Below are 57,671 nucleotides of genomic sequence, written 5' to 3'. Positions count from 1 at the left end.
GTGTACTCAGGAAAACTGAAGGCAGATTCCGTTTTATATAATGGAAATAAAGACGTTGAAGAAAAAATCTCCCACATTTACGTACTTAAAGGTAAAGAGCAAATTGAAGTATCAGAGCTTAATTCAGGAGACATAGGGGCAGTTGCAAAACTTCATGATACGATGACAGGAGATACTTTATCCGATCCTAGTAAACCGATCATTTATCCTCCAATAGAGTTTCCTGAATCCCTCATGCAGATGGCTGTATTTCCGAAAGGAAAAGGTGACGAAGAAAAAATGTCTTCAGGGCTTCAGAGACTTATGGAAGAAGATCCGACTTTCCACATCTTCTTAGATAAAGAAACCCATGAAGAAATCATCTATGGTATAGGCGAACAGCATCTGGATGTGATTATTAACAAACTTAAATCTAAATTTAAGATAGAAGTTGAATTACTACCTCCTACTATTCCTTACAGAGAAACTATTAAAGGTAAAGTTAAAGTTCAAGGAAAACATAAAAAGCAGTCCGGTGGGCATGGTCAATACGGAGATGTTTGGATGGAGTTTGAGCCTTCAGGTAATCTGGAAGTTCCGTATATTTTTGAAGAAAAGATTTTTGGTGGAGCTGTTCCAAAGCAATATTTCCCCGCAGTAGAAAAAGGTCTTCAGGAAAGTGTTAAACATGGAGTACTGGCAGGATATCCAGTGGTTGGGCTAAAGGCTACTTTGGTTGATGGTTCTTATCACCCTGTAGATTCTTCCGAAATGGCATTCAAGATTGCTACTTCCATTGCTTTTAAAGAAGGGCTTTTAAAAGCTAAACCTGTGATTTTAGAGCCCATTGTAAAAGTTACTGTAACTGTTCCGGATGAATATACAGGGGACATTATGGGAGATCTTAATAAACGAAGAGGAAGAATCTTAGGGATGGCGCCAAAAGGCAAATATCAACAGATTGATGCAGAAGTGCCTATGGCCGAAATGTTTAAATATGCAACGGACCTTCGTTCCATGACCCAGGCAAGAGGAAGCTTCACCATGAAGTTTGACAGATACGAAGAAGCACCTCACGATGTACAGCAAAAGGTGATCGAAGCAAGAAAGAAAGAAGCTTAATATACCTTGCATTTTTCAATTCAATATGATACAATTGCCTCAAAAAATATCAGTAAAGACAATGAAAAGGATTAGTAGGTATTTCAGAGATTTTAGAGAGCTGTTGGGTGGTGCAAAACAGTATCGAGAAATACTGAACTCCCCTTGGAGTCTCCCGCTGAAATTGGAGTAGGTGGCGACGGTATCCCCGTTAAAGGAAAGATATGTATGTCAAATACATATCATAAGTGTATTCTCGTATAGAGAATAAACTAGAGTGGTACCGCGGAGTAACCTTTCGTCTCTAACTAAGACGAAAGGTTTTTTTAATTATATGCGAAAGTTTCGCAAGTGAAACTCTTTTAATTACATGCGAGAGTTTCGCAAGCAAATTCTTTTATTATGATGTTACATAATTTGCATTATTAGGAGGAATGGATTTTGAGTAACATACGCTACGATCATAAAGCTATTGAAAAAAAATGGCGTGAAAGATGGGAAAAGAATCCCATTAATCAAGATGGACCTGATAAGAAGAAATATTATTGCTTAGACATGTTTCCTTATCCTTCAGGAAACGGACTTCATGTAGGACACTGGAGAGGCTATGTGCTTAGTGATGTATGGAGTCGCTATAAAGTATTGCAAAATTACTATGTGCTTCATCCTATGGGCTGGGATGCTTTTGGGTTACCGGCAGAAAATGATGCCATCAAAAAAGGTATCCATCCTAAAGTAGGAACTGCCAGAAACATAGCGAACTTCAAAAGACAACTCCATGAAATCAGTGCTATTTATGATTGGGACAGAGAAGTGAACACAACAGATCCAGATTACTATAAATGGACCCAATGGATTTTTGTAAAAATGTTTGAAAAAGGGCTGGCTTATGAAAAGGAAATGCCAATTAACTGGTGCCCCAGTTGTAAAACAGGTCTTGCCAACGAAGAAGTTGTAGGCGGCACCTGTGAACGTTGCGGTTCTTTAGTCACTAAGAAGAATCTGCGTCAATGGATGTTAAAGATTACGGCTTATGCAGAAAGACTGCTCAATGATTTGCAGGACTTGGACTGGCCTGAGAAAGTAAAGAAAATGCAGACTGACTGGATTGGAAAAAGTTATGGCGCAGAGATTGATTTCAAAGTAGATGGTTTAGACAAACAGATTAAAGTCTTTACCACAAGACCGGATACACTCTATGGAGCGACATTTATGGTTTTAGCGCCTGAACATGAAAGTGTACCTGAAATCACCACTGAAGAGCAAAAGCAAGCAGTGGAAGAATATGTGTTCCAGGCTTCAACCAAATCTTCCGTAGACCGTATGGCGGACAAAGAGAAAACAGGAGTATTTACCGGAAGATATGCAATTAATCCTCTTAACGGGGCTAAAATTCCAATTTGGATTTCTGATTATGTATTAGCAGATTATGGTACAGGCGCAATTATGTGTGTACCCGCCCATGACGAAAGAGACTTTGCTTTTGCTAAGAAATTCAACCTTCCTATTATTCAGGTCATTAAAAAGGAAGGAGGAGAAGCCGTAGAACTTATAGAACCCTATACAGAAGATGGAGTGATGATTAATTCCGGAATATTTGACGGTATTTCTTCCAAAGAAGCTAAGGAAGTTATAGCAAATTACCTTCAGGAACATGGCATAGGCAAGAAAACAGTAAATTATAAATTAAGAGACTGGGTATTTTCAAGACAAAGATATTGGGGAGAACCTATTCCTATCGTTCATTGTGAAAAATGTGGTGCAGTAGCAGTACCCGAAGATCAGCTTCCAGTTACCCTTCCGGAAGTAGAATCCTATGAACCTACAGGAACAGGAGAATCACCATTGGCAGCGATTGAAGAATGGGTGAACACCACTTGTCCAAAATGCGGTGGCCCTGCTAAGAGAGAAACCAATACAATGCCTCAGTGGGCAGGTTCTTCATGGTATTTCTTAAGATATGCCGATCCTCATAATGATAAAGAATTGGTAAGTAAAGAAATGATGCAAAAATGGCTGCCTGTAGATATTTATGTAGGTGGTATCGAGCATGCGGTACTTCATCTTCTCTATGCACGATTCTATACAAAATTCTTATACGATATCGGTGTAGTAGATTTTGAAGAACCCTTTAAACGCCTGTTTAACCAGGGAATGATTACGAAAAATGGGGCGAAAATGAGTAAATCCAAAGGAAATGTCGTATCCCCGGATGAATTGGTAGAAAGATACGGTGCCGATTCTCTTCGTATGTATGAATTATTCGTAGGGCCTCCTGAATTGGATTCCGAATGGGATGACAGAGGAATTGACGGAGTATATCGTTTTATTAACAAAGTTTGGAAGCTGATTACAGAAAACAAAGATGCTTATGTAGAACCTACCAGAGAAATGGAAAGAACAAGACATAAACTGGTTTATGAAATTACAACCAGAATGGAAGACTTCCATCTGAATACCGTAGTCAGCGGATTTATGGAATATACCAATAAATTGGCAAATATCGCCAAAGCATCTAATGGACTGGATCAAGAAACTATAGAAACCCTCATCGTTTTACTGGCTCCATTTATTCCTCATGTTGCAGAAGAATTATGGGAGATGACCGGTCATACAGAATCTGTGTTTAAAGAAACATGGCCAACCTATGACGAACAAAAGATGAAAGAAGACACTATTGAAATTGCTGTTCAGGTGAATGGCAAATTAAGAAGCACCATCGAAGTGGATCTTAACGAATCCAAAGAATCGGTACTAGAAAAAGCAAAAGCTTTGGTAGAAGGCAAACTGGACGGCAAAAACATCGTAAAAGAAATCTATGTGCCAGGAAAGATTGTAAACTTAGTTGTAAAATAAAAGGGCTTTTGCATCAGCAAATGAAATTTGCTGGTGCAAGGCTCTTTTTTTAATGAAAAAACATTAAATTTAGTCTATACATATTTTACAATGATATTGCCCAAAATAATAAAGAAATCATTATTATGGAGGGACAATGATGAAAGTTAGAGATATAATGACTCAGAATATACTTGCTGTAGACGAAGAAGAATCTGTTTTAAAAGCTTCTCAGATTATGAGGGATGCTAACGTAGGTGCTGTTCCTGTACGTAGTGGAGATGAAATCGTCGGTATTATTACAGACCGAGATATCGTCCTTCGCAATGTTGCAGAAGGCCAGGATGTAAATAATACATTATGTAAAGATGTGATGACTGATAATGTGGTGACCTGTACTCCGGATATGGATGTAGACGAGGTAGCCCGTTTAATGGCAGAAAATCAAATCAGAAGAATTCCAGTAGTAGAAGATGGCAAAATTGTTGGAATGGTTTCTTTAGGGGACTTGGCAACACAAAGGCAGCTCCAGGATGAAGCCGAAGATGCCTTAAAAAACATTTCAACACCCAGTATGCCTGATTTTCAATAAATAAAAGGTATGGTGAACGCCATACCTTTTGTTATAAAGGAGACTAGCTATGGATGTGCGAAAAATAAACTGGTTTCTAATCCTGTTTACCATTATTGGCATACCCTTTCTATATTATCTCAGTGAAAACAGCGGTCTTTTGCCTGGAATGCTTATGAACAGTACGGTAGGTGGTATATTCAATCCTCCTCAAAAGGTAGTATATGACCTAAATATTCGTCTGGAAAATCATCTGATTAGCCGTATGAAGACCTATGAAGTTCGGGGTATAGAAAAGACTTTAGAAGATGCGGAATTTTACAGAGAAAAATTAGATATAAAGAATCCTGTTAAAGAAAATCCAACAGAGTATATCATCGAAGATGCTGAAAAACGGCTTATCGTTTCCAAAAATGAAGGCGTCATAAAATATAATAGGTTGAGAAAAAACGAAAATGTGGATGCTAAAATTTCAAAAGAAAAAGCCATAGAAGGCGTAATGGAATTTATAGAATCCTTAAATCTGGCTTGCCATCATCAAAAAAGCATTATAGAAGATATACCGGATCAAAATATGTATCACCTACGGTTTGTGAATACTTTAGAAGGGATTTTAAATTATGGCTATTGTACACAGGCAAATATAAGCTATAGCGGAGAAATATTAGAACTTCAGTGTTACCAGCTCATTTATAAATCCAATGAAACTGTGTCTGTTAAATCCATAAAAGAAGCTTATAATGAATTAGAAAAGGTACCGATTGACGGAGAGAATCTCATAGTAGATATTCGCCAGGCAGAACTGGTCTATACAAAATCCAAAGATCAAAACTTTCTTGTAGAACCAGCTTATCGCTTTTTTGGTGAAATCAATCAGGGAGGGACTTTCGAATATTTTATTCCTGCAGCTTACAGATAATATTTTAAATGTAAAATAATAGAAAAAAATTGAGGATTTTTCTTTTGGATATTGACAGGACTCCTATTTATGAATAATAATATAATAGTATTGTTTTAATCATTAATAGGAGGAGAATAGTAGTGTCAAAGAAAGAAACAGAATTTGATCGCTATGAGAGAATGAAGAGACTTCAGAAGGAAGCAGAGGCGCAGAAGAGAAAAGAAATGGAACTGGAAGCTGGAAGGAATAAAAAGAAGGGAAGAGTGAAGTTATCGAATAGTACTGCTCGAAAGAAAGATTGGACCAGAGACTACGAATCAGGATTCGATGAAGATGAATTTTATGAAGTATATTAACCAATTCAATAATCTTATTGTGATATAAAAAGCTATAGGGACATTCCTATAGCTTTTACTACATATTCATCATTTGCATCATTTGAAGTAAGGCTTCGAATTTTTTTCTTTGATTTGGAGGAAGAGCTTCTTTCATTGCTTGAAGAATCGCTGTACTTTGCTCTTTTGTGAGCTTTTTATTGGATTTCCTTTTTTGTGCTGCCAGTTTAACAAGGCTTTCTAATATTTCCTGTTCTGATTTGCCTTTAAGGCTCTCCATCACTTCTTTTACTTCCTTGACCATATCAGGATCCAATTCATTTAAAATATCCTTTCCCATGATCAAACCTCCTTTAATTCAGATCATATTTACGCAGGTCCCATGAAAGTAGTCAGTAAATCCAGCATTTGCTTTTGCTTCTCGTTTAACATAGGAGACAGAGCTTGAATAAGTGCTTGCCTTTGATTGGATTGCTGAATATTTGCTTGAGGATTGTCTGCTTGAGTATACTTTAAGGAATGCATTTTTTTCATAAGTTCTTCTATATCGATGACCTTCATCACCATATCTACCATGCATTGCTTTTCTTCAGTACAGTGAGGACGGATGGAATTTAACATATCTATTTTCCAATTGGGATTTTCTTCGAGGCTTTTTATGGATAAAGGACTGTTATTATGTTTATATAGATCCACTGCTTTTTTAAATTCCAAGAATTTGACAAAAACCCCAAGAACCCTTTGATGATGGAGTTTCAGATAGGGAATAGCAGCCTTTATTACTTTCATTTGAGGGGTATGCAGGGTTTCATCAAACAAAATAGCAGAGGAAGGGTATACTATAGGAGCTGTACCAGGTATTTGAGACGGTGAATTTTGCACCGTGTTATTCCCCATTAGTTTTGAGAAGAGTTTTGCCATTTCCAATAGTTGAAAGATGTTGTTTGGCTCTGACTTTGCATTGGTTTCAGTATCTTGATTAACTTTAACTTCATCCTTGTTTTCATCTTTGCTATTAACTTCATCCTCCTCTTTATCATTAGCCATGAGCGCTGAAAAAAGTTTTGCCATCTCAAGGAGTTTAGAAACATCTAATTCATCATTACTTTGATCTTCAGAAACATCGGTAGGTTCTTGGTTCTCCTCTTTCATAGGGCTGCCTCCTCTGTTTAGTATATTAAAGTCCATTTGTTACTTTACAGTTATAATATGCTTATGTCCAAACCAGCAAAAACATGACAGTCTTTACGTATTTGATTTTACATTTCCTTTACGTAATTTAGCATTTGCTTGTTGGGACAGATCGATTACGAATAAGACGTAAAATACGATAAGAGCAAAGAAGAGCTTTTCATCAGCCAATGTTTTATCCTTATCAAATAAAAGCAGGAAAAAGAACAAAAAGATCATTTCGTTCAGAAGCAGCAATTTTTCTTTTTCATATTCTTTTTTCATATCAACACCTACCTCATAGAACTTCTAAAATTATTATATGATTAACGAAATGGAACGGTTCATATAATAATACAACAGACAATTAACAGATTTTTCCTTTTTGTCATACATTGGTATATGAAGAGTTTAATGAATGATCTAGGAGGGGGAAAATGTCAAATAACCAATTGCTTCAAAATCTTGGCGGAGTATTAGGTACAAACATAGACTTGCAGCAAGATCTCAACGAAATCAGAGAAATGATTCGAAATAAATTTAAAGAAAAATATATTAATAAAATTGAATCCCTTATTCAAGGGAACAGAATCCAGGCGCAGGAAAATCCTACAAAAGAAATTGCTCTGCTGCAAGCCATAAAACCTTTTATCAATCCCGATATACATGTGCAAATTGATAAGTGCATAGATGTTATGAATACCTATAGGACTTTTCAGAATATTAGCCAGCAGGTAAAAGCCGTGCAGTTTCAAAGCAATGAAAGCGGTGAAAACAATGGAAATAATGGAAACAAGAAAGATCGTCTTCTGATTCAGGATGATGGGGTTTACGAAATTGATGAACAGTGTTTGAACAGCAAATCTGCAGGAATAGGTTTAGGAAACGGAGAATTTCTCATTTTCATCCTTCTTCTTTTGTTTTTAAGCAACTCCAAATTTAATATTTAATATAAAAAAGCAGAGGATTTTTCCTCTGCTTTTTTAATAAGTAATAGCGGTGGTTATTCCTGTTCTTTTTAGCAAACGCCGCCGCCGAATCCGCCAAACAGAAGTAAGAAGATGATCAGGAAGAAGAATAAGGAATTGTCAAATCCGCCGAACCCCTGGTCTTTTGTTTCATAGCCGAAAATTCCGCCATTATTGAAAAGCAACAAGAAGAAGAACAAGAATAAGATACTAAAGTTTCCTCCATAGAAAGATTTAGATTCTGCCATAAAAAAGCCTCCCTTATTTTTTTTATTTATTTCTCACGTTTATATTCTATGCACTAGAAATATATAAATGACACAATAATGATAAAATTGATGAAACTTGGGACAAACTCATATATTACAATAGTTTTCTTTAATAAAATGAGAAAAATGTAAACTAAAGGCAAATGATTTAATACATTATTTATATAGCAATACATCGATTAAGGAATATCAAGAAAGGAGTAACGATATGGATCAATCTCTTTTACTGCTTTTATTAGGCATGATGAGTCAAAAAGGTAAAATGCATTCACACAATACTTCCGTTCATTCCGCTGATTCATCAAGGGAAACTGTTCAAGTAATTGTAGAATGCAGCATGAATGATGAAGAAGAATGTGAAATATGCAATCTGGGAAAGGTAAAGTACAGACTTCCTATGATTAATTCATACGTAGTAGAAATACCTAAGGAGAATCTTGGGAAATTGCAGCAATTAAAAGGAGTGAGAAAGGTACAGCAGGATTCCCATATAACAGCGCAGATGAATATTGCCCGGGAAGTAATTCATGCAGATTGGGCTCATCAAAGAGGGTACTCGGGCAGAGGAATAGGTGTTGCAGTCTTGGATTCAGGAATTTATCCCCATGAGGATTTTATGCATCCAAGAAACAGAATTATAGCTTTTAAAGACTTTGTAAACGGATATGAAAAACCTTATGATGATAATGGACATGGGACCCATGTGGCAGGAATTATTGGGGGAGACGGCACCAAATCCAATGGTCAGTATAAAGGTATTGCGCCGGCATGCAATTTAATAGGTATTAAAATATTGGATGAAAAAGGAAATGGAAGCACGTCCAACGTATTGGCGGGTATTCAATGGATGATTGACAATAAGGATCGGTACAATATAAGAGTAGCGAATTTATCTATAGGAAGTCCTGACAGAGAAGGAGAAAACGATCCCTTGGTAAAGGCTGTCAATGCAGCATGGGATGCAGGAATTGTTACGCTCGTTGCAGCAGGAAATGACGGACCCAGAAAGCAAAGCATTACCTCACCCGGAGTCAGCAGAAAAGTCATTACAGTCGGTGCATCAGATGACCAGAAAAGTGTGGATATTCATGGAGACATTATATCGGATTATTCTGGCAGAGGTCCTACAAAAGCTTGTATTAAAAAACCGGATGTGGTTGCACCGGGTTCCGATATTATGTCCTGTGCTTCTGACACAAAATATATTCCGGAGGATGGGCAGGACCCAGCGAATTCATTGACAACTTATTATGTAAAAAAAAGTGGAACCTCTATGGCAACCCCCATGGTGTCAGGAGCTCTGGCACTTTTTCTGGAAAGATATCCTTACGTAACTCCCAATGATCTCAAACTTCGTTTAAAAAGCTGTACGAATGATCTAAAATTTCCCCAGGAACAGCAGGGATGGGGGCTCATAGATATTCAAAAACTTTTTGGAGGAGAGATAGGTTACGGAATAAGGTATTAGAAGCCGAAAAACATCTAATGAAACACAAAAACCAGAGATTTTTCTCTGGTTTTTGCTTTTCATGTATTCTTAGTATCCAAATCCGTATCCACCAAATAAAATTAAGAATATTAACAAGAAGAAGAAAAGAGAATTGTCAAATTTAGAACCGTATCCTTCGTTGAATAATAATAAGAAGAAGAATAAAAAGATGATGTTGTAAGAACCAATGCTTTTAGCGTTTGACATTATTGCACCTCCTTTCGCAATAAATTTGGTATAAGCCAGAGGGATTATCTTTCGTATGTTATATAATATGACCTAGTAAAATTAAGTGTTACACAGCAAAAAAACCCTTGAGGGGCTTTTTTGAAAGAAATTATTTATAATCGGTTATGAGTAAAAACAGGAGTAAAATTAAGAGAAAATCTTCCAAAGCAAATCTGCCGGTGCCTTTTACAGCTGTTGTCTTAGGTTCAGATGGATTCATAGGAGTATTGCCAAAGCTATTATTTTGTCCTCTGAAAGGTTCAGGAATATCCTGAAGACCATAGGAATTCGGATTTAAATGATTCATAATGATCCTCCTTACAGTTTTAAATACCTTTTTCTATAAATTTATGAGAAACCATGGTGTTTTATAACAATGCAGAAGCAAAAATTATGTATACTAAGAAGACAATCTATCCACAATTGGATTATTATACACATAGACTCTGTGGACTATGTGGAAAAATGGTCCAAGTCCTGAAAATTAATGCTTGTAACTGTGCATAACTTTGTGGATAGTGTGGATAAAGCAAAAAATTATCCACAATTCGTAAAAAATTTATGTTAAACAGTGGCGTAAAATTTTAATAATTACATATTTTTGAATAGATTTCTTGAAAAAGATGTCTCTTGTTCATATGAGTTTTTATTTAGAAAAATGGATTTTTTGAAGGGATAATGTAAAATCTATAATATACAGGATCAAAAAAGGAGGGAGACTATGAAAGCAAAACGTCATATAAAAGAAAAGGGTCCCTTTGACATCATTGGAGATATTCATGGATGTTATGAGGAACTTATTCAACTTCTTACTCAATTAGGCTATCGTGAAGCTGGAAGCGTATACATTCATCCACAAGGCAGAAAAATTGTATCCATAGGGGATTTGAATGACAGAGGACCTTATAATCTAAAAACCATCTGTTTTATTATGAACATGGTAGAAAAAGGTCTGGGACTATATGTCTATGGAAATCACTGCAATAAATTCTACAGATTTCTGTTGGGCAGAAAGGTTCAAATATCTCATGGTCTTGAAAATACGGTGGAAGAGTATGAAAAATTTAAAAAAGAAGAACAGGAGGCTTTTAAGAAGAAATACATTAAGTTTTATGAACAACAGTCTTACTATTGGGTTTTAGATGAAGGGAAGCTGGTAGTAGCTCATGCAGGCATTAAGGAATCTCTCATCGGAAGGGAAGATGTGAGGGTAGAAAAGTTTTGCTTATATGGAGATATAACAGGAGAAAGAGATGAAGAAGGGCATCCTGTAAGAAAAGATTGGGCAAAGGAATACAGAGGAAGCGCTGTGGTTGTTTATGGCCATACTCCTGTAAGCGAACCAGTCTGGATCAATAACACCATAGATATTGATTTAGGCTGTGTATTCGGAGGAAAGTTAGCGGCGCTTCGTTATCCGGAGAAGGAGATTGTAGCTGTGGATTCAAAACAGCCTAAAGATGAAGCACGATTAAAAAGAATGGAAAGAAAATTTGAGGAATTATTAGAAATTAGCAGGATGACACAATAAAGAAAGGAGTATTTTGATGGATTTGGTTTGTCCCCTGTGTAATGGTTTTAAAAATATTGAAGTTTCATGTATGGTATGTGGAGAAAATATGAAGGATGGAGGCCTTGTATCGGATTATTATGATGATTACAGTCCATATCTCCCCATATCCATTACCAGCAGAACAGATGGATACCCTTCGGATCAATGTGTTCATTTATTTTACTGCCCTGAATGCGGTAAAGACAAACGTATTGCTATCCAAAAGGAAAGAGTGTGAAAACTGTTAAAAAGATACCTTAATTTGAAGGAAAGAGATTCGAGTCATTCATTTTTGAAAGGCGTTATATATACTTCGAATTTTAAATCAAAAGATGATATGTTTCATTAAATCCTGATAAGTTCTGCTTCTCAGCAAATAAAAGAGACAACTTGAATTATTTTATAATGGGTTTGTTTGAAGATAATGGGGGACAATGCAATAAAAATTTTTTTAAATACAATTTTAAGAATATTCTATTGACAAAGCCGGTATGATTGTATACAATCATACACAAGATTGATTTTAAGCTGAGAAGTATAGGAATCATTAAGGGGGAAAAATATGTTAGAGTTTAATGAAAAGACGAACTTACTGGAAAGAACTGAGCTTGTTTATCCGCTTCAAGATGTTTCTGAACCCAATCTATACAGAAATCTATTCAGTTATGAGGAAATCCCTAAGATTGCATTTAACCATCGACATGTGCCAATCAACATGCCAAAAGAAATCTGGATTACCGATACCACATTCCGCGACGGCCAACAGTCAAGACAGCCTTATACAACAGAGCAGATTGTTCATTTATTCGACTTACTCCACAAATTATCCGGACCCAAAGGCATTATAAGACAAAGTGAATTTTTCTTATACAGTAAAAAAGATCGTGATGCAGTATACAAATGTTTGGAAAGAGGATATGAATTTCCCGAAGTAACCAGCTGGATTCGTGCCTCCAAAAAAGATTTCGAAATGGTAAAAGAAATCGGCTTAAAAGAGACAGGAATTCTGGTTAGCTGTTCTGACTATCATATTTTTTACAAAATGCATATGACTAGAAAACAAGCCATTGATCATTATTTAGCCATTGTCAAAGAATGTATGGAAACTGGCGTAAGGCCAAGATGCCACCTGGAGGACATTACCAGAGCAGATTTTTATGGCTTTGTTGTTCCTTTCGTATATGAATTGATGAAACTCAGTGAAGAAACAGGTATTCCAGTTAAAATCCGTGCTTGTGATACCATGGGCTATGGTGTTACTTTCCCTGGAGCAACTCTTCCCAGAAGCGTTCCAGGTATTATCTACGGATTATTACACCATGCCCGAGTGCCCTCTGAATTGATTGAATGGCACGGACACAATGATTTTTATCGTGCAGTGAATAATGCTTCCACAGCTTGGCTTTATGGTGCTTCAGGAGTTAACTGTTCACTCCTTGGAATAGGTGAAAGAACAGGAAACTGCCCACTTGAAGCAATGGTGATTGAATATGCGCAGTTCAGAGGTACCACTGATGGTATGGACACAACAGTTATTACAGAGATTGCGGAATACTTTGAAAAAGAAATAGGCTATCATATACCGCCTATGACACCATTCGTTGGGAAAAATTTCAACGTTACCAGAGCAGGGATTCATGCAGACGGACTCTTGAAAAATGAAGAGATTTATAATATCTTTGATACTGAGAAGCTTTTAAACCGTCCTTGCCGGGTAGCAATATCCAATACCTCCGGTCTTGCCGGAGTAGCCCATTGGATCAATGCTTACTTTGGTTTAAGAGGAGATAAAGCATTAGATAAAAGAGATGAAATCGTAGTGAAAGTTAAAGAATGGGTAGATGCACAATATGATGACGGAAGAGTAACAGTAATTACGGATGAAGAATTAGAGGAAGTTACCTTAAAGGTAGCGAAAAATTTAAATAGAACATTAGAATAGAGGGGAAAAGGAAAATGGGATTAAATTTAACACAAAAAATTCTTAAAGCACACCTTGTTGAAGGCCAAATGATACCTGGCGAAGAAATCGGCATTCGCATTGACCAAACTCTCACACAAGATTCTACAGGAACCATGGCATACCTTCAATTCCAGGCTATGGGGATTGATCGGGTTAAAACCAAACGTTCCGTAGCTTATATTGATCACAACATGCTTCAGCAGGGATTTGAAAATGCTGACGACCACAAATACATCCAAACTGTAGCCCATAAACATGGTATTTATTTTTCAAGACCCGGTAATGGGATTTGTCATCAGGTACATTTAGAACGATTTGGTGTACCCGGAGAAACTCTTCTTGGTTCAGACAGTCATACCCCAACCGGTGGCGGAATTGGTATGATTGCCATAGGAGCTGGTGGCTTGGATGTTGCTGTTGCCATGGGCGGCGGAACCTATTATATTACGATGCCAAAAGTCGTTAACGTAAAGCTGACAGGTTCCCTTAAGCCTTTTGTAACTGCTAAGGACATTATTTTGGAAGTATTAAGAAGACTGACTGTAAAAGGCGGTGTAGGAAAAGTATTAGAATACACTGGAGATGGTATCAAAAATCTTTCAGTTCCTGAAAGAGCAACCATTACCAACATGGGAGCGGAGCTGGGAGCGACTACTTCCATATTCCCCAGTGATGAAGTCACAAGAGCTTTCTTGAAAGCACAAAAAAGAGAAGATGTATGGGTTGAATTAAAGCCGGATGAAGATGCAGAATACGATGAAGTGATTGAAATCAATCTGTCAGAGATCGAGCCTTTAACTGCTGCACCTCACAGCCCTGATAATGTTAAAGATGTTAAAGAACTTGAAGGTATTAAAGTAGATCAGGTAGCCATCGGAAGCTGTACCAACAGTTCTTATATGGATTTAATGAAGGTTGCTAAAATATTAAAAGGAAGAACTGTTCATCCAGATGTAAGCTTGGTGATCGCACCGGGTTCTAAGCAAGTATTAACCATGCTTGCTGCTAATGGGGCATTGGCAGATTTAATTGCTGCAGGGGCAAGAATATTAGAATCAGGCTGCGGTCCTTGTATCGGTATGGGGCAGGCGCCGGCAACTAATGCAGTATCTCTTCGTACCTTTAACAGAAACTTTAAGGGACGCTGTGGTACCGTATCTGCAGGCGTATATCTGGTAAGCCCTGAAACAGCGGCAGTCAGTGCAATTACAGGGAAACTTACAGATCCAAGAACTTTTGAAGGCAATATTGCTGTAGAAATGCCTGAAGAATTTATGATCGATGACAATATGATCATACCTCCGGCAGAAGATCCATCCACTGTAGAAGTGATTCAAGGACCAAATATTAAACCTTTCCCAATCAATACTGAACTTAAAGATGAAGTACCAGGAAAAGTATTGATAAAGGTTGAAGACAATATTACAACAGATCACATTATGCCTTCCAATGCGAAGCTTTTGCCATTCAGATCCAATATTCCTTATTTATCAGAATACTGTTTAACACCATGTAATCCAGACTTCCCCAAAAGGGCAAAAGAAAACAATGGCGGATTTATTGTAGGAGGAGAAAACTACGGTCAAGGATCTTCAAGAGAACATGCAGCTTTAGCACCATTATACCTGGGCGTTAAAGCGGTGCTTGTAAAGAGCTTTGCGCGTATTCATAAGGCAAACTTAATCAACTCAGGAATTTTAACTTTAACCTTTAAGAATCCTGAAGATTATGATAAAATACAAGAGTTTGACGAACTTGTTATAGAAAATGCGGTAGAACAAGTTAAAAGTGGCAATACGGTAGTCGTAAAGAATAAAACGCAAAACACCGAGTATGAAATGTCCTTGGATGTTTCAGACAGAGAAAGACAAATGCTTCTTTTAGGAGGAAAAATTAACCTTATTAAGCATCAAAATGCTGCAGAGGGTAAGTAAAAGGGGAGTGTCATGAATGAATAACATGATTCAAGAAGCGAAAGAGAAATTTGGAAAACTGGTAGAAGAACAACTTAAAAGAGTAGAAATGATGAAAAGCCAGGGAGACTTTATCAATTATAAAGAACTGGATCAAATTATTATCGGAATTGTTGGAGGAGATGGCATCGGACCTGCGATTACAGCACAGGCTCAGAGAATCCTGGAGTTTCTTTTAAAAGATGAAGTAGAAAAAGGAAAAGTTCGCTTTAAAGTAATAGACGGTTTGACCATTGAAAACAGAGCAAAAGTAAATAAAGCAATTCCTGATGATGTTTTAGAAGAACTTAAAGAATGTCATGTGATTTTAAAAGGACCTACGACTACTCCAAGAGCCGGAGACCCATGGCCAAATATTGAAAGTGCCAATGTGGCAATGCGAAAAGAATTAGACCTTTTTGCCAATGTGCGTCCCGTAAGAGTACCAGAACAGGGTATTGACTGGACTTTCTTCAGAGAAAATACAGAAGGGGCTTATGTTCTTGGCTCTAAAGGTTTCCACATTAATGAGGATATTGCCTTTGACTTTAAAGTAATGACAACCCAGGGAATTGAAAGAATTGCAAGAGCAGCTTTTGATTATGCAAGAGCCAATGGGAAGAAAAGAGTAACCATCGTAACAAAGGCTAACGTTGTAAAAACGACGGACGGTAAATTCCTTAATATCTGCAAAGAAGTGGCTAAAGATTATCCGGAAATAGAAGTGGATGACTGGTATATCGATATCATGACCGCTAAACTAGTGGATGAAAAGAGAAGAACCCAGTTCCAGGTTATTGTGCTTCCAAACCTTTACGGAGATATTTTGACCGATGAAGCTGCAGAGTTCCAGGGAGGAGTTGGAACAGCAGGAAGTGCCAATATTGGAAAGAGATATGCTATGTTTGAAGCAATCCATGGTTCAGCCCCCAGAATGGTGGAAGAAGGAAGAGCAAAGTATGCAGACCCAAGCAGCATTATCCGTGCAGCGTCCATGCTTCTTTCCCATATCGGATATGTGGAAGAATCTCAAAAATTAGACAAGGCAATGGATATTTGCACCCGTACTGAGAAAAAACTTGTGATTACAGGAAGAGATACGGGCGCTACCAACGAAGAGTTTGCAGATTATGTTATGGAAACCATTAAATCTTTATAATGCATTCCTCCTTTGAAAAAGTTATCCATTAAAAAGATATCGTAAATTTTAAAGTATGCAGTTGTAAACGGATAAAGGAGGATTACCGTGACTTTTGATCTTCAAAAAGAAGTGAGCGATCACTCACTGAGAGGTCGAGTCTTTCACAAAATAAGAGAAGACATATTAGAAGGCAAATATGCGGCAGGGGAACCATTAACAGAAGTGGCGATTTCACAAAATTTGGGTGTTAGTCGCACTCCTGTCAGGGAAGCTCTTAAGCAATTAGAGTTAGAGGGGCTTGTCACTTCTATTCCCAATAAAGGGACGGTGGTCTCGGGGATTAGTAAGCAGGATATTATAGACATCTATGAAATACGTTCCTTAATTGAAGGCTTGGCGGCCAGATGGGCGGCGACGAAAATAACAGATGAACAATTAAAGCAGTTGGAAGAAATTATAGAATTGACAGAATTTTATACAGAAAAAAACAATATGGAGCATTTGCATGAACTCGATACACAGTTCCATGAAGTCATTTATGAAGCTTCCAACAGCAAACCTTTAAAACATATATTATCTGATTTTCATCACTACGCACAAAGAGTAAGGATGCAGTCTATCGCAACCCCTGGCCGTGCAAAAAAGTCCACAGAGGAACATAAAGCCATTTTAGAAGCAATCAAAAACAGAAATCCCGAGGAAGCAGAAAGACTTACCAATCTTCATGTTAAAAATGTTAAAGAAAATATGATGAAGTATTTAAAAGGCTGACGATCGTCAGCCTATTTTTATTGTAATAGGAAATCCCTTTGAATTGCCTGTGTAATAAGAAGTCCTCCAGGCAGTAAATGCACTTGCAAATAAATCTTTTTTGCAGATTTATTTTGCAAGTGCATTTACTATGTAAAAATAAATTATGACGATAGACGTATGAAGCAAAATTTCCCAATGTAAATAATACAAGTAACGGGTTGTAATAAAACTTTAATTATTTTTGGACATACTATAACTGCAATACATTAAATGAAGAAAGGAGAGGATCCATTGAGCAAATTAATTACGCTGACGGTTACAGGAGGTTTACTTCTTTCTTCAGTTTTTAATGTATTTGCAGTTGAAACCAATAATATCAGTCCAGTTACTTTATCTGTAAAAACAGAAGCAGAATCTGTAAAGAAACCTCATAGGAAGTTTTACAGATGCGATGTAGAGCAGTGGGTAGAGCAGGGAATCATTACAAAAGAGCAAGCCGAGAAATGGAAAGAATTCAATAAGAAATATGAAGAGCAAAGGAAAAAAGAGTTGGAGAAAATCAGGAAGATGACCAAAGAAGAACGCAGAGTTTATTTTGAGAAAAAGAAACAACAGAAGAAGGATTATTTCGATGAGCTGGTAAAGGAAAAAATCATTACTCAGGAACAGGCCGACAAGATCAAAGAGCAGATTTTGCAAAATCATCAAAACAAAGAAAAAGAAAACAGATAATGTCTTATTTTTAGAAATCCTTTTAGATAAGAAGTATAATCTTCGATTCTAAAAGGATTTTTTTGTAAGAATTATACTAAAAGGATAGATTGTGGATAGGATTTATAACCAATTTCTGATAAAATATTATAGGTTCTAGGTAAAAATATTACATATCCAAGTAAAAAAAATCCGTTCGAATGTGCATTATTGACGGGTATAATCAAATTGTAAATCAATTCATAGGGGGAAAGTGATTATGAAAAAGAGATTTTTAAGTTTCTTATTGTGCATTATGATGGTTGCATCCCTTGCTGTCGGATGCGGATCAAAATCAGACAACACTCAAACCAATGAAGCGAATACTTCAACGAACAATGAGACGAATACTGAGACATCAGGGAATTCATCAGGTGAAGTTACATTAACACTTTGGAGTATTGCTACAGAAAGTGATGCATTCAGTCCTGCTTATGCTAAAGCTATTGCAGATTTTGAAGCAGCAAATCCAGGTGTAAAAATCGTGCATGAAACTTTTGAAAACCAATCTTATAAGACAAAGATCAAATCAGCAGTTGCTGCTAATGAACTTCCTGATATTTTCTATACTTGGGGCGGTGGATTTTCTAAGCCTTTTGTAGACTCAGGCAAGGTGTTACCACTAGATGATTATTTTGCAGAATATAAAGATGAATTACCAGAAGTAGCTCTCACAAATGTAAGATTCGACGGAAAATTATATGGTGTTACTTTTACAACGCCATTATCTGCAGTTTTTTATAATAAAAAGATGTTTGAAGAAAACGGTGTAAAAGTTCCAACTAACTGGGATGAATTCATTGAAGTTTGTAAGACATTTAAATCTAAAGGGATTACTCCGATTGGTATCAGTGCTAAAGATACATGGGTAATTGCTATGACTCATGACAATTTGGTATTAAAATCTGCAGGGCCTGAAAAAGTAGCTGCAGCACTTACAAAATCTGGACAGACTTATAACGACCCTGACTTTATAGAGGCTTCCAAAAAATTGAGAGAACTGATAGATTTAGGTGCATATCCGGAAGGTGCTCCTGGTTTATCTAACGACGAAGCAAGTGCGATGTTTTATAATGGTGATGTTGCTATGTTCATTACAGGAAGCTGGATGGCAGGCTCTATTCAGACAGACCCAGAAAATCCAGAAGATTTTGACGTATTCCCATTCCCTGCGGTAGGCGGCAAAGGTAAAGAAACTGACTTTATGGGTGGAGCAACCGATTCCTTAATGGTTAATGCATCTGGTCCTCATAAAGATATAGCTGCAAAAGCAGCATTTGAACTTGCAAAAAGTATTTCAAAATATGCTTATCTTGACGGTGCAGGAGTAGCTGCATGGAAAGTAGATTATGATGACAGCTCAGTAAACCCAATTACTAAGAAAATCGCAGATATGGCATCTAAAGCAACTTCCTTTACAATTTGGTATGATACATTAATGGAAGCTGAAGATGCAGGAGAATACCTGGCATTGTTACAAGAACTTTTCATGGGAAATATTTCTCCTGAAGAATTAGCTGAGGCAATGGCAAACCAACTTGAGCAATAATAGGGAAAAGAAAACCTTTCTAGCAAATGCATAGCTCTTCAGTATTTGTTTAGAAAGGTTTTCGCTCTTTTTATATAAAGCATCTTATAAGGAGGCAGACGATGGATTCGGTAAGAAAGAATAAATTAGCTATTTTTGTATTCATTTTTCCTGCGGCACTCTTGTTTACAGCTATCATCATATTACCAATCTTTATGTCATCATATTATAGTTTATTAAAATGGGACGGAATTAATAAGGGAGTATTTATAGGGCTTAAAAATTATATTGAGTTATTTACAAGTAAGTCAGCAGGATTTCCAAAAACTATAGGGAATGCTTTAGTACTTGCATTTTTATCCGTTTTTATACAGCTGCCCATCTCATTGGGATTGGCTTTACTTTTGTCTAAAGGTGTAAAAGGTGAAAGATTTTTTGTTTCTGTGTTTTTTCTCCCAGTGCTAATTTCAACCGTTGTTATTGGACAATTATGGATGAAAATTTATAATCCTGACTATGGAATTTTAAATGTTGGATTAAGAACCATAGGATTGGGGCACTTAGCCAAGCCTTGGCTGGGAGATCAAAAGACAGCATTATTGGCTGTATTTGTTCCGATTTTATGGCAGTATGTAGGTTATCATATGCTTTTGATGTATGCAGGCATTAAATCCATTTCTCCGGAGTTCAGAGAAGCTGCAAAGATAGACGGCGCCACAGAATGGCAGATCTCAAAGCACGTTATTATTCCGATGCTTAAGCCAGTTATAAAAGTAAGTGTCATTTTTGCAGTTACGGGTTCTTTAAAGGCTTTTGATTTAATATATGTCTTGACCAATGGCGGCCCTGCCCATGCCAGTGAAGTACCAAGTACTCTGATGGTATCGATGATCTTTGAACGCAACAGATATGGATTTGGCAGCGCCATAGCGTTATTTATCATCTTCCTGTGCTTTTTCTTTGCCATCGTGATTCAGAAATTCTTCAAAACGGAGGTGGACTAGATGGAGAGCAGTGTAAAAGCAAAGTCAAAGGATATTATAATCTATACTATTTTAGGCATATGGGCAGCAATCAATCTTTTCCCTTTATATTGGATGTTTACATTTTCTCTTAAGGACAATAGAGAAATTTTCGGTGAAAATGTGGTGGGCCTTCCCCGAAAGTGGCTCTGGTCCAATTATGAAGCGGCTTTAACCACAGGGAATATGGGCTTATATTTTATTAACAGTATTATTGTTACTTGTGCTACAATTATATTGACAACGATATTTTCTCTCATGGCGAGTTATGCCTTAAACAGGCTTGTATGGAAGGGAAGAAATTTAGTCAACAGTATTTTTATGCTGGGTCTGACTGTTCCGATTCATGCAGCACTTTTACCGATTTTTATTATTTTAAGGAATTTAAAAATGACGAATTCCTATCAGGCATTAATTATACCTTATACAGCTTTTGCTTTGGCTATGGCTATTATGATTTGCGGAGGATTTATTGAAAATATACCGAGAGAGCTGGAGGAAGCAGCGTGTATTGACGGAGCCGGTATTTTTGGAATCTTTTTTAGAGTCATATTACCACTTATGAAGCCTGCTCTTTCTACCATTGCAATTTTTACTTTTTTACAGGCGTGGAATGAGCTTATGTTTGCAGTCATCTTCATAAGCGACTCGAAGTATAGAACATTATCAGTAGGAATCCAAACACTGTCCGGTTCTTATACGACTGATTGGGGCCCCATTGGTGCGGCGCTGGTTATTGCAACATTCCCGACACTGGTTGCCTACAGCTTTATGAGCAAAAAAATACAGCAAAGTCTGATGGCAGGAGCAATCAAAGGTTAAAGGAGGAAAACAATGAACTCACATGAATTATGCAAAAAGAAAGCAAAAGAACTTGTAGCACAGATGACTCTGGAAGAAAAAGCAAGTCAATTGACTTACAATTCTCCGGCAATAAAAAGGCTGGGGATTCCAGCATATAACTGGTGGAACGAAGCCCTTCATGGAGTAGCCCGGGCTGGCACCGCTACCAGCTTTCCGCAGGCAATTGGCCTTGCAGCTATTTTTGATGAAGAATTTTTAAGAGAGGTAGCTGACACTATAGCAGAAGAAGGCAGGGCAAAGTATAATGAAAGTTCCAAACATGAAGACAGAGACATCTATAAAGGTTTAACTTTTTGGTCTCCAAATGTCAATATTTTCCGAGATCCTCGTTGGGGCAGAGGACATGAAACTTATGGAGAAGATCCATTTTTATCTGCAAGATTAGGGGTTGCTTTTATAAAAGGACTTCAGGGGGAAGGGGAAGTTTTAAAAGCTGCGGCCTGTGCAAAGCATTTTGCAGTACACAGTGGTCCTGAAGATTTACGTCACGAATTTAATGCAGAAGTGAGTTTGAAAGATTTATGGGAAACTTACCTTCCGGCCTTTGAAGCCTGTGTCAAAGAAGGAAAAGTAGAATCTGTTATGGGGGCTTACAACAGAACCAATGGAGAACCTTGCTGCGGCAGCTATTTCCTTCTTAGAGATATCTTAAGAAACAAATGGGGATTTGATGGCCATGTGGTATCAGACTGCTGGGCAATTAAAGATTTTCATATGCATCATATGGTAACCAGTACACCTCAGGAATCTGCAGCTCTGGCAATCGATGCAGGATGTGATTTAAATTGCGGTAACACATATCTGCTTCTTCTTCAGGCTTTGCAGGAAGGACTTATAACAGAAGAGCATATTACAAGAGCAGCTGAAAGACTGTTTACTACCAGATTCAAATTAGGATTATTTGAGGGCAGCGAATATGATCAAATTCCTTATGAAGTGGTAGAATGTAAAGAACATATTGAACTGGCCATCGAAGCGGCAAGAAAGAGTGCAGTACTTTTAAAAAATGACGGCATTTTGCCTATTGATAAAACGAAGGTTAAAACCATCGGCGTCATCGGACCCAATGCTAACAGCAGGCGTGCCCTGAAAGGAAACTACTATGGAACATCTTCCAGATACATTACCGTGTTAGAAGGCATTCAGGATGAAGCAGGAGACGAAGTAAGGATTCTTTATTCAAAGGGTTGTGAACTGGTAAAAGACAGAACAGAACCTTTGGCATACTCCCATGACAGGCTTATGGAAGCAGTAACTGTGGCAGAACACAGCGATATAGTGGTTTTATGTCTTGGACTGGATGAAACCATAGAAGGAGAAGAGATGGACGAAGGCAATAATGTTGGTTCGGGGGATAAGAAGGATCTGGAATTGCCGCAAGTACAAAGAAAACTTTTAGAGAAGATTGTAGCAGTAGGAAAACCCACAATACTTTGTCTTCTAGCCGGAAGTGCTATCAATTTAAGTTATGCCCAGGAGCATTGTAATGGTATTTTAATGGCCTGGTATCCGGGAGCAAGGGGAGGAAAGGCGATAGCAGATATTTTATTTGGAAAAACTTCACCATCTGGAAAACTTCCCATAACCTTTTATGCTTCTCTTGACAATCTGCCGCCTTTTACAGATTACTCCATGAAAAATAGAACTTATCGTTATATTGAAGAAAAACCTTTATATCCATTTGGTTATGGTTTAACATATGGAGATGTGATTTGTACCGGTGCGGTTTTGGAAGAACCTATAAAACTTAATCAGGATATAAAAATAAAAGTATCTGTAAAGAACAGGGGTAAAGTTGCTACAGAAGATGTTGTGCAAGTCTATATTAAAGACGAAGAATCCAGATATGCTGTGAGAAATACCAGTTTATGCGGTTTTAAAAGAATTCACCTTAATGCTGGAGAAGAAAAAGAATTTCATATGATGATTCCTTTTGAATCATTAAAAGTTGTAAACGACGAAGGAGAAAGAATTTTAGACAGCAATAAGTTCACCCTGTATATTGGCGTTTCTGGTGCGGATGAAAGAAGTGTAGAATTAACAAAAAAAGAACCTGTCATTCTCCCTCTTATACTTAATTGTGCGAAGTAAAAGGTTTTCATGAAGCGTCAGATGTTTTATAATAATTTTATAATCTGTGGATGTGGCATCTTTTGACCTGAAATAAGAATGTATAAAAAATTTTTTAGAAAGGTCTCCAATAGAAATTATGAAGCATTTAAAAGAAAAAATAAAAACTTGGTTCTATTCCAAAACCCTGAAGCAAAAATTAAGATTTTTATTTATAACTTTAGCTGTTTCATATATTACTATATTTTTTCTGATCTATTCTTTTTTTATAAAAAGAAATATGATTGATTATGTGAAGGACAATAATTATCATTCTATGATTTCTATTGGAAACAATCTGAATACTGAATTTGGAGCTGTCAGCACAATGAGCCAGCTTATAATGACTGATCCTGCGGTGGTTGATTATTTAAAAAGTGATCGTAGTAATTCTCCAAGATTATTGCAAAATGCAATGATGACAATGTATGATATTGGTAATACTTTTAATTATGTATCTTCTATCTATGTATTCAGAATGGATAAGAATTACGTTAATGTTGGGAGAGAAGTTACTTATATCAATAGGAACATTATATACGATCCAAAATGGCAGGAGGAAATTATAGAGAAAGCTGGCTTATATGCTATAAGAGTGAACGGAGATGGAGCCTTCAAAGCAAAATCTGGAAAACCTGTAATATCCTTTATTCGTCTGATTAATGATCTGGATACACAAAAACCCATTGGTCTTATAGTGATCAATTTAACGACAGATATTCTCAGAAACTCTTTTAAAGACATGACAAGTCAGGACAGGCATTTTTGCTATTATGATGATCAGGGCAATATCTTGTTAGGAGATGAAAGAGTAAAAGAATTTCAGGAAATGGAAATTGGCCAGAACGAATTTGAACAAGTTTCCGAAGAAGGCTTTTTTTATACTAAAATATTGTCTCGTTTTCATATACCGGATACGCCATTCACTATAGCCAAAATTGAGCATTTGTCTTTTAAAAAATATTTTTCTTCACAGGCGATTATGGTGATTACGATTATTATTGCACTAACCATTGTATGTTTAATCATCATCGGAATATTTATATCCGTATATGTGGCAAATCCACTGGAAAAATTGGTCCAATACATGGACAGTTTAAAATTAGGATGGCAAAGAAAGGAAAGTCTGCGCTTGTCCAATAATGATGCGGGATATTTAAAAAATATTCATAATTATAAACTGATTGAGATCAATCGTTTAATAGATGAATTGCTGGAAAAAGAAAAAGCCATGCAAAAAGCGGAGCTGGAAGTGCTAAGAGAGCAAATCAATCCCCACTTTTTATATAATGCTTTAGGCACCATAGCAGATCTCGCTCTGCAAAATTCAGCGGATGAAGTTTACGATGCCATTGAAACGCTGGGAAACTTCTATAGAAGATTCTTAAGCAAAGGTAGCAAAGAGATTACAATCAGAGAAGAAGTGGCAATTGTAAGGGACTATCTGAAGCTTCAAAAACTAAGGTATGAAGATGTATTTGAGGATGAATATGATTTACAGGAAGATTTGCTGGATATCAAAATACCGAAATTAATTTTACAGCCTTTAGTAGAGAACAGTTTGTACCATGGAGTAAGGTTAAAAGGAGAGAAAGGCATTATCAGAGTGTCTGTCTATGAAAAAGATCAACGGCTGCATATCGTTGTCTACGACAGTGGCGTTGGAATGAATCCAGAGCAAATCCAATCTCTCATGAATGAGAATAATAATAAAAGCTTTGGATTAAAAGGCACGATCGAACGCATCCGTTATTATTATGACATGGATGACGTTTTTGAGATCAAGAGTAAAGAAGGGGAATACTGTGAAGTGGATATAAAAATCCCATTATAGGGGGGCTGTAGATGTATAAGGTAATGATTATCGATGATGAAAAATCCCTTAGAAATCTATTGAAGAATGCTATCCAATGGGGAGAGTTAGGGCTTGAAATAGCTGGCGAAGCAGCCAGTGGCATTGAAGCCATTAATATTATTGATGAAATTAAGCCGGATATTGCATTTGTAGATATTAAGATGCCCTTTATGGACGGAATAGAATTTTCAAGAGTAGCCATTCAGCGGTATCCGGATTTAAAAATAGTCATTCTGACTGCATTCAGTGATTTTGAGTATGCAAGAGAGTGCATAGGCATTGGTGTGTGTGAATATTTGTTAAAACCCATAGTACGGGCAGATATTAAAGCAGCTCTGGAAAAAATCATTAAAAAACTGGATGAAGAACGTCCAAAGAAAGCAGAAAAAGAAGTTACAGTGGTTCCCGGGAATGACACGATCCGTAAAATTGAAGAATATATTCGAAAAAATTATACTCAGGCGGATTTGAACTTAACATCCATTGCTCAGACTTTCGGATTTAATGCAAGTTATTTAAGCCGGTTGTTTAAAACAGAAACTGGGAAAAACTTAATAGATTACCTTACAGAATGCAGAATGGAACAAGCAATAGCTTATGCCAAACAAGGGATGCTCATGTATATGACGGCCAAAATGGTTGGTATTCCTGATCCCAATTATTTTGGGAAGTGCTTTAAAAAATACACGAATCAAACGTACTCTGATTTTATGAAGCAATGCAAAAATGCAACATAAAACGAGCCAAAGCATATTGGCTCGTTTAATTTTTATATGAGAAAACAGTTATATTCCAAGCATAGACTGCAGCTCATCCCATTGCTCATAAAGACGCTCCAGTTCTTCTTCTAACTGACTCTTCTTATCCAGCATTTCCGCAGATTTTTTGGGATTTGTATACACTTCTTCCAAGCAGAGCTGTTCATTGATTGCTTCTATTTCATTTTCTGTCTCATGAATTTGCTTTTCTATTTTCTCAATACTTCCCTGAAGTTTCCTCTGTTGTGCCTGTTCTTCTTTTCTTTTCAGCCATTCTTCTTTTGAAGAAGATTTTTCCGCAGGAACAGTTTCTTTTTCTGTATGTTCGAATTTGATTTGATTTCTTTTTTCAATATAATAATCATAATTACCGAGATACTCTTTTATGCCATGAGGGGTAAGTTCCAGGACCTTATCAGCTGTTCGATTGATAAAATAGCGGTCATGGGAAATATATAGTACCGTTCCCTCATAATGATTTAATGCATCTTCCAGTACTTCCTTGGATAAAAGGTCCAGATGGTTCGTCGGCTCGTCCAGGAGCAGAAAATTACCTTCTGAAAGCATAATTTTTGCAAGAGATACCCTTCCTTTTTCTCCGCCGCTTAAGCTGGAGATTTCCTTAAATACATCATCTCCGGTAAATAAGAATGCTGCCAGGATATTTCGTATTTCTCCAAGGGTTAAAGTTGGATAAGCGTCCGATATTTCGTCAATAATAGTTTTGTTATAAGATATATTTTGATGTTCCTGATCATAGTAACCGATTTTTACATTCGTACCAAGTCGAAAGAATCCACTGTCAGGATCAATTTGGTCCAATAATATACGAAAAAGAGTTGTTTTACCGACTCCATTGGGACCGATCAGAGCAACTTTTTCGCCTCGTTTTAAATCAAAGGAAACATTTTCAAAGAGTTTACGATTGCCAAAAGCTTTTGATAAATTCTCCACATGAAGAACATCATTGCCGCTTTGGATTTTTGGCTCTAATGTAAGCTTCATGGAAGAAGGGAGGGCTTCAGGGCGTTCAATTCTTTCTATCTTTTCCAAAGCTTTTTCGCGGCTTCTGGCTCTTTTTATAGACTTTTCACGATTAAAGGAGCGAAGAGTTTGAATGACTTCTTCCTGGCGCTTGATTTCTTTTTGCTGAGCGAGATACTGGTTCATTTGTATTTCACGGTTGATTTGCTTGTATTTTGCATAGAATGAATAGTTTCCATTATATACAGATGATTTAGTGTTTTCGATTTCAATGACTTTCGTAGCAATACGGTCCAGAAAATATCTGTCATGGGATATAATCATAACTGTACCGGAATAACTTTTTAAGAAATCCTCCAGCCATTCGATCGCACTGATGTCCAGATGATTGGTTGGCTCATCCAGCAGTAGAACAGAAGGACTGGATAAAAGAAGTTTTGCCAGGGCAACCCGGGTTTTCTGTCCTCCGGAGAGTATATTAATGGGTTTGCTTATTTCACTTTCATCAAAACCTAATCCTTTTAATACTCCTTTGATTTGGCTTTTGAAGCCATATCCGTTCTTTTCTTCAAACTCATGCTGGAGCAGGGAATACTGACGCATAAGATTTGAGAGATCTTCCCCTTTATGAGCACTCATTTTTTCTTCAAGAAGACGGATGGAAGACTCTATTTCAAGAAGTTCGGAAAAAACAGTCATCATTTCATCCAAAATCGTATTATTTGTATTAATTTCCATGTTTTGAGAAAGATAACCTATAGAGGTATCCTTAGCTTTAAAAATTTCACCGCTGTCATAAGATAGTTCTCCGGCCAGAATTTTAAATAAAGTGGATTTACCTGCACCGTTTACACCAACAATAGCTACTTTCTCTTTTTCTTCTATTTGAAAGGTAATATTTTTAAGTATGATATCCGTTCCAAAGGTTTTGGTGATATCTTTACACGCCAAAATCATATTGCCACCTCTTACATTTGATCATAAGCATACTATAAACTATGATATCAAAAAGCCGACCAAAAAGAAAGGCGTGATTGACATTATTTTTGTATCAATGTTATACTTTAAACATACTTTATGTTACATTAGGCGAAAGGAGCTAGAATCAATTGGATACAGATAGAAGAATTTCAATTGCCGTAGTAAAGCGGTTGCCTAGGTATTATCGATACTTGGGAGAGCTTCTAGAGAACGATATCACTCGTATTTCATCCAAGGAACTCAGTGAACGAATGGGAGTAACAGCTTCCCAAATTCGTCAAGATTTAAACAATTTTGGAGGATTTGGACAGCAGGGATACGGGTATAATGTAGAATATTTATATAACGAGATTGGAAAAATATTAGGGCTGAACAATACATATAAGTTTATTATTGTTGGTGTGGGGAATTTAGGACAAGCCTTAGCAAACTATACTAAATTCGAAAAAAGAGGATTTATTCTTAAAGGTTTGTTTGATGTGAATCCGAGATTGATAGGTATGACGATCAGAGGGATAGAAGTCAGAGATATTGATGAAATGGAGTCTTTCGTAAAAGAAAACAAGATTGACGTTGCATTTCTTACTTTACCTAAGTCTAAAGTCAGAAAGGTTGCAGAAGACTTGGCAAAGTGGGGAATCAAAGGCTTATGGAATTTTTCTGCTGTGGACTTGGATCTTTCACCTGATGTGGTGGTTGAGGATGTCCATTTATCCGATAGTTTAATGATCATGTCTTATAACATTAACCGAAAAAAGCTTAAAAAAGAAGCAGAGATGAAAAAACAAAACAAATGATAGGAAGTGCGTGAAGACAACATGAACATATCCGAATTTCTTATTAGCCCTATTGCAGGAAGTGTAATAGGGTATTTTACCAATTGGCTTGCGATTAAAATGCTTTTTCGCCCTCATGAAGAAAAAAGGATTTTTGGGATGAAAGTACCTTTTACTCCCGGGTTAATTCCCAAAGAAAAAAATAGAATAGCCAAAAAGGTGGGCGAAACTGTAGGAAAACATCTTCTTTCTGAAGAGGCTTTGGTAAAGGCATTGGTGGATGAAAAAGTTCTTGAAAGTTTAAGAAGTATAACAGCCAATGCTTTTTATAGTCTAAGAAATAATGAAGAAAGCCTGGATACCATTCTCACTGAAATTTTAGGAGATCATAAGAACAGTACCATAGACTCCATAGAAAATACTTTAAGTCAGTTTATCTTCAGTAAAATTAGCGATCAGCAAGTATTGGACGAAATAACTTCATTAATTATGCATCCTATTAAAAGTATTTTAACCAGAAAAGTGGAAGACATACCTGTAGAAAATATAATTCAGTCTGACTTTTTGCAGGGTGATACCTTTAGACAATGGATTATAGGCGAAATTATAGAACTAAAAGACAGAATTCAAAATGAAGAGCGTACCATGTCAGAAATCATCCCGGATTCATGGATGATCTATGTGAAAGAAGTTATAAGAGACTATTTTCCTGGTTTGGTTACTCTTCTCATAGACTATATGAATAAACCCTTTATACAGCAGAAATTAAAGCAGATTCTTTTGGAACTGATACAGGCGAATTTAGGGAAACTGGCACTTATGTTCGTAGATGCAGACAAAATATATGACAAGACGCTTCGATATATAGAAGAAAGCGCACAAAACGAAGAAAAACGAGAAGAAATTCTAAAGCAAATTAACAGTTTTATAGATTATGTCGTAGAAAAACCTGTAAAGGAATGGGCAGACAAAATTCAGCTGGCCCATCATACAAGCGAAATAGAGGATATACTCAATAAAGTAATCTTATATTTTACAAAAGAAGAAACACTGGAAAAACTTAAGGCAATGATTAAAGAATACATGAGTAAGCAGGATCTTACTGTACTTACTTTAATCACTGCAATTAAGCCTAATATAGTTCAGGATATGCATCAATGGATCAGAGAATATCTGGAAAACCTTATTCAAAAAAATGAGATTTTCAAAAAAATAAATCTTTTTATTTCAAAAGAAATAAAAAGATCCTTAGAGGTCCCTGTTTCTCGTTGGGTGAAAAGAATTGGAAAATCATTGGAGGAAAAGATACAAGATGCCGTTATAAAATATTACAAGCTAATCATTACGAGTAAATCCTCTGAAATCGCTGCCCTGCTGGACATTCCTCATATAGTTGAAGAAAGGATCATGGACTTCGAAACGGATTATACTGAACAGATCATTTTATCCGTTGTGGACAGAGAACTAAAAGCCATAACCTGGTTAGGAGGTCTTTTAGGCTTTATCATAGGATTTTTTCCGGTGTTGTTTTAATAGTTTTGAAACATTTTTTCAATCGTATTATTTCGTTTATTTTTTTCAGGACTTACCGTTATATCCAGCAAAAGGTTTGAGACATATACTCTCTCAATCCATTCTTCGGATGAACGGGCATTAAGTCCTTTTTTTATACTTTCTGTAAAATAATCCGTTCCGCCCATTTTAGTGAGTTGCTCATAATCAAGAGTTGGAATGATTTCTAATATAGCGATTCGAAGAGAATTAAGCTCAGCCTGAGTTAAATTCTTTTTAGAGGAAGTAATATAAAAGTCGGCGGCTATACTGTGAGATTTTCCGTCGGAAGAGAAAATAGACGAACGAATTTCTTGTATTGAAAAGCCGTATTCTTCCTTAGAATTAAAAGATGGCAACGGGGAAGATATAAAATAAATGATAATAAATATGGATATTGCAAGCAATACTGCTGAAATCAGAAAAATACCATAAAGTAGCCATCGGATATAATTAACCGAGAAATTATTCTGGGTCATAAAATCTTCATCTCCCTGGCTTATAATTTTTTAAATAATAACTTTGATTGCTCAGATCTTTATACCACTGCAATCAAATCTTAAAGATATTTAATGTCCCTGTAACAGTAATTCAATAATTCTTCTATATAATGTAATTAAAGATTCTGCATGGACAGAAAGTACGAGGAGGGACAAAATGAAAAAAAGTATTTATACAGCTGGTTTTATTATTTTTCTGTTTATTATGTTCAGCAGCAGCGTTGAAGCACAGGCAAGAAAAGAATATGGAGCCCCTCTTGGTACATATGAAGGAGACCAAGGTGTTAAAATCGTTAGTTTTTCAAAAAACTGGACCTCTCAGGAAAAGTTAAAAAGCATTTATGATGAGCTTTTAAAAAATTTCCACGGAGAAGAGTTGAATTTTCTATCTACTATATATATATATCCTGATTCTCCGGATGGTGTTGCAGGAAATTATTTTGAAGATTATGATATTAACAGCGAAGGCAAATATGTATACAAGAAAGGCCGTTACATAGAAATATTTAATGGGGACCAATATAAAGATGTATCCCAATTGGCGTGGGTATTATCCCATGAATACGGACATCACTTCACACTGTATTATCTGCTGACCAAAGAAAATAAACATTTTAATCAATGGGAGCAAACAAAGTATGCTAAAATCAGAGGCCTGACCAATTACAAAGAGGTGGAATATTATTCGGTGAATGATACAGGATATATTCACAAATGGGATGTAGCAGAAATTGCAGCAGAAGACTACGTCCAGCTTTTTGGTTCTCCAACGGCTAAAAAGTCCGTAGATTATAAAGATGTTAAGGAAAGAGTTGAGCAGAATATAAAAGATTATTATTATTCCACTGACAGTTTTAATCTTCTGCCACAAGAGAATTTATCCATACCTCTGGCGGCAGATGTACCTGGTCTTTACTTATACTGGCTGAGGATGGCTGGTTATACCACTGTAGAGCCAACCCTCCCCACAAAGCCTACATTAACGATTAAAAAAGTGGGAGAAATTATGCCGGGATATCCACAATATGAAATATCCTGGGAGCCTATATCTGATGGAAAAAATTACGAATATACATTGATTTCTTATCCTGTAGATGACAATCATTTTCCAAGGCCTGTTAAAACTGTTGTGACAGGAGAACCGATGAGAGCTTATATTGGCAGCGCCGTAAGCCGTAATAAAGATACGAACAATTTAATCCTGGATGATCAATATAAGGGAGAATATTATTTCAGGCTCTTCATAAAAGATCCAAAAGGATTTATGTTTTCTACGGAACCGATAAAATTCAAATTCGAAGAAATCTCGAAAAAACCTTTGTATCTGATGACCGATGTTCCGGATCATCATTGGGCAAAAGAAGCAATTACAACAGTAGTGGATCATGATATTGCCAAAGGATATGAAGATGGATCTTTTAAACCGGAGAATAAGGTTACAAAGGCGGAATTCATGACTATGCTGATCAGGAGTACAGACCATAAGCTCACGAAGAAAAATAATGAAGACCATTGGTTTGTAAAACAGGGCTATTTTGACGCAGCGAAAAAAATGAAATTAGTTTCCGAAGCAGATTATGGCACGAATTTTTCAAAATTGAAATATGATGATACCCTCACAAGGGATGAAATGGCTGCTATGGTAGGCAATTTCCTTAAATATTTGGGATATACCAATTCTGTTGGTCAGAATTTCAACTTTTCGGATGCAAAAAACATCCAGCATAAAAAAGAATTAGGTATTGCTTTTTATTATTCCATACTAAGTGGTTATCCGGACCGTACCTTTAGACCTTCCGGGAAGGTTACCAGGGCGGAGGCAGCAGCAATAATTACTAAATTATTGAAATTAACAGGCGGATAAGTCAAATAGCTTATGTTTATAAAAACTCCGATTTATATCGGGGTTTTTATTTTAATTATTTTAGTTCAGTGATACAATAAAATAAAATGAAATGACTAGAAATAGAGGCTTGATATGATTAACATAAGAAAAGCGCATAAAAAGGACATAGAGATCTTAAGTATTTCATGGAATGAATTGATATTGTTTCATAAGAGCAAAAATATTATTTTCCCAATAACTCAAGACTGGAAGAAACTCAAAGAAGAAGAATTGGAATGGATTATTGAAAGCAGGCAAGTCTTGATCTACGTAGCAGAAGCAGATGCAAAAGTGATAGGCTACATCAGAGGAAGTATACGGAAAATCCCTCCATTATACGATATAAAAAATGAGGGAAGTATTGAGGAAATATATATTATGCCAGAATATAGAAGAAGAGGATTGGCAACTCAGCTCGTCCGTTGTATTATGGAAGATTTTAAGGAGAAGGAAGTGGATTATATCGATATACATGTTGATCAAGATAATGATATTGGGCAGAAATTTTGGGACGGTTTAGGCTTTAGCACAGTTTCAACTCATAAAAGATATCAAATGGGGAGGGAGAAGGAGAATGAATTTTCCGTGGAACAAGAATAAAAAGAAGGCTGATCTGGATATGGAAATGCTTCGGCATAGTCGGGTTCCGATTTTAATTTTAGACAAAGTGTGGCATAATATTTTTCCTCCCGAAAAGAAAACAAAAACCATCCGTGACTTGGAAGAAAGACTTGGTAATTTGCTTAAGCAGCAAGGGCAGCTGAATAATGACCTGAAAGATTATTTAAAGTTAAAGAAAAAATTAATGGATGGAATACTTGAGCTTACTACAGAAGCTTTTAACAATGAAAATGAAGCGGCTAAAAAAGAGATGGAAAAGAATCAAAAGTATATTTTAGAGATTAATGAAAAAATAGAAGAAATACAGAACCGGCTGGCTACGATTCCGGAAGAAATCCAGGAAGTCAACGGAAAGTTGCTCGAAGAAAGTGTTAAAATTTGTTACGGAGAAATGAAAGAACATCAAAAAGCTTTAGAGGAATTAAATGAGTGGATTGAAAAAACCAGAGAACTTTTAAAAGCAAAATTGGAAGAAAAGACGATTCATGAAGAAAAAGCATCTCAAATTTATTCTTATTTACATGATTTGGTAGGTGCAGATTTTATCGATTATTTGGATAAGAATTATTGGCGGTGAGAAAGTGATTCTGGGGATCGGAACAGATATCATTGAAATTAGAAGAATTGAGGAAGCCGTTAGAAGAAATGAGCGATTTCTAAAAAAGTGTTTTACCGAGCAGGAGCAAAAGCTCTTCCAAGAAAGAAAAAATAGTTTTAACACTATAGCTGCCACTTTTGCGGCTAAAGAAGCTGTTGCCAAGGCATTCGGTACGGGATTTAGAAACTTTGGACTGCGTGATATAGAAGTACTTAGGGATGATATGGGCAAGCCTTATGTACTTACATACGGAAATGCGAAAAAACTGGCAGAAGAACTTAAAGTTTCGAAAATTTTTATTACTCTATCCCATTGCAGGGAATATGCTGTAGCATATGCCATTGTACAAAAGGAGGAGAATTGATGAAGGTATGTAGTGGAAAAGAAATGAAGCAAATTGATGAAACTGCTATTCATAAAATAGGCATCCCGGGAATTGTGCTGATGGAAAATGCAGTATTGGCTGTCGTTAATGAAATCAAAAAGGATTTGCAAAATATCCCCAAAGCCAATGTTGTAATCTTTTGTGGCCAGGGCAACAACGGCGGAGATGGGTTAGGCGTAGCAAGACATCTTCATAATTGCGGCATGGATGTAACTATAATCTTCATAGGGGACCCTCTTTTGTTAAAAGATGATGCAAGAACCAATTATAATATTGCAGAGAAATTGCAGATTCCGAAAATCATTTTAAATAAGGATGCTTTGATTGATGACCAGATCGCTACGCTTATTGAAAAAAGCGATTTGATTGTGGATGCAATTTTTGGAACGGGGCTATCGAAGCCTGTCAGCGGTATTTTCAATGATCTAATTGATTTAATCAATTTTTATGGGAAATATATCCTTGCTATTGATATTCCTTCCGGTATTGACTCAGAAACAGGGGCCATTATGGGGAATGCAGTTAAGGCTCATAAAACCGTTACTTTAGCCTTGCCTAAGATTGGACTTTATGTCTATCCTGGGACAGAATATGTGGGAGAACTGGTCATTGCGGACATAGGTATTCCCAAAGAAGTGATTGACCATGCTCAATTGAAAATGAATGTTTTAAGGGAAGAAGAAGTAAATAGTTTTATCCCCCCCAGATTTCCAAGAAGCAATAAAGGGACTTATGGCAGAGTTCAGGTGATGGCCGGTTCTAAAGGGATGACAGGAGCAGCGGCTTTGACCTGTCAGGGGGCATTCAGATCAGGAGCAGGATTGGTAAGTTTAGGTGTTCCTGAAAGTATTACAGATATTCTGCAAGAAAAATTAACGGAGGTGATCACGGTCGCTGTTCATGACGAAGATGGGAAATTCTGCAGAGAAAGCTTTGATGATATTAAGCCGTATCTGAAGAAAGCGACAGTGATTGCAGCAGGTCCAGGTATTGGTCAAGGACCTCAAGTTACAGAATTTATGAGACGGCTGATTAAACATGCGAGAATTCCTTTAGTAATCGATGCAGATGGCATTAATGCCATTGCCAAGAATATCGATATGTTAAGAAACTTAAAAGTACCTGTGGTATTGACCCCTCATCCAGGAGAAATGGGAAGATTGATTAACAAGAGTACAGAAGAAGTTTTAGCCAATCCAATTGATACTGTAAGGGAATTCTGCCATAAATGGCACGTTATACTGGTATTAAAGGATGCAAAGACCATCATAGGCGATCCGGACGGGCAAATCTACATCAATCTTACCGGAAATCCCGGTATGTCCACAGCGGGGGCAGGAGATGTATTAACAGGGATTATAGCAGGACTTATTGGGCAAGGGTTAAATCCTTATAAAGCAGCGGTACTCGGCACATTCATCCATGGAAAAGCAGGGGATTTGGCAGCTGCTGATCTGGGACAGCATGGAATGCTGGCCGGAGATATCTGCAATTATGTACCGAAAGCAATGAAACTTTATTACCCATCCAGTTAAAGATGAGAAGCTTTTTTCTGGCAGTCATATATCGAAATTTTAGGGAGTATAATATTCCTAGAAGGTGTAAAACGTTACAATGAGGGACTAAAAAGGTACAGGGCATAATATGCAAAGATCGCCTTGCAGTCCATCAAGGGGGGATTGAGTGAAGAAATCGGGGATTTTATTTATTATACCCATCCTTACTATGATTTGCACCGTTTTGGCTGCTTGTTCTACTGGAGGAACCCCAAAATCACCTATGGAAAAAATTCAGGAAAAACTAACGACAATGGAAAGTTATGCATGTATTGCGGATGTAACGTATATTTCAAATAAAGGCAAAAATACATACAAGACAAAGCAATATTATAAAATGAGTGGAGAATACAGAATAGAAATCACTGATCCAGAACAGGTGAAAGGGCTGGTCACAGTATTCGATGGAAAAAAAGTCATGCAGTATAACCCCCGAATTCTTGGAGAAGCAGTGAATGAAATACCCCAATCAAAGAATACCTATGAAATATTTCTGGGAACATTTGTGAAAAATTATCTTCAATCAGAAGAAGTTACTTTAGAAGTTTTCAATAACAATAATGATGAATATACTGTTTTAGAAGCAATGATCCCTGAAGGTGGCAAATATCTTGCTACAGAGAAACTATGGATATCCAACAAGACTTTGAACCCGGCACAGTTGGTAATATATGACACCGAAGGAAAAGAAAGAATTATTGTTAAATATGGAGAATTTAAGTATAATGTTGATTTAGATGCTAGTATGTTTCAATTGAAGCCATCAGCAGAGAAAGACTGAAGAGCATTTAGGGAGGCACACAAATGACGCAAGAATTCTACCGTGTGATTGCAGAGATTAATTTGGATGCAATCGCACATAATATACATCAGATTAAAAATCAAGTTTCAGAAGATACAGAAATCATGGCCATTGTAAAAGCAGATGCTTATGGCCACGGAGCAGTTGAAGTAAGCAGAGTACTTATAGAGAATGGCGTACACAGACTGGCGGTTGCCATTTTGGATGAGGGCGAACAATTAAGAAAAAATAATATTAGCGTGCCGATACTTATTTTGGGCTATACTGCACTAGAGCAGGCAGAAGAAATCGTCTACTATGATTTTATTCAGACCGTATTTTCCTATGATATGGCAAAAGCTATTTCTGATGCGGCCGTAAGACAAAGTAAAACCGCTGCGATTCATATAAAAATTGATACTGGAATGGGCAGAATCGGATTACAGCCTAATCAGGATTCAGTGAATTTAATTAAAGAAATAAGCAAATTGCCTAATCTTCAGATTGAGGGCATTTTTACCCATTTTTCTTCTGCAGATGAAAAAGATCCTTCCTTTACAGAATTACAGTTTAGCCGTTTTACTTCTTTTATTAGTCAGTTGGAAAAAGAAGGTGTTTACATTCCAATTAAACATTGTTCCAACAGCGCTGGTTTTATTGGCTATAAAAATATGCATATGAATTTAATTCGTCCGGGAATTATTTTATATGGATTGTATCCTTCAGATGAAGTAAAGAAAGACACCATCCATTTAAAGCCTGCGATGACTTTAAAGTCTCAGGTAGTTTTTATAAAAGAAGTAGATGAAGATGTCCCCATAAGTTATAGCCGAAAATTTGTCACCAGGAGAAAAACTAAGGTTGCTACCATTCCAGTCGGATATGCAGATGGATATTCAAGGCGATTGTCAAATAAAGGAAGAGTGCTAATCAAAGGAAAATATGCACCCATAATAGGGAATATTTGCATGGATCAGTTTATGGTAGATGTATCGGATATCCCTGATGTAGGGGTAGGGGATGAAGTGGTTCTGATGGGTACGCAGGGCGAAATGACGATAGGGGCAGAGGAAATTGCAAATCATATAGATACAATCAATTATGAAGTCATTTGTATGGTAGGGAAAAGAATCCCAAGAGTTTATAAACAGCATGAAGCCATCATCAAAAAGATCAATTATGTGAATGAGTTGGATGAAACTCTAAATACACAAAATGTCTTTGGTAAAGATGAAAAATTTGCATAAAAACTATTTCATTGGCAAAAATATGAGAAGGATATAGACAATAGTGTATTGTCTTCATATGCAAATAAATACCTTCCGATTTGAGTGAAAATAGAAACTCTGGATTAGGGAGTGATTTGCAATGGCTAGGAAACATAAAGTTTTAAACATCAAAAATGCCTCTAATATGGATGAATGGATGGAAAAAACATCTCGCAACCCTAAGAAGCAGATTCGTGACAATATGATCAGAGGATATCAGGAAATGGCCGAGATTAATTTGAAGTTGTCGGAATTTTGCTTTGAAGCTGAAAGAGAGGTTGAGCAGTTTTTTGAAAAAATAGCGGAGTGTGAGTAATGTGGTTGTGAAACGAGGAGATGTATTTTATGCTGACTTAAGCCCTGTTATCGGATCTGAACAAGGAGGTGTACGCCCGGTACTCATTGTGCAAAACGATATAGGCAATAAATATAGCCCTACTGTTATATGTGCTGCCATTACATCACAAATCAATAAGGCTAAATTACCAACTCATATTGAGGTGGATGCAGCCTCTTATGAGTTGGTAAAAGATTCGGTTGTTTTGTTAGAGCAAATACGAACGATTGATAAAAAAAGACTGAAAGAAAAAATATGTCACCTGGATAAAGAACTTATGAAAAAAGTGGATAAAGGTTTAGCCATAAGTTTTGGATTGTAATACATAGAACAATCAAAAGCCCTCCCTTGCGGAGGGTTTTTGATTAAGAAAAAGTAAAATCGTTGTATCTGTATTGCTTGACTTAAAAGCATTGAATGTCATAGTATTAGTAATATATAGATAAGAACATACACTTATAAATTTAAGTTGGCGGGGAGATATAACATATGATTATCGATGTACATACCCATTGTTTTGATAATGTCATTGCTAAGAAAGCAATTAGTGTTTTGTCGAAAAAGTCGGGGATTCCAGCCCATACGGATGGGACAGTTTCTGATTTGATAAGGTCCATGGATGAAAGTCATATAGACATCAGTGTCATTCAGCCTATTGCCACCAAGCCGAAACAGACCGAAGTGATTAACCGCTGGGGCACTTCTATTAATAACGAAAGGATTATATCCTTTGGAACAATTCATCCGGAATATCCCAACTGGAAAAGTGAAATACGGTATCTGGCTTCCTGCAAAGTTAAGGGGATAAAATTTCACCCGGATTATCAGGAATTTTTCGTGGATGATCCCAAACTTTTTCCAATATATGAGGAAGTCTTTAGCCATAATATGATTGCTTTGTTTCATGCAGGAATAGATATTGGACTTCCCGAACCCTGTCATTGCACTCCTAAGGGGTTAAGAAATATAGTCAGAACTTTTAAGGGAGCCAGGATTATTGCCGCCCATATGGGGGGATGCGGTTTATGGAATGAAGTAGAGAAGTATCTTGTAGGAGAAGATATTTATTTTGATACATCCTATACTTCCCATGCTTTAGATTTAGATTTTATGACAAGAATCATTAAAAACCATGGAGTAGATCAGATCCTTTTTGGGACGGATTCTCCCTGGGGAAATCAGGACAGTGAGGTGGAGTTTATCAGATCTCTTCATCTAAATGATGAAGATAAAGATAAAATCTTAGGGAAAAATGCAATAAAAGTTTTAGGATTGCAGTTATAAGGCCTTTTGAAAAGGAGTTGATCTGTATGCTTTCTGGCGTATGGAACAACTCTTTTTTTTGCTTTCCAAAATTTGTCACTTTTCATCGTTTCTTTTAATATATTAATTATTGAAACGGCATAAAACAAGGAGGTTGACCGGATGTCACCAATTGTTGAACTTAAATCAGTTGTCAAAAACTATCATACACCTTCGGGCGAAACCAAAGCATTGGATCAATTGAATCTTTCTATTGGCGAAGGGGAATTTATAAGTATTATAGGGCCCAGTGGATGCGGCAAATCCACTATTCTTTCTCTTATCGCAGGTTTGATTGAACCTTCTTCAGGAGAAGTGCTGGTTTTTGGGAAAAAAGTAAAAGGGACTACTTCAAAAGTTGGATATATGCTTCAAAAGGATCATCTTTTTGAATGGCGCACCATTCTCAGGAATGTATATTTAGGACTTGAAATTCAAAATAAGCTAACGGACGAAAATATAGCTTATGCCAATCATCTCCTGGATATTTACGACTTAGCAGAATTCAAAAATCATTTTCCTTCAGAATTATCCGGCGGAATGAGGCAGAGGGCAGCTTTAATCAGAACCCTGGCAGTAAAACCCGATATTCTTCTTCTGGATGAGCCTTTTTCAGCTTTGGATTATCAAACCAGATTGTCTGTAGCAGATGAAATAGGAAGCATTATAAAGAAAGAGAATAAAACGGCAATACTTGTCACTCATGATATTGCGGAAGCTATTAGCATGGCCGATAAGGTAGTCGTGTTAACCCAAAGGCCAGCTAAGATTAAAGCAATCCATGAAATTCATTTATCTGTTGAGGACAGAACACCTCTTAAATCCAGGGAAGCTCCTGAATTTAGAGAATATTTTAACCTCTTGTGGAAGGAGTTGAAGTCCGATGAAGAGTAATAATCAATATGTTTCTGAAGAGCATAAAAAATATCTCTGTAAATTGAAAAAAACAGAGATTTTTGTTAAAGTTACACAAATTATTGTTTTGCTTAGTCTTATTTTCTTTTGGGAAATAGCGGCAAGGCTTAAATGGATTGATCCGTTTATTTTTAGTCAGCCAACCAGAATCCTTGCCGCTGCATGGGAAATGATATTGGATGGCAGTTTGTTTATTCATACGGGAATCAGTTTATTTGAGACGGCGCTGGGATTTCTTTTAAGTACCATGCTTGGTACTGCTATTGCGATTTTACTATGGTGGAACAATTTTATATTAAAAGTGGCCGATCCTTATCTTGTTGTTATTAACAGCCTTCCCAAAACCGCTTTGGCGCCTATTCTTATTGTATGGATAGGAAACAATATGAAATCTATCCTGTTCACAGCTATATTAATGTCTATTGTAGTAACCACATTGACGGTTTTAAATGGTTTTCTGGAAGTGGATCAGGATAAAATAAAATTGATAGAAACCTTTGGAGGAAGCAAAAAAGACATATTAAAAAAGGTAATGCTTCCTGCCAATGTTCCTACGATGATTAACGCATTAAAGGTGAATGTCGGGTTATCCCTTGTTGGTGTTATGGTAGGTGAATTTTTAGTAGCCAAAGCAGGCTTAGGATATCTGATCATTTATGGAAGCCAAATTTTTAAACTGGACTGGGTAATGCTTAGCATTGTGATCCTGGGAGTGCTTGCAGCCTTATTGTATAAATGCGTTATGATTCTGGAAAAACGCTTCTTAAAATGGAGAGAATAAAGTTTATTCCATCTGATTCACTAAATTGTGAATCCATTTTTTTGAGAACAATCTATACAGACCAAAGATGACTTTGAAGATTTCTTCAGAGCATACCAGAGCAAATACCCAGTAAATTGGCAGTTTCCATATCAAACCTGCAATAAAGGCAAAGGGAACTCCTATAAACCATACCCCTCCTGCATCGATCAGGAATCCAAAGGTTGTATCTCCGCCGCTGCGAAGGATCCCAACCACCATAAACAGATTAAAAATCTTAAAAGGAAGATAACAGGCAAATATGGTTATGATTCTGGTAGAAGCCAAATACACTTCTTGCGACACATTAAATATGGATAAAATAAGTGGCGCCCCAAGGATTACAAGAATTCCCATGAAAATCCCTAAGACAGGCCCTATTACAGCAAATTTTTTTGCATACTTAAAGGCTCTTTCGTCATTTTCAGAACCTATTTCGTTTCCAATCATTACGGCACAGGCGCTGCTTAATCCATAGAAAATAACCATAGCTATTTGCTCTACATTACTGGAGATGCTGATGGATACGACGGCTTCTTTACCCATCCTGCCATAAGCTACGGAATACATGGTTGTACCCAGTGCCCAGATAAATTCATTCAAAATAACAAAGATAGTTGTTTTATAAAATCTTTGAATAAACTGCAAAGAAACGTCGAGCATTTCTTTAATCGTTGCAGCAAGAGGAGACTGCTTTTTATAGATTAGCCATATAAATAAACTTAATTCCAGTAATCTGGCGATAACCGTAGCAATCGCTGCCCCTTGTACACCCATGGAAGGTATACCAAGATGGCCAAAAATTAAGATCCAGTTTAAAACAGTATTGGTCCCAAGGGAGATAATACTAATGATCATAGGGATAAATGCTTCCCCTGTACTTCTAAGCAAAATAGAATAGGAATAGGTTACGGCTGTTGCGAGATAACTGATGGCAACAATTCGCAGATACTGGCTTCCCAAGGTAATGACTTCAGGATCTTTTGCAAAAATATACATCAATTGCTTTGGAAATAATATGGCGCCTATAGAAAACACTATGGCAGCGATTCCACCGGATAGAAGACATATACCTAAAACTTTCCTGATGCCCTTAACATCCTTTTTGCTCCAAAATTGTGCTGTAAAGCTGGAACCTCCGCTATTGATTCCAAACAGTATCAAGGTATACAAGAAAAAGATTTTGTTGGCCTGAGCAACTGCTGCAATAGGAGCCTCTCCCAATTTTCCAATCATCAGGGTATCAACCATATTTAATGATGATGATATGAAGTTTTGTAATGCGATAGGCAAGGCCAATGAAAATAAAGTTTTATAGAACTTTTTGTCAATTGTCATCTGCATCATATCCATTTCTCTTTCTTAATAGTAGTATTTAGAAATATATTATATCAAAAAAATATAAATAATAAAAAGTAAAGACATAAAAATATCTTGCAGAAGTAAACTTATTTTTGTCTTTAACGTATATTTAGATAAAATGAATCAGTTCAATATCAAAAAATATCAAATGGGAGTGTTTAATATGCAAAAGAAACTTTATAAATCAAGAAAAGATAGAAAACTTAGCGGAGTATGCGGAGGTCTGGGTCAATACTTTAACGTGGATTCAACACTCATACGTCTTATATGGATTTTATTTGTTTTTTTTGGTGGAACGGGAATTTTAGCATATCTTGTTTGTGCTTTGATTATACCCGATGAACCATATGACGATTATTATTATAATGGAAATCAAAATTAATTTCTAAAATAATTAATTCAGTATAAAAAGACTAATGAAAAAGAGGATCATATGTGAGCATATATCCTCTTTTTTTATGCCTATTAGTTTATTAACAAAATATTAAAAAGCCAGTATAATATGTATAAAATAAAAGGAAATATATATTTTAATGAGGGATAGATTTGATTTAATAAACACATTAGTCTGTATGATCCTTATTTTTATTATAAATATATAATACCATACAGGTGAATAACCAGGCAAACCAAACTTAGAAAGGACAGCCACCGCATGAAAATTATTAGATTAGAAGATCATAACAATTTAATATTCGAAAAAATATGTGAATGGAATTATAATTGGTGGGGAATTAGGGATGGAAAAAGTTATGAAGAAGTGAGATGTAATTTAGAACATTCATTAAATAAAGACCGATTACCACAAACGTATGTTGCTTTAATAGATGAAGAACCTGCAGGAATGTATCAATTCGCCATGTTTGATGACTTAGATACCAGACCTGATATTTATCCTTGGCTTATTAATGTGTATGTAGATGAAAAATATCGAGGTAAAAATGTTTGCCGAAAACTAATGAATACAGTTAATGAAAATGCTAAAAAAGCAAATTTACAAGAACTATATTTGTATACAAAGCATGTAGGGCTATATGAAAAATTTGGATGGAAGTTTGTAGAGGAAGTAAAGACATTTAAAAAAGATTCTCCAATAGAAAGATTGTATAGATTAGAAATAAAGTAATTAGCGACAGGTCCAATGGACAGGTGACATTGATTTTAAAATGTGTAAAATACATGGGTTCTACCTATTAGATGTAATTCAACTAATAAGTAGAACCCTTTAATTTATTATTTTTTTAAAATTAAGCCTTACGAGGATCTTTCTCCTATGATTTATATATTTTCTGCAATATAGTAAATCAGCTGTTCTGAATCTTCCCATCCAAGACAGGGGTCTGTTATAGATTTGCCGTAAACCTTTTCGTCCGGTCTTTGATTTCCCTCGACGATATAGCTTTCGATCATCAGGCCCCGAACCATATCTTTTAAAGTTGAAGAATGCTTTCGGCTGTATAAGATTTCTTTTACAATACGGGGCTGTTCCTTATACTTTTTCATAGAATTGGCATGGTTGGTATCTACTATAATAGTCGGATTAAGCAGACCACGTTCTTCATATTCCCTTGCTAAGTTCATCATATCTTCATAGTGATAGTTAGGAATATTCGTACCGTAATGATTGACAGCACCTCTTAAAATAGCATGGGCCAGAGGATTCCCGCTGGTTTTTACTTCCCATCCCTGATAGAGAAATGTATGGCCATGCTGAGCAGCCTGAATTGAATTAAGCATTACAGAAATATCTCCACTGGTTGGATTTTTCATTCCTACAGGAACATCCATGCCGCTGACGGTCAAACGATGCTGCTGATCTTCTACGGAACGTGCGCCTATGGCAACATAACTTAATACATCTTCAAGGTAAGTATAATTCTCAGGATATAGCATTTCATCTGCAGGTGTAAGATGAGATTCGCTGATGGCACGAATATGCATCTTTCTAATGGCTTTTAAACCTTCCAGAATATTTGGTTTTTCTGTGGGATCAGGCTGATGGAGCATTCCTTTATAGCCTTCTCCTGTTGTTCTGGGTTTATTGGTGTATATTCTGGGGATGATAATAATTTTCTCCTTTACCTTTTCCTGTACTTTGGCAAGTCTGTTGATATAATCGCAGACAGCTTCTTCGTCATGAGCGGAACAAGGGCCAATGATGAGTAGAAACTGGTCCGATTTTTTCTCTATTACAGCTTTGATTTGCTCATCCCTTTTTTGCTTAATCAAAGCCAATTCATTGGAGAAAGGAATTTCATTGATAATCTCTTCTGGAGAGGGAATTTTTCTAATATACTTAAAGCTCATAGGTTAAGCTCCTTTCTACAATAATAATAAAAATATCAAATTTCAAACATTGTATACTTTTTTAGCATTCATTGTCAATCAACAAAGTCAATAAACAAATCTGTATAGGAATTCAAATTTTCAGTCATAATAAAATAAAAAATTTTAAAAGGAGTGTCATAATGAAACCGGAACGTGCAGCTCAAATACTGAATTCTCAGGAACAAGTGGAAGTATTGTATCAAAATGAACCTGTATGGATTGAAGATATTAATGACAGAAATCAGACAGCAGTGGTTAGATTTATAGGTTCTCATCATTCACGAACCGTAGACTTAAACGATTTAACAGAAACAGGCAATGTAGTTCACCAGCATTAAAAGATAAGAACAGCACAATACAAAGGATAGTATGACCAATACTGTCCTTTTGTATTTTGGCACTATTATACAATGAATAAGAAAAAGAAGGACAGGAAATATTCATAATATAATGACCGATAGGAGTGATTTTATGTTTTTTAGAATTACAGACAGTGTCACATGGGTAGGAAAACGGGATTGGGAATTGCGTACTTTTCATGGCGAAGAATATTCAACCCACAGGGGCTCTACATATAACTCATATCTTGTAAGGGACGAGAAGGTGGCCCTTATTGATACGGTCTGGAGTCCGTATGATGAGGAATTTGTAGAGAATTTAAAAAAGGAAATTGATTTAAACCAAATTGATTACATTATCATTAACCATGGAGAAGTAGACCACAGTGGAGCTTTATTACAACTAATGGAGGAGATTCCTGACAAACCTATTTACTGTACCAAGGCAGCAGTAAGTTCCCTTAAAGGCCAGTACCACAAGGATTGGAATTTTAATGTTGTAAAAACTGGGGACAAGTTAAGTCTGGGCAGTAAAGAACTTATATTTATCGAAGCAAGAATGCTTCATTGGCCGGATTCCATGTTTTGCTATCTTACAGGAGATAATATTCTCTTTAGCAATGATGCTTTTGGTCAGCATTTTGCTACAGAACAGGTATACAATGACTTGGTAGACCAATGCGAGCTGTATCAGGAAGCAATCAAATATTACGCCAATATATTAACGCCCTTTAGTTCGCTTGTAAAAGATAAGATCAAAGAAGTGCTAAGTTTTAATTTGCCTCTCAATATGATTTGTACAAGTCATGGAGTTATATGGCGGGACAATCCTGCTCAAATTATTGAACAGTATTTAAAATGGGCAGAGGATTATCAGGAAAATCAGATAACCATTTTATATGATACTATGTGGAACAATACAAGAAAAATGGCAGAAGCTATAAAGGAGGGAATCCTTTCTCAGGATAAAGAAGTTGTCGTAAAGTTATTTAATGTTGCCCGTACGGATAAAAATGATGTCATCACTGAAGTATTTAAATCAAAAGGCATACTTGTGGGATCTTCCACCATCAACAATGGGATTCTATCTTCTGTTGCTGCGATATTGGAAGAAATACGAGGATTAGCTTTTAAGAACAAAAAGGCAGCAGCTTTTGGAAGTTATGGATGGGGAGGTCAGTCTGTCAAAATCATTTCAGAAGGTTTAAAAGGCGGAGGTTTTGAACTTGTTAATGATGGCCTGAAAATAATGTGGACACCGGATGAAGAAGGCCTTAAAAAATGTGAGGAATTTGGAAGGCAGTTTGCAGCAGCTTTTAGATAAAAATAGCGCTTTTAGAGGCGCTATTTATTTTTATCGAACAGAAAATCTTTAAGGATTTCCTGTTCGATAAAAAAACTTCTGTAGGATGCAAACCTGCTCGGATTGTATTTTGCAGGTTTTGCCGATCGTGCTCAGCGCGAGCAAAACTCTTTCTTGTTATGAAGGATTTATTCTTGAAAAATATTGATTAAAGAGCTATTATCAAAACTAAATAAACTAATCTGGGAGTGGTAGTATGGCACTGATTCATTGTAATTTTTTTTCAGAAGTCCTGAAGCTTTCTACATCAATGTATGTTATTCTTCCTCAGCGCACCCAAAATCAAATAGGAATGCAGGGAACTGTGAAAAAAGATAAGCATCCCACTTTATATTTACTTCATGGCTTATCTGATGATCATACCATATGGCTAAGAAGAACATCTATTGAAAGATATGTTGCCAATTTAGGCCTGGCTGTAGTGATGCCGGAAGTTCATAGAAGCTTTTATACAGATATGGTGAATGGATACAATTACTGGACATTTATCAGTGAAGAACTGCCTGAAATTGCCCGTTCATTTTTCCCTCTATCGGATAAAAGAGAAGACAATTTTGTTGCAGGCTTATCTATGGGTGGATATGGAGCCTTTAAATTAGCTTTGAGCAAACCGTATAAATTCAGTGCGGCTGCGAGTTTATCAGGGGCATTGGATATGAATGTTGAGCGCCTTTTAGATGGACCTCTTTCCCTTAGAGAATTTAATAATATTTTTGGAGGCATTGAGTCCCTCCGGGGAAGTGAAAATGACTTGTTTAAATTAGTTGAAGATGTAAGTAAACTGGATGAAAGACCTAAGTTGTACCAATGTTGCGGAACCGAAGACTTTTTATACCAGGAAAATCAGAACTTCTTAAAGAAAGCAAAAGAATATGGATTGGATATTACCTATGAAGAAGGACCGGGAGCCCATGAATGGAGCTATTGGGATCAGCAAATTCAAAGGGTACTGGAATGGTTGCCATTAGAAAAAAGCATGGAATAAATTTTCCATGCTTTTTTCATGGGTATATAGGCTAACCTTTTATTGTTTTATTGTTGTTGAACAGCTTTTTCTGCAAATTCATTATTTACAATTGCTTCAAAAGGAACTCTTTTATCCAGCTCGCCGGCACTTTCTAAAATATCTTGCAGGAGCGTGAGGGATTCTTCTTTCATCATTGGCGTTTCACACCATGTATCCTGTTCTTTATAACGTTTGATGATTTTGGTCAAAAGTTTTATATCTGTTTCTTTAAATTGAGGATGGATTGCCTCGGCAATTTCTTCAGGAGTATGTTCTTTTACCCACACCTGACCTTTATAAAATGCATTTGTAAACTTTTGAATGGTTTCTGGATTTTTTTCTATAAATTCTTTAGAAGCTATGAAAACCGTATAAGGCACCATTCCGCTGGCTGTTCCCAAAGAAGCCACCACATGGCCATTGTTTTGTTCTTCAATCGTAGAGGCGGTAGGTTCAAATTCGATTGTATAATCTCCCGTGCCGCCTACAAATGCACCTGCGGTTGCAGTGAATTGAAGATTCGTTATGATATCAACGTCTTCAAAGGGTTTTAGTCCATTTTTCTTTAAAATATACTCAAATACCATCTGAGGCATTCCTCCGGGACGGCCGCCGATGACAGTTTTGCCCTTTAAATCTGTCCATTTAAAGTCGGGTTCTTCTTTTCTGCTTATAAGGAAATTCCCGGCTCTTTGGGTTTGCTGAGCGAAAACAACCCCGTAATTTTCTTTACCCTGGTTATAAACATAAATTGCTGCTTCTGTACCCATCATTCCAATATCGGCATCTCCTGAAATCAGAGCTGCCATGGATTTGTCTGCGCCCCATCCAGAAGTCAGTTCAATTTTAAGGCCTTCTTCCTCAAAGAATCCTTTCTCGATTGCTACATATTGAGGAGCATAAAATGCGGAATGTACTACTTCATTAAGCCTTATGGTTTGTAATTTCTTTTCACTGCAACCAGAAAGGCAAGTTCCAATCAGCACCAATGCCAGTGTCAGAACAATACCTGTTCTTAATCTGCGCATACTAAGCCCTCCTTTTGACATTTATACTGTATAGTATTCAAAAGGAGCTTGTATTTGTGAATATTTGGAAAGTGTTTTTTCCTTAAGGAGATCGCTTTTTATTACATAATATTAAGTAATATGGACAAAATATATCAGGACAATCAAATAATCGGAGGTGTTAATTTGTCAGTTCAATTTGCTCAAAAAGTCCAATTAACTCAAAAAGAAAGGATGCTTCTGGAAGATCAAAAAAGCCATGAAGAAGTTTGCATAAAAGAATATCAGGACTATGCAAGTCGTGTTCATTGCACAGAATTAAAACAACTGTTTAACAACCTTGCATCCAAAGAACAGGAGCATCTTAACACGATTAATCAACTCCTAAATGGAGAAATACCCCAGATGTCCTCAAGCCAAAGCGGGCAGTCAGGTCAAAGCGGACAACAGTGGAGCCAAAGCGGACAGCAATTTAGTCAGCAAAGTACTTCTCAGTCCCAAAGTTATAATCAGGAAGACGCTACTCTTTGCACCCATATGCTTATGACTGAAAAATATGTATCTGGTGCTTATAATACAGCCATCTTTGAATTCAAAGATCCGAACATCCGTCAGATTTTAAACCATATCCAGAAAGAAGAACAAGAGCACGGTGAGCAAATTTTCAACTATATGTATCAGCACGGCATGTATAATCCTCAATAGAATCATACTTTATGTTTCAAAAACCGTATTACTGTTATAGTGGTACGGTTTTTGCATTTTTCATTATAAATAGTATAATAGAATTAAATGATTACTCTAAAAGCATTTAGCAGATTATTGCATTATTACGATATAAGGCATATAATAAATAATAATAGGTATCAACTGTGAAGCATGTAACCGCCACTTATTTACCAGTATTTTTTCAGGATGGGAAAATAAGAATAAGAGGTGAAGAGTATGCCCTTCGATGATTGGAGAAGCAAGTTAGCGAAAGCAGTACGGACTGTAAAAGACAGTACAGGAGAATTTTATACTACCGCAAAAGTCAATGTGGAGCTTGGGAAAGAACAGGATCGTTTGAAGAATCTTTATTACGAAATAGGAAAAAAAGTCCATGAAATATATCAATATGGCGGTTCTTTAGGTAAATTTTTTGATGAAAAGTATTTAGAAATTAAAGAGGTGGAAGAAAAAATAGAAGAACTCCAGAAGAAAATGGAGGAATTAAAGAAAGTAAGAATTTGTCCGGGATGCGGGAAAGAGGTAGAGAAGGGAGCGAAATTTTGCCCTAAATGCGGTACCTCTATGAGCAATGTTCCTGTTAAAGAAGAAGTAATGCAATCAAAAGATCAAACTCAGGAGAGTTCCCAAGAAGTTGAAAATAATGATATTTCCAAAGTACAAACTGAAACCAGAACAGAAGAAAAAACAGAAACCAAGATTTGCCCTACCTGCAAATCGGAAAACGGAATAGATGATAAATTCTGTTTGTCCTGTGGAAGAGCACTTTTTTAAAAAGGAGAAATTAAAATGAGCCGTTTTCAAGGAATTTTAGAAAAAGTAGAACTCACAACAGCTTTTATTGGCAAAAAGGCAAAAGATGGGCTGGATCTCTTAAAACTCAGCAGGGATTATTCCAAAGAAAAAAATAAACTCAGTTTGTTATATGAAGAACTGGGAAAGCTGGCCTATCAGATTCATAATAATGAATCAGATAATGTCAATAAAATAGAAACTTTATGCAGCCAGATAAAAGATCAGATTAAAACAGTAGCTCAACTGGAACAAGAAATAAACATTCTGAAAGATGAAACCCACACAGTTCAGGAAGATTATGAAACTGAAGAAATACATAGATCAGAGGATATTCCAAAGCCAGAGGCAGGAAATGACGGACTTTTGCTATTAAAATTTTGTCCGGAGTGCCAGATAGGAAACAACCCGGAAGCAAAGCAATGTATTTCCTGCGGTCATATATTTTAACAAAGGCCTTTATAAAAGGTCTTTGTTTTATCAATTTTTTGTATAAATGAACATCGTTTGTGGGATGTTTAAAACAAGTATTTATAAAAGGGGGATCATTATGCTGTGTGAACGTTGCGGAAATAATCCGGCATCAGTACATGTTACCCATATTAATAACGGTGAGAAAACCGAAATGTATTTATGTGAGCAATGTGCAAAAGAAACTGAATCTATACACTTTCAGACACCAATATCCTTTCAGGATTTTTTGACTGGATTACTGGATATGCCCTTTGGCAATACAGAAAAATATAAAAATTATATAGATCAAAAAGAAGTTCTTCAATGCCAGAACTGTAAAATGACCTATGATGAATTCAGAAAAACAGGACGATTTGGATGTGCAGAGTGTTATTCTGCTTTTTATAAACAATTAACCCCTATTATTAAAAAGCTTCATGGGAATAATATCCATACAGGTAAATTGCCTAACAGAGCAGCCGGAGAGTTAAAAGTTAAAAGAGAACTGGAAATGCTGCGAAAAGAACTTAAGAAAGCAATTGAAATGGAAGAGTATGAAAAAGCAGCATCCCTTCGAGACAGAATTCGTGCATTAGAGGGGGGAGAAAACAGATGAAAAAATGGTATGAAGAAAATATAGATACCGATATTATCGTTTCCAGTCGAATCAGATTGGCGAGAAATTATAAAAAATATCCATTTTCTATCCGTCTGTCTGCTTCCGCTGCTGAAAAAATGATTGAAGAAACCAAGAGGATTCTTTTAGAAGGTAATACGATTTTATCCAAAGAATTTGAATATATACCCGTGTTTGGAATAAATCCTATAGATAAAAGGGCGCTGATGGAAAGTCATGTCATTAGTCCTGAATTGGTTAAAAAAGCGGCTCCCTGTGGAGTACTCTTGAAAAACGATGAGTCAATCAGTATCATGGTCAATGAAGAAGACCATCTCAGAATTCAATCGGTTGCTTTAGGCATGAATATGGAAAAGGCATGGGATTTAGCGGATAAAATTGACAATGTACTGGAGGAGTCCATAGAATATGCTTTTAATGAAAAGCTGGGATATTTGACTTCATGCCCAACCAATGTAGGAACAGGAATGAGAGCATCCTATATGATGCATCTGCCTGCCCTTGAATGGTCAGGACAGCTTCAGAATATTTTTTACGCCATAGGAAAGCTGGGCATTACCGTAAGAGGGCTATATGGGGAAGGTACCCAGGCAGAAGGAAACCTTTATCAGATATCTAATCAAATTACATTGGGGCAATCTGAGAAAGAAATGATAGAAAATTTGAACAATATAGCCCTTCAGGTTGCCGAGCAGGAAAAACAGATGAGAGAGAAAATCTTTAAGGAAAATAGTGAAGCTCTTAAAGATAAAATTTACAGATCCTACGGTACCTTAAGGTATGCCAGAATGTTAACCACTAAAGAAACTATGACACTTTTATCAGATATGAAAATGGGATTTGATATGGGTATATTAAATGAAGCAAGACCAGTAATCAGTTTTTATGAATTGATCATGTATGTGCAGCCGGCTATTTTACAAAAAAGAGTTGGAACGGATTTAAACAGTCAGGAAAGAGACATGCAAAGAGCTGCATTTGTAAGAAGCCAATTCGAGAGATAATATAGATTATATATACGTATTGAAAAAAGGAGGAATGCTTTTATGATGGGGAAATTTACAAAACGTGCACAGGAAGCTCTTCAATCTTCTCAGCAAGCTGCAGCAGAACTAGGCCATGGATATGTAGGAACAGAGCATTTGCTTCTGGGACTTATAAGAGGTGGCGACAGCGTTGCAGCAAGAGCACTGAAAAATCAGGGAGTTACAGAAGGTGAAATCATAGATAAATTAAGAGCTATTATTGGAACCGGCGAAGCAATGATCTCAGAACCGCAGGATTTTACTCCCAGAGCCAAAAGAGTTATAGAAAACAGCCTTAGAGAAGCATTAAAAATGGGAACAGGCTACATTGGAACAGAGCACTTGCTTCTTGCACTTCTTAGAGAAACGGATTCCATTGCAGTGAAATTATTGCTCAGTATGGAGGTTAATCCTCAAAAGATATATGAAGATATTATGGCTATGTTGGGTGAAGGAGATAAAGGCCAGAATGGAATGCCTATGGGCAAGCAGAACAGAAAGCCCGGCAAAACCAACACTCCGACTCTGGATCAATTTAGCCGGGATTTAACAGTAATGGCCAGTGAGCAAAAGTTTGACCCCATTATTGGCAGAGATAAGGAAATCGAAAGAGTAATTCAGGTACTCAGCAGAAGAACCAAGAATAATCCTTGTTTGGTTGGAGAGCCTGGAGTAGGTAAAACAGCCATAGCAGAAGGGTTAGCGCAGAAAATTGTTGAAGGAAATATTCCGGAGATTTTAAAAGACAAACGTGTGGTTTCTTTGGATTTGTCTGCTATGGTGGCGGGTTCTAAATACAGGGGAGAATTTGAAGAAAGAATTAAAAAAGCATTGGATGAAATTCGTGCTGCTGGGAATGTAATATTATTTATCGATGAGCTCCATACTATAATTGGGGCAGGAGCTGCTGAAGGCGCGATAGATGCTTCCAATATTCTGAAGCCTTCTCTGGCGCGGGGTGAAATTCAGGTAATCGGTGCTACAACTTTGGATGAATATAGAAAGCATATAGAGAAAGATGCAGCCTTAGAGCGCCGTTTCCAACCGATTAAGGTTGAACAGCCGACAGAGGAAGAAGCGATTGAAATTTTAAAAGGGTTAAGGGATAAATACGAAGCGCATCATCAGGTTCATATTACAGATGAATCTATTGTTGCAGCTGTAAAATTATCCAATAGATATATTACGGACAGATTTTTGCCGGATAAAGCAATTGATTTAATCGATGAGGCGGCTTCAAGAGTGAGGCTTCGTACCTTTACAGCTCCGCCCAATGTAAAAGAATTGGAAAAGAAACTTGAAGAACTGGAAAAAGAAAAGGAATCTGCTATCAAAACTGAAGAATTTGAAAAGGCTGGAGAAATCAAGAAAAAGCAAAATGAAATCAGACAGCTGTTGGAACAAGAAAAGGATGAATGGCAAACAAGGCATACTAAATCTTCACAGGTGGTTACTGAAGAAGAAATTGCAGACATTGTATCCAGCTGGACAGGAATTCCGGTTAAAAAATTAGCAGAAGAAGAGAGCGAAAGATTGAAGAATATGGAGGAAATCCTTCATAAAAGAGTTGTTGGCCAAAAACAAGCTGTAGAAGCAGTATCAAGGGCAATCAGAAGAGGAAGAGTGGGTTTAAAAGATCCGAAACGTCCTATTGGTTCCTTCCTGTTCTTAGGACCAACCGGTGTGGGTAAAACAGAGCTTACAAAAGCTTTGGCAGAAGCACTTTTTGGAGATGAGAATGCTATGATACGCATCGATATGTCTGAATACATGGAAAAGCACAGCGTATCAAAGCTGATTGGTTCACCTCCGGGATATGTAGGATATGATGAAGGTGGACAATTAAGTGAAAAAGTAAGAAGAAAACCTTATTCTGTTATTCTTTTTGATGAAATTGAAAAAGCGCATCCAGATGTATTTAACATACTTCTGCAAGTACTGGATGACGGGCATATTACAGATTCTCAGGGAAGAAGAGTAGATTTCAAAAATACCGTTGTCATTATGACATCCAATATTGGAGCAAGAAACATTATTAATCCAAAACGACTAGGCTTTACTTCAACAGATGACCAGGCAAAAAATTATGAAGATATGAAGAAAAATGTAATGGATGAAGTGAAACGGTTGTTTAGACCTGAATTTATCAACCGAATTGATGAAATGATTGTATTCCATCCGCTTGCCGAGGAGGATATCAAAGAAATTGTATCCATTATGGTGAACCAACTGGCAAAACGCATTAAAGAAAACATGGGCATAACGATTGAAATTTCAGATGCTGCCAAAGAATATCTTGCCAAAGAAGGATTTGATCAGGCATATGGCGCAAGACCTCTTAGAAGAGCGATTCAATCCAAAATAGAAGACAGACTGGCAGAAGAGATCCTGGAAGGTAAAATCAAAGAAGGAGACCATGTCAGAATCGAATTTGAAAGTGATCATTTGACTTTTAATAAGTAGTAAGATATTTATCAAAAAATGATTTTTTTAATGGAATTCACGAGCAAAATAGAGTATAATTAGAATGATTAAAATAAGTCTAGGGGGTTAATGCTGTGGCAGCCATTGAAGAATTGATTCGCGTAGAAGAAAATGGGACAATAAGTTTTGGGAATCACTTGATGGAGACAAAAAAGAAAGTCCTTGACTTTGAAGTGGATGGTAATTTATACAAAGTTAAGACTTACAATGAAATTACTAAGTTAGAGAAAAATGGTATACTGCTTTATGAATCAGTTCCCGGAACGACTGTTCATAATTTCGATATGGATGAGAAAAATATTTCTTTTTCCGTAGAAGGAGAACACGACGCGCAAATCACTATGGAACTAGAGCCTGAAAAGGATTATAAAATATTTATCGATCATGTTCATGTTGGGAAAGTTAGATCAAGCTTGGCAGGTAAAGTAACCTTTAGCGTAGATTTCAGTAATGGAGCACAGAAAGTTAAAATTGAAAAGATAGGATAATTTTAAAGCACATCTTTTATAGATGTGCTTTACTTTAATAAAAAAGGAAGATCATATGGCAAAGGCAAAAAATATTTATGTATGTCAAGAATGTGGATACGAGTCGCCCAAATGGATGGGCAAATGTCCTGGCTGCAATGGCTGGAGCACATTTGTTGAAGAGATTGCTGTACCGAAAAGGCAAACTGCGGTTTCTGCCTCAGATAAGAAATATGCACCGCTTTCTTTAGAAAACATAGGAACGGATGAAGAAGAAAGAATCCGAACAGGATCCAATGAGTTAGACAGGGTTTTGGGTGGAGGAATCGTAAAAGGCAGTTTGGTACTGGTAGGAGGGGACCCCGGAATCGGAAAGTCTACGCTTCTTTTACAAATGTGTGAGCACATAGGCAATAATGGGGCCAAAATACTCTATGCTTCTGGAGAAGAATCCGTAAGACAGATAAAGATGAGAGCCGACAGATTAGGTGTCAAAACGAGCAATTTACTTCTGATCTCAGAAACGAATATGGATGTGATAGAAGGCGCGATCAAAAATGCTTCTCCTGACTTAGTCATTGTTGATTCTATTCAAACGGTTTTTAAAGAGGAAATTACATCTGCACCAGGCAGTGTGAGTCAAGTCCGGGAAGCAACTTCAAGTATGATGAGGATTTCCAAGGGCCAGAATATTCCTATTATAATTGTAGGGCATGTAACAAAGGAAGGCTCCCTTGCAGGACCAAGAGTTTTAGAGCATATGGTTGACACAGTTCTTTATTTTGAAGGAGAAAGACATGCAACCTATCGTGTCTTAAGAGCAGTTAAAAATCGTTTTGGTTCTACCAATGAAATAGGGGTATTTGAAATGCAGGATAAAGGGCTTATGGAAGTGCAGAATCCTTCAGAACTAATGCTGGCAGGAAGGCCCCTTAATGTTCCTGGTTCTATTGTAACTTGCTGTATGGAAGGGACAAGACCGATGTTGGTAGAAGTACAGGCGTTGGTTTGTTTCACAAACTTTGGAATGCCCAGAAGAACGGCAACGGGGATAGATTATAACAGGGTAGTGCTATTGATGGCAGTATTGGAAAAAAGAGTAGGAATGCAGCTTATAAGTTACGACAGCTATGTCAATCTGGCAGGGGGGATAAAGGTTACCGAACCTGCTCTTGATCTCGGAATTATTGCAGCGATTGCCTCCAGCTTTAAAGACCAGGTAATAGATCCTCATATGGCTGTTTTCGGAGAAGTAGGACTAACGGGAGAAGTCAGAGGAATCAGTATGGCAGAAAAAAGAATTATGGAATGTGCAAAAATGGGGTTTAAGGCCTGTGTGATTCCTAAAGCCAATTTAAAAGGTCTGAAACCTGTTGATGGCATTAAGATTTACGGAGTGGAGAATGTTAACGAAGCTTTGCAGATTATCTTAAAATAAAAAAACGGGCGAACAGTGTTCGCCCTTTAATTATGTGAAAGTAGATATAGATAGGCTTAATGGATTATCGAATTCTAAGAATCTGCTTTATCTTAAAGTAAATTTACCTAACATCTGCACACGATCCAGTTCCTTAAGAAGAATATCATATAAGTTCAAATCCAGGGTATTGCATAAAGATGCCAGATAAAAGAGGTTTCGTCCCATTTCTTTTTCTATAAAGTCACGGCAGTTGTCACATAATTTTCCTTCCAAATGATCATTCATTATAAGCTTTAAATCTTCTAAAGACATATCAGAATCATCTTCCGGATATTTTTGCTTTTGACTGTTGATCTGAATACAGCCGCAATGGGTAACAGCTTTGGCAATCGTTCGATTGACACGAGCACAGGAATCCTGGTACTTTGTGAGTTGATCCAGTATACTTTTATTCCTTACTAAAAGATTATCCACTGTATATTGGAATTCATCTGTTATAGCATTACGAAGATCAGACATATAAGCCACTCCTTTTAAACATGTTTTCACTGACTCTATTATAACATAAGTTGATTTGAATAAGAAACACAAATTGAATATAATCATTAGAAAGAATTGGATAATTCAAAATATTGTCGAAACACGTATAAAATCATCAGATAAAAAATTGTTGACATATTTAAAGATTTTATATATAATAAATTCCTGTCACCGGTTGTAGGAAAAGTAACGCACAGATGGTAAAAAAAGTAATCAATAAATCGGTTGACAAGCTTAGAGAAATATGATAAGATACATTTTGTCGTTAAAACGCAACGGTTTTGCGGCAATTATCGATCTTTGAAAACTAAACAGCACACTAAATTAAACCCAATCAATTCCATTGATTGAAGGATAGAAAAAGCTAGCAAAAACTAGCAAGGATTAT

General features: G+C 36.6%; 59 protein-coding genes and 1 other annotated feature (1 of these 60 running past the window's edge). Of the genes, 47 read left to right on the top strand and 12 right to left on the bottom strand.

Annotated features, from left to right (window positions below):
* The 5 genes from fusA to JOD07_RS00275 all read left to right on the top strand — a co-directional run.
* Nucleotides 1-1,101: the 3' portion of an elongation factor G gene (fusA, locus tag JOD07_RS00295; RefSeq protein ID WP_158739680.1), read on the top strand. The gene continues 975 nt to the left of window position 1, outside the view; only the last 1,101 of its 2,076 coding nucleotides appear in the window; the start codon falls outside the window, past its left edge; it ends in the stop codon at nt 1,099-1,101.
* 52 nt (nt 1,102-1,153) lie between these two features.
* Nucleotides 1,154-1,389, top strand: a binding site (T-box leader).
* A 141-nt stretch (nt 1,390-1,530) separates the two neighbouring features.
* Entirely contained in the window at nt 1,531-3,936 is a 2,406-nt protein-coding gene (gene leuS / locus JOD07_RS00290) for a leucine--tRNA ligase (protein ID WP_158739917.1), read from the top strand.
* A gap of 139 nt (nt 3,937-4,075) precedes the next feature.
* Nucleotides 4,076-4,507 carry a CBS domain-containing protein gene (locus JOD07_RS00285; protein WP_158739679.1) on the top strand — a complete coding sequence of 144 codons (432 nt, stop codon included), beginning with the start codon at nt 4,076-4,078 and terminating at the stop codon, nt 4,505-4,507.
* Between the two features lie 49 nt (nt 4,508-4,556).
* Nucleotides 4,557-5,405, top strand: coding sequence for a hypothetical protein (locus JOD07_RS00280; RefSeq protein ID WP_158739678.1), 849 nt, complete (start codon nt 4,557-4,559; stop codon nt 5,403-5,405).
* A 122-nt stretch (nt 5,406-5,527) separates the two neighbouring features.
* Nucleotides 5,528-5,743 (top strand): hypothetical protein, encoded by a 216-nt coding sequence (locus JOD07_RS00275; protein ID WP_158739677.1) that lies wholly within the window; start codon nt 5,528-5,530, stop codon nt 5,741-5,743.
* A 58-nt stretch (nt 5,744-5,801) separates the two neighbouring features.
* Here JOD07_RS00275 and JOD07_RS00270 read toward each other — a convergent pair whose 3' ends face one another.
* The 3 genes from JOD07_RS00270 to JOD07_RS00260 all read right to left on the bottom strand — a co-directional run bounded on the left by JOD07_RS00270 (nt 5,802) and on the right by JOD07_RS00260 (nt 7,177).
* Nucleotides 5,802-6,062, bottom strand: a complete 261-nt coding sequence (locus tag JOD07_RS00270) for a hypothetical protein (RefSeq protein ID WP_158739676.1) — start codon at nt 6,060-6,062, stop codon at nt 5,802-5,804.
* A 29-nt stretch (nt 6,063-6,091) separates the two neighbouring features.
* Entirely contained in the window at nt 6,092-6,874 is a 783-nt protein-coding gene (locus JOD07_RS00265) for a hypothetical protein (protein ID WP_158739675.1), read from the bottom strand.
* Between the two features lie 93 nt (nt 6,875-6,967).
* On the bottom strand, nt 6,968-7,177 hold the full coding sequence (locus JOD07_RS00260) for a hypothetical protein (RefSeq protein WP_158739674.1): 210 nt from the start codon (nt 7,175-7,177) through the stop codon (nt 6,968-6,970).
* A 152-nt stretch (nt 7,178-7,329) separates the two neighbouring features.
* Here JOD07_RS00260 and JOD07_RS00255 point away from each other — a divergent pair, with 152 nt between their 5' ends.
* Nucleotides 7,330-7,842, top strand: coding sequence for a hypothetical protein (locus tag JOD07_RS00255; protein ID WP_158739673.1), 513 nt, complete (start codon nt 7,330-7,332; stop codon nt 7,840-7,842).
* A 68-nt stretch (nt 7,843-7,910) separates the two neighbouring features.
* Here JOD07_RS00255 and JOD07_RS00250 read toward each other — a convergent pair whose 3' ends face one another.
* Entirely contained in the window at nt 7,911-8,108 is a 198-nt protein-coding gene (locus JOD07_RS00250; protein WP_158739672.1) for a hypothetical protein, read from the bottom strand.
* Between the two features lie 523 nt (nt 8,109-8,631).
* Here JOD07_RS00250 and JOD07_RS00245 point away from each other — a divergent pair.
* Entirely contained in the window at nt 8,632-9,597 is a 966-nt protein-coding gene (locus tag JOD07_RS00245) for a S8 family peptidase (protein ID WP_158739916.1), read from the top strand.
* Nucleotides 9,598-9,666: 69 nt separating this feature from the next.
* Here the strand turns inward: JOD07_RS00245 and JOD07_RS00240 are convergent, their stop codons facing one another.
* Both JOD07_RS00240 and JOD07_RS00235 read right to left on the bottom strand, forming a co-directional pair.
* Nucleotides 9,667-9,825 (bottom strand): hypothetical protein, encoded by a 159-nt coding sequence (locus JOD07_RS00240; RefSeq protein ID WP_158739671.1) that lies wholly within the window; start codon nt 9,823-9,825, stop codon nt 9,667-9,669.
* A 130-nt stretch (nt 9,826-9,955) separates the two neighbouring features.
* Nucleotides 9,956-10,153, bottom strand: a complete 198-nt coding sequence (locus JOD07_RS00235) for a hypothetical protein (protein ID WP_158739670.1) — start codon at nt 10,151-10,153, stop codon at nt 9,956-9,958.
* A 414-nt stretch (nt 10,154-10,567) separates the two neighbouring features.
* On the opposite strand from JOD07_RS00235, the gene prpE reads away from it, so the two are divergent.
* The 13 genes from prpE to JOD07_RS00170 all read left to right on the top strand — a co-directional run bounded on the left by prpE (nt 10,568) and on the right by JOD07_RS00170 (nt 26,072).
* Nucleotides 10,568-11,377, top strand: a complete 810-nt coding sequence (prpE, locus tag JOD07_RS00230) for a bis(5'-nucleosyl)-tetraphosphatase PrpE (RefSeq protein WP_204611566.1) — start codon at nt 10,568-10,570, stop codon at nt 11,375-11,377.
* Between the two features lie 16 nt (nt 11,378-11,393).
* The gene (locus tag JOD07_RS00225) at nt 11,394-11,636 is read left to right on the top strand and encodes a hypothetical protein (protein ID WP_158739668.1); all 243 of its coding nucleotides are present in this window, start codon (nt 11,394-11,396) and stop codon (nt 11,634-11,636) included.
* Between the two features lie 324 nt (nt 11,637-11,960).
* Nucleotides 11,961-13,340 (top strand): beta/alpha barrel domain-containing protein, encoded by a 1,380-nt coding sequence (locus JOD07_RS00220; protein ID WP_204611564.1) that lies wholly within the window; start codon nt 11,961-11,963, stop codon nt 13,338-13,340.
* A 14-nt stretch (nt 13,341-13,354) separates the two neighbouring features.
* The gene (locus JOD07_RS00215; protein WP_158739666.1) at nt 13,355-15,295 is read left to right on the top strand and encodes an aconitate hydratase; all 1,941 of its coding nucleotides are present in this window, start codon (nt 13,355-13,357) and stop codon (nt 15,293-15,295) included.
* A gap of 16 nt (nt 15,296-15,311) precedes the next feature.
* Entirely contained in the window at nt 15,312-16,472 is a 1,161-nt protein-coding gene (locus JOD07_RS00210; protein ID WP_158739665.1) for an isocitrate/isopropylmalate family dehydrogenase, read from the top strand.
* An 87-nt stretch (nt 16,473-16,559) separates the two neighbouring features.
* Entirely contained in the window at nt 16,560-17,225 is a 666-nt protein-coding gene (locus tag JOD07_RS00205) for a GntR family transcriptional regulator (RefSeq protein WP_158739664.1), read from the top strand.
* A 273-nt stretch (nt 17,226-17,498) separates the two neighbouring features.
* Nucleotides 17,499-17,939: a hypothetical protein gene (locus tag JOD07_RS00200; RefSeq protein ID WP_158739663.1), complete on the top strand. Its 441-nt coding sequence runs from the start codon at nt 17,499-17,501 to the stop codon at nt 17,937-17,939.
* Between the two features lie 238 nt (nt 17,940-18,177).
* A complete protein-coding gene (locus JOD07_RS00195; RefSeq protein ID WP_204611562.1) occupies nt 18,178-19,506 on the top strand; it encodes an extracellular solute-binding protein in 1,329 nt (442 codons plus the stop codon).
* A gap of 101 nt (nt 19,507-19,607) precedes the next feature.
* Nucleotides 19,608-20,489 carry a carbohydrate ABC transporter permease gene (locus tag JOD07_RS00190; protein ID WP_158739661.1) on the top strand — a complete coding sequence of 294 codons (882 nt, stop codon included), beginning with the start codon at nt 19,608-19,610 and terminating at the stop codon, nt 20,487-20,489.
* Nucleotides 20,490-21,329, top strand: a complete 840-nt coding sequence (locus tag JOD07_RS00185) for a carbohydrate ABC transporter permease (RefSeq protein ID WP_158739660.1) — start codon at nt 20,490-20,492, stop codon at nt 21,327-21,329.
* A gap of 12 nt (nt 21,330-21,341) precedes the next feature.
* Nucleotides 21,342-23,462 carry a glycoside hydrolase family 3 C-terminal domain-containing protein gene (locus JOD07_RS00180; RefSeq protein ID WP_204611553.1) on the top strand — a complete coding sequence of 707 codons (2,121 nt, stop codon included), beginning with the start codon at nt 21,342-21,344 and terminating at the stop codon, nt 23,460-23,462.
* Between the two features lie 259 nt (nt 23,463-23,721).
* Nucleotides 23,722-25,314 carry a sensor histidine kinase gene (locus JOD07_RS00175; RefSeq protein ID WP_204611551.1) on the top strand — a complete coding sequence of 531 codons (1,593 nt, stop codon included), beginning with the start codon at nt 23,722-23,724 and terminating at the stop codon, nt 25,312-25,314.
* 11 nt (nt 25,315-25,325) lie between these two features.
* Entirely contained in the window at nt 25,326-26,072 is a 747-nt protein-coding gene (locus tag JOD07_RS00170; protein ID WP_204611549.1) for a response regulator transcription factor, read from the top strand.
* Nucleotides 26,073-26,120: 48 nt separating this feature from the next.
* Here JOD07_RS00170 and JOD07_RS00165 read toward each other — a convergent pair whose 3' ends face one another.
* Nucleotides 26,121-28,034, bottom strand: coding sequence for an ABC-F family ATP-binding cassette domain-containing protein (locus JOD07_RS00165; RefSeq protein WP_158739656.1), 1,914 nt, complete (start codon nt 28,032-28,034; stop codon nt 26,121-26,123).
* Nucleotides 28,035-28,186: 152 nt separating this feature from the next.
* Here JOD07_RS00165 and JOD07_RS00160 point away from each other — a divergent pair, with 152 nt between their 5' ends.
* Entirely contained in the window at nt 28,187-28,855 is a 669-nt protein-coding gene (locus JOD07_RS00160) for a redox-sensing transcriptional repressor Rex (RefSeq protein ID WP_158739655.1), read from the top strand.
* Between the two features lie 21 nt (nt 28,856-28,876).
* Nucleotides 28,877-30,367, top strand: a complete 1,491-nt coding sequence (locus JOD07_RS00155) for a DUF445 family protein (protein ID WP_204611547.1) — start codon at nt 28,877-28,879, stop codon at nt 30,365-30,367.
* Here the strand turns inward: JOD07_RS00155 and JOD07_RS00150 are convergent.
* Nucleotides 30,364-30,864: a hypothetical protein gene (locus tag JOD07_RS00150; protein ID WP_158739653.1), complete on the bottom strand. Its 501-nt coding sequence runs from the start codon at nt 30,862-30,864 to the stop codon at nt 30,364-30,366. The two genes, JOD07_RS00155 and JOD07_RS00150, sit on opposite strands and share 4 nt — an antisense overlap.
* A gap of 178 nt (nt 30,865-31,042) precedes the next feature.
* Here JOD07_RS00150 and JOD07_RS00145 point away from each other — a divergent pair, with 178 nt between their 5' ends.
* The 12 genes from JOD07_RS00145 (at nt 31,043) to JOD07_RS00090 (ending at nt 41,314) form a co-directional block, all read left to right on the top strand.
* Entirely contained in the window at nt 31,043-32,749 is a 1,707-nt protein-coding gene (locus JOD07_RS00145) for an S-layer homology domain-containing protein (RefSeq protein ID WP_158739652.1), read from the top strand.
* A gap of 114 nt (nt 32,750-32,863) precedes the next feature.
* A complete protein-coding gene (locus JOD07_RS00140) occupies nt 32,864-33,370 on the top strand; it encodes a GNAT family N-acetyltransferase (RefSeq protein ID WP_204611545.1) in 507 nt (168 codons plus the stop codon).
* Nucleotides 33,345-33,968, top strand: coding sequence for a coiled-coil domain-containing protein (locus tag JOD07_RS00135; RefSeq protein WP_158739650.1), 624 nt, complete (start codon nt 33,345-33,347; stop codon nt 33,966-33,968). The genes JOD07_RS00140 and JOD07_RS00135 overlap by 26 nt, the downstream gene beginning before the upstream one ends.
* 4 nt (nt 33,969-33,972) lie before the next feature.
* A complete protein-coding gene (acpS, locus tag JOD07_RS00130; protein WP_158739649.1) occupies nt 33,973-34,353 on the top strand; it encodes a holo-ACP synthase in 381 nt (126 codons plus the stop codon).
* Nucleotides 34,353-35,909 carry an NAD(P)H-hydrate dehydratase gene (locus tag JOD07_RS00125; RefSeq protein WP_158739648.1) on the top strand — a complete coding sequence of 519 codons (1,557 nt, stop codon included), beginning with the start codon at nt 34,353-34,355 and terminating at the stop codon, nt 35,907-35,909. The genes acpS and JOD07_RS00125 overlap by 1 nt, the downstream gene beginning before the upstream one ends.
* Nucleotides 35,910-36,057: 148 nt before the next feature.
* On the top strand, nt 36,058-36,711 hold the full coding sequence (locus tag JOD07_RS00120) for a germination lipoprotein GerS-related protein (protein ID WP_158739647.1): 654 nt from the start codon (nt 36,058-36,060) through the stop codon (nt 36,709-36,711).
* A gap of 23 nt (nt 36,712-36,734) precedes the next feature.
* Nucleotides 36,735-37,958: an alanine racemase gene (gene alr, locus JOD07_RS00115; protein WP_158739646.1), complete on the top strand. Its 1,224-nt coding sequence runs from the start codon at nt 36,735-36,737 to the stop codon at nt 37,956-37,958.
* Nucleotides 37,959-38,079: 121 nt separating this feature from the next.
* Complete coding sequence (locus tag JOD07_RS00110) at nt 38,080-38,295, top strand: hypothetical protein (RefSeq protein WP_158739645.1); 216 nt, start codon at nt 38,080-38,082, stop codon at nt 38,293-38,295.
* Between the two features lies 1 nt (nt 38,296).
* Nucleotides 38,297-38,638 (top strand): type II toxin-antitoxin system PemK/MazF family toxin, encoded by a 342-nt coding sequence (locus tag JOD07_RS00105; RefSeq protein WP_158739644.1) that lies wholly within the window; start codon nt 38,297-38,299, stop codon nt 38,636-38,638.
* Nucleotides 38,639-38,805: 167 nt separating this feature from the next.
* Nucleotides 38,806-39,600 (top strand): amidohydrolase family protein, encoded by a 795-nt coding sequence (locus JOD07_RS00100; protein ID WP_204611543.1) that lies wholly within the window; start codon nt 38,806-38,808, stop codon nt 39,598-39,600.
* Between the two features lie 141 nt (nt 39,601-39,741).
* Nucleotides 39,742-40,512 carry an ABC transporter ATP-binding protein gene (locus tag JOD07_RS00095; RefSeq protein WP_158739642.1) on the top strand — a complete coding sequence of 257 codons (771 nt, stop codon included), beginning with the start codon at nt 39,742-39,744 and terminating at the stop codon, nt 40,510-40,512.
* Nucleotides 40,502-41,314, top strand: coding sequence for an ABC transporter permease (locus JOD07_RS00090; protein WP_158739641.1), 813 nt, complete (start codon nt 40,502-40,504; stop codon nt 41,312-41,314). Before JOD07_RS00095 ends, JOD07_RS00090 begins: the two co-directional genes overlap by 11 nt.
* 3 nt (nt 41,315-41,317) lie before the next feature.
* Here the strand turns inward: JOD07_RS00090 and JOD07_RS00085 are convergent, their stop codons facing one another.
* Nucleotides 41,318-42,679 carry an MATE family efflux transporter gene (locus JOD07_RS00085; RefSeq protein ID WP_204611533.1) on the bottom strand — a complete coding sequence of 454 codons (1,362 nt, stop codon included), beginning with the start codon at nt 42,677-42,679 and terminating at the stop codon, nt 41,318-41,320.
* Between the two features lie 178 nt (nt 42,680-42,857).
* Between JOD07_RS00085 and JOD07_RS00080 the strand changes: the two genes are divergently transcribed.
* Together JOD07_RS00080 and JOD07_RS00075 are read left to right on the top strand one after the other, a co-directional pair.
* The gene (locus JOD07_RS00080; protein ID WP_158739639.1) at nt 42,858-43,076 is read left to right on the top strand and encodes a PspC domain-containing protein; all 219 of its coding nucleotides are present in this window, start codon (nt 42,858-42,860) and stop codon (nt 43,074-43,076) included.
* A gap of 273 nt (nt 43,077-43,349) precedes the next feature.
* Nucleotides 43,350-43,820, top strand: coding sequence for a GNAT family N-acetyltransferase (locus JOD07_RS00075; protein ID WP_158739638.1), 471 nt, complete (start codon nt 43,350-43,352; stop codon nt 43,818-43,820).
* A gap of 152 nt (nt 43,821-43,972) precedes the next feature.
* Here the strand turns inward: JOD07_RS00075 and JOD07_RS00070 are convergent, their stop codons facing one another.
* Nucleotides 43,973-45,001, bottom strand: coding sequence for a 3-deoxy-7-phosphoheptulonate synthase (locus JOD07_RS00070; protein WP_158739637.1), 1,029 nt, complete (start codon nt 44,999-45,001; stop codon nt 43,973-43,975).
* 161 nt (nt 45,002-45,162) lie between these two features.
* Here JOD07_RS00070 and JOD07_RS00065 point away from each other — a divergent pair, with 161 nt between their 5' ends.
* The 3 genes from JOD07_RS00065 to JOD07_RS00055 all read left to right on the top strand — a co-directional run bounded on the left by JOD07_RS00065 (nt 45,163) and on the right by JOD07_RS00055 (nt 47,708).
* Nucleotides 45,163-45,360 (top strand): H-type small acid-soluble spore protein, encoded by a 198-nt coding sequence (locus JOD07_RS00065; protein ID WP_158739636.1) that lies wholly within the window; start codon nt 45,163-45,165, stop codon nt 45,358-45,360.
* Nucleotides 45,361-45,493: 133 nt separating this feature from the next.
* Complete coding sequence (locus tag JOD07_RS00060) at nt 45,494-46,684, top strand: anaerobic nitric oxide reductase flavorubredoxin (RefSeq protein WP_158739635.1); 1,191 nt, start codon at nt 45,494-45,496, stop codon at nt 46,682-46,684.
* A 235-nt stretch (nt 46,685-46,919) separates the two neighbouring features.
* A complete protein-coding gene (locus JOD07_RS00055) occupies nt 46,920-47,708 on the top strand; it encodes an alpha/beta hydrolase (RefSeq protein ID WP_204611531.1) in 789 nt (262 codons plus the stop codon).
* 47 nt (nt 47,709-47,755) lie between these two features.
* On the opposite strand, the gene JOD07_RS00050 is transcribed toward JOD07_RS00055, so the two are convergent.
* Entirely contained in the window at nt 47,756-48,757 is a 1,002-nt protein-coding gene (locus JOD07_RS00050) for an ABC transporter substrate-binding protein (RefSeq protein ID WP_204611529.1), read from the bottom strand.
* Nucleotides 48,758-48,877: 120 nt separating this feature from the next.
* Here JOD07_RS00050 and JOD07_RS00045 point away from each other — a divergent pair, with 120 nt between their 5' ends.
* From JOD07_RS00045 to radA, 8 genes are all read left to right on the top strand, one after another.
* The gene (locus JOD07_RS00045) at nt 48,878-49,441 is read left to right on the top strand and encodes a spore coat protein (RefSeq protein ID WP_158739632.1); all 564 of its coding nucleotides are present in this window, start codon (nt 48,878-48,880) and stop codon (nt 49,439-49,441) included.
* Between the two features lie 240 nt (nt 49,442-49,681).
* Nucleotides 49,682-50,239, top strand: coding sequence for a zinc-ribbon domain-containing protein (locus JOD07_RS00040; protein WP_158739631.1), 558 nt, complete (start codon nt 49,682-49,684; stop codon nt 50,237-50,239).
* A 15-nt stretch (nt 50,240-50,254) separates the two neighbouring features.
* Nucleotides 50,255-50,707, top strand: coding sequence for a hypothetical protein (locus tag JOD07_RS00035; RefSeq protein ID WP_158739630.1), 453 nt, complete (start codon nt 50,255-50,257; stop codon nt 50,705-50,707).
* A 100-nt stretch (nt 50,708-50,807) separates the two neighbouring features.
* Nucleotides 50,808-51,326, top strand: a complete 519-nt coding sequence (locus tag JOD07_RS00030; RefSeq protein WP_158739629.1) for a UvrB/UvrC motif-containing protein — start codon at nt 50,808-50,810, stop codon at nt 51,324-51,326.
* Nucleotides 51,323-52,351, top strand: a complete 1,029-nt coding sequence (locus JOD07_RS00025; RefSeq protein WP_204611527.1) for a protein arginine kinase — start codon at nt 51,323-51,325, stop codon at nt 52,349-52,351. Before JOD07_RS00030 ends, JOD07_RS00025 begins: the two co-directional genes overlap by 4 nt.
* Nucleotides 52,352-52,393: 42 nt before the next feature.
* Nucleotides 52,394-54,835, top strand: a complete 2,442-nt coding sequence (locus JOD07_RS00020; RefSeq protein WP_204611525.1) for an ATP-dependent Clp protease ATP-binding subunit — start codon at nt 52,394-52,396, stop codon at nt 54,833-54,835.
* A 95-nt stretch (nt 54,836-54,930) separates the two neighbouring features.
* Complete coding sequence (locus JOD07_RS00015) at nt 54,931-55,344, top strand: endosialidase (protein ID WP_158739626.1); 414 nt, start codon at nt 54,931-54,933, stop codon at nt 55,342-55,344.
* A gap of 55 nt (nt 55,345-55,399) precedes the next feature.
* Complete coding sequence (radA, locus tag JOD07_RS00010) at nt 55,400-56,761, top strand: DNA repair protein RadA (protein ID WP_204611523.1); 1,362 nt, start codon at nt 55,400-55,402, stop codon at nt 56,759-56,761.
* A gap of 87 nt (nt 56,762-56,848) precedes the next feature.
* Here radA and JOD07_RS00005 read toward each other — a convergent pair whose 3' ends face one another.
* Entirely contained in the window at nt 56,849-57,262 is a 414-nt protein-coding gene (locus tag JOD07_RS00005; protein ID WP_158739624.1) for a nucleoside triphosphate pyrophosphohydrolase family protein, read from the bottom strand.
* Between the last annotated feature and the right edge of the window lie 409 nt (nt 57,263-57,671).

The sequence above is a fragment of the Defluviitalea raffinosedens genome, assembly GCF_016908775.1.
Lineage (GTDB): Bacteria > Bacillota > Clostridia > Lachnospirales > Defluviitaleaceae > Defluviitalea > Defluviitalea raffinosedens.
Note: the sequence above shows the minus strand (reverse complement) of the source record. Positions and strands in the feature narration are given on the sequence as shown.

Coding starts and splice junctions, on each gene's coding strand:
- JOD07_RS00285 (WP_158739679.1), top strand. CDS start 4,076: ATGAAAGTTAGAGATATAATGACTCAGAATATACTTGCTGTAGACGAA.
- JOD07_RS00280 (WP_158739678.1), top strand. CDS start 4,557: ATGGATGTGCGAAAAATAAACTGGTTTCTAATCCTGTTTACCATTATT.
- JOD07_RS00270 (WP_158739676.1), bottom strand. CDS start 6,062: ATGGGAAAGGATATTTTAAATGAATTGGATCCTGATATGGTCAAGGAA.
- JOD07_RS00265 (WP_158739675.1), bottom strand. CDS start 6,874: ATGAAAGAGGAGAACCAAGAACCTACCGATGTTTCTGAAGATCAAAGT.
- JOD07_RS00260 (WP_158739674.1), bottom strand. CDS start 7,177: ATGAAAAAAGAATATGAAAAAGAAAAATTGCTGCTTCTGAACGAAATG.
- JOD07_RS00255 (WP_158739673.1), top strand. CDS start 7,330: ATGTCAAATAACCAATTGCTTCAAAATCTTGGCGGAGTATTAGGTACA.
- JOD07_RS00250 (WP_158739672.1), bottom strand. CDS start 8,108: ATGGCAGAATCTAAATCTTTCTATGGAGGAAACTTTAGTATCTTATTC.
- JOD07_RS00245 (WP_158739916.1), top strand. CDS start 8,632: ATGAATATTGCCCGGGAAGTAATTCATGCAGATTGGGCTCATCAAAGA.
- JOD07_RS00240 (WP_158739671.1), bottom strand. CDS start 9,825: ATGTCAAACGCTAAAAGCATTGGTTCTTACAACATCATCTTTTTATTC.
- JOD07_RS00235 (WP_158739670.1), bottom strand. CDS start 10,153: ATGAATCATTTAAATCCGAATTCCTATGGTCTTCAGGATATTCCTGAA.
- prpE (WP_204611566.1), top strand. CDS start 10,568: ATGAAAGCAAAACGTCATATAAAAGAAAAGGGTCCCTTTGACATCATT.
- JOD07_RS00225 (WP_158739668.1), top strand. CDS start 11,394: ATGGATTTGGTTTGTCCCCTGTGTAATGGTTTTAAAAATATTGAAGTT.
- JOD07_RS00220 (WP_204611564.1), top strand. CDS start 11,961: ATGTTAGAGTTTAATGAAAAGACGAACTTACTGGAAAGAACTGAGCTT.
- JOD07_RS00215 (WP_158739666.1), top strand. CDS start 13,355: ATGGGATTAAATTTAACACAAAAAATTCTTAAAGCACACCTTGTTGAA.
- JOD07_RS00210 (WP_158739665.1), top strand. CDS start 15,312: ATGAATAACATGATTCAAGAAGCGAAAGAGAAATTTGGAAAACTGGTA.
- JOD07_RS00195 (WP_204611562.1), top strand. CDS start 18,178: ATGAAAAAGAGATTTTTAAGTTTCTTATTGTGCATTATGATGGTTGCA.
- JOD07_RS00190 (WP_158739661.1), top strand. CDS start 19,608: ATGGATTCGGTAAGAAAGAATAAATTAGCTATTTTTGTATTCATTTTT.
- JOD07_RS00185 (WP_158739660.1), top strand. CDS start 20,490: ATGGAGAGCAGTGTAAAAGCAAAGTCAAAGGATATTATAATCTATACT.
- JOD07_RS00180 (WP_204611553.1), top strand. CDS start 21,342: ATGAACTCACATGAATTATGCAAAAAGAAAGCAAAAGAACTTGTAGCA.
- JOD07_RS00175 (WP_204611551.1), top strand. CDS start 23,722: ATGATTGATTATGTGAAGGACAATAATTATCATTCTATGATTTCTATT.
- JOD07_RS00170 (WP_204611549.1), top strand. CDS start 25,326: ATGTATAAGGTAATGATTATCGATGATGAAAAATCCCTTAGAAATCTA.
- JOD07_RS00165 (WP_158739656.1), bottom strand. CDS start 28,034: ATGATTTTGGCGTGTAAAGATATCACCAAAACCTTTGGAACGGATATC.
- JOD07_RS00155 (WP_204611547.1), top strand. CDS start 28,877: ATGAACATATCCGAATTTCTTATTAGCCCTATTGCAGGAAGTGTAATA.
- JOD07_RS00150 (WP_158739653.1), bottom strand. CDS start 30,864: ATGACCCAGAATAATTTCTCGGTTAATTATATCCGATGGCTACTTTAT.
- JOD07_RS00145 (WP_158739652.1), top strand. CDS start 31,043: ATGAAAAAAAGTATTTATACAGCTGGTTTTATTATTTTTCTGTTTATT.
- JOD07_RS00140 (WP_204611545.1), top strand. CDS start 32,864: ATGATTAACATAAGAAAAGCGCATAAAAAGGACATAGAGATCTTAAGT.
- JOD07_RS00135 (WP_158739650.1), top strand. CDS start 33,345: ATGAATTTTCCGTGGAACAAGAATAAAAAGAAGGCTGATCTGGATATG.
- JOD07_RS00125 (WP_158739648.1), top strand. CDS start 34,353: ATGAAGGTATGTAGTGGAAAAGAAATGAAGCAAATTGATGAAACTGCT.
- alr (WP_158739646.1), top strand. CDS start 36,735: ATGACGCAAGAATTCTACCGTGTGATTGCAGAGATTAATTTGGATGCA.
- JOD07_RS00110 (WP_158739645.1), top strand. CDS start 38,080: ATGGCTAGGAAACATAAAGTTTTAAACATCAAAAATGCCTCTAATATG.
- JOD07_RS00100 (WP_204611543.1), top strand. CDS start 38,806: ATGATTATCGATGTACATACCCATTGTTTTGATAATGTCATTGCTAAG.
- JOD07_RS00095 (WP_158739642.1), top strand. CDS start 39,742: ATGTCACCAATTGTTGAACTTAAATCAGTTGTCAAAAACTATCATACA.
- JOD07_RS00090 (WP_158739641.1), top strand. CDS start 40,502: ATGAAGAGTAATAATCAATATGTTTCTGAAGAGCATAAAAAATATCTC.
- JOD07_RS00085 (WP_204611533.1), bottom strand. CDS start 42,679: ATGATGCAGATGACAATTGACAAAAAGTTCTATAAAACTTTATTTTCA.
- JOD07_RS00080 (WP_158739639.1), top strand. CDS start 42,858: ATGCAAAAGAAACTTTATAAATCAAGAAAAGATAGAAAACTTAGCGGA.
- JOD07_RS00075 (WP_158739638.1), top strand. CDS start 43,350: ATGAAAATTATTAGATTAGAAGATCATAACAATTTAATATTCGAAAAA.
- JOD07_RS00070 (WP_158739637.1), bottom strand. CDS start 45,001: ATGAGCTTTAAGTATATTAGAAAAATTCCCTCTCCAGAAGAGATTATC.
- JOD07_RS00065 (WP_158739636.1), top strand. CDS start 45,163: ATGAAACCGGAACGTGCAGCTCAAATACTGAATTCTCAGGAACAAGTG.
- JOD07_RS00060 (WP_158739635.1), top strand. CDS start 45,494: ATGTTTTTTAGAATTACAGACAGTGTCACATGGGTAGGAAAACGGGAT.
- JOD07_RS00055 (WP_204611531.1), top strand. CDS start 46,920: ATGGCACTGATTCATTGTAATTTTTTTTCAGAAGTCCTGAAGCTTTCT.
- JOD07_RS00050 (WP_204611529.1), bottom strand. CDS start 48,757: ATGCGCAGATTAAGAACAGGTATTGTTCTGACACTGGCATTGGTGCTG.
- JOD07_RS00045 (WP_158739632.1), top strand. CDS start 48,878: ATGGACAAAATATATCAGGACAATCAAATAATCGGAGGTGTTAATTTG.
- JOD07_RS00040 (WP_158739631.1), top strand. CDS start 49,682: ATGCCCTTCGATGATTGGAGAAGCAAGTTAGCGAAAGCAGTACGGACT.
- JOD07_RS00035 (WP_158739630.1), top strand. CDS start 50,255: ATGAGCCGTTTTCAAGGAATTTTAGAAAAAGTAGAACTCACAACAGCT.
- JOD07_RS00030 (WP_158739629.1), top strand. CDS start 50,808: ATGCTGTGTGAACGTTGCGGAAATAATCCGGCATCAGTACATGTTACC.
- JOD07_RS00025 (WP_204611527.1), top strand. CDS start 51,323: ATGAAAAAATGGTATGAAGAAAATATAGATACCGATATTATCGTTTCC.
- JOD07_RS00020 (WP_204611525.1), top strand. CDS start 52,394: ATGATGGGGAAATTTACAAAACGTGCACAGGAAGCTCTTCAATCTTCT.
- radA (WP_204611523.1), top strand. CDS start 55,400: ATGGCAAAGGCAAAAAATATTTATGTATGTCAAGAATGTGGATACGAG.
- JOD07_RS00005 (WP_158739624.1), bottom strand. CDS start 57,262: ATGTCTGATCTTCGTAATGCTATAACAGATGAATTCCAATATACAGTG.